Source organism: Streptomyces sp. NPDC047841 (genome assembly GCF_040704085.1).
Taxonomy (GTDB): domain Bacteria; phylum Actinomycetota; class Actinomycetes; order Streptomycetales; family Streptomycetaceae; genus Streptomyces; species Streptomyces argyrophylli.
The window spans coordinates 227,803-284,494 of record NZ_JBEYRP010000009.1; the positions used below are offsets into that span (position 1 = coordinate 227,803).

Genomic DNA, 56,692 nt, shown 5'->3' on the forward strand with positions numbered 1-56,692 from the left:
GCCTCGCCGAACGCGACGCCGCCTACCCGCGCCGCCGCGGCTGGACCGCCCCGCCGCCCCGCGTGACGGTCGCCCCGGCCGCCTCCCACCACGCCACGGTGATCGAGGTCCGCGCCCAGGACGCCCCGGGCCTGCTGCACCGCATCGGCATGGCCCTGGAGAAGGCCGGCGTACGGGTCCGGAGCATGCACGTGAGCACGCTGGGCTCCAACGCGGTGGACGCGTTCTACGTCACGACGGGGGCGGGTGCACCCCTGCCCGCCGGGGACGCGGCGTCGCTGGCGGGGGTGCTGGAGGAGACGCTGCGCGGATGACCTGCCCCGGTGCTTGCGGCGCCGGGATACCCTGGAGGGCGACCTTCAAGACCGTCACCGACCCCGAGGACCGCGAGCGCCGTGTTCGACACTCTCTCCGATCGCCTGTCAGCGACTTTCAAGAACCTGCGCGGCAAGGGACGGCTCTCCGAGGCGGACATCGACGCCACGGCGCGCGAGATCCGCATCGCGCTCCTCGAAGCCGACGTGGCGCTGCCCGTCGTGCGGTCGTTCATCAAGAACGTCAAGGAGCGCGCGCTCGGGGCCGAGGTCTCCCGGGCGCTCAACCCCGCCCAGCAGGTCCTCAAGATCGTCAACGAGGAACTGGTCACCATCCTCGGCGGCGAGACCCGGCGTCTGCGTTTCGCCAAGCAGCCGCCCACCGTGATCATGCTGGCCGGTCTCCAGGGCGCCGGCAAGACCACCCTCGCGGGCAAGCTCGGCAAGTGGCTCGCGGAGCAGGGCCACTCCCCGCTGCTGGTCGCCGCCGACCTCCAGCGCCCCAACGCCGTCAACCAGCTGAGCGTCGTCGCCGAGCGCGCCGGTGTCGCGGTGTACGCGCCGGAGCCGGGCAACGGCGTCGGCGACCCGGTGAAGGTCGCCAAGGACTCCATCGACTTCGCGAAGTCCAAGGTCCACGACATCGTGATCGTGGACACCGCCGGCCGCCTCGGCATCGACGCCGAGATGATGCAGCAGGCCGCGGACATCCGCGACGCCGTCTCCCCGGACGAGATCCTGTTCGTCGTCGACGCGATGATCGGCCAGGACGCCGTCAACACCGCCGAGGCCTTCCGCGACGGCGTCGGCTTCGACGGCGTGGTCCTCTCCAAGCTCGACGGTGACGCCCGCGGTGGTGCGGCCCTGTCCATCCGGCAGATCACCGGCAAGCCGATCATGTTCGCGTCGAACGGCGAGAAGCTGGACGACTTCGACGCGTTCCACCCGGACCGGATGGCCTCCCGCATCCTCGACATGGGTGACCTGCTCACCCTGATCGAGCAGGCGGAGAAGACGTTCAGCCAGGAAGAGGCCGCCAAGATGGCCTCCAAGCTGGCGTCGAAGAAGGGCCAGGACTTCACCCTGGACGACTTCCTGTCCCAGATGGAGCAGGTCAGGAAGATGGGCAGCATCAGCAAGCTGCTCGGCATGCTCCCGGGCATGGGCCAGATCAAGGACCAGATCGCCAACCTGGACGAGCGGGACGTCGACCGCACCGCCGCGATCATCAAGTCGATGACCCCGGCCGAGCGGCAGGACCCGACGATCATCAACGGCTCCCGCCGCGCCCGTATCGCGCGGGGTTCCGGTGTCGAGGTCAGCGCGGTGAAGAGCCTGGTCGAGCGGTTCTTCGAGGCCCGCAAGATGATGTCGCGCATGGCCCAGGGCGGTATGCCGGGCATGCCGGGGATCCCGGGCATGGGCGGCGGCCCCGGCCGGCAGAAGAAGCAGCAGAAGAAGGCCAAGGGCAAGCAGCGCTCCGGCAACCCGATGAAGCGCAGGCAGCAGGAACTGGAGGCGGCGCAGCGCCGCGAGGCCGCCGCACAGGGCGGGAACGCCTTCGGGCTGCCGCAGCAGGACGGCCAGGACTTCGAACTGCCGGACGAGTTCAAGAAGTTCATGGGCTGAGTCCGGGAAGGGCACGGGCTGGGTCCGGGAAGGGCACGGGCTGAGTTCCGCTCGCACGAAACGCCGGGGGCGCCTCCTGTCGCAGGGGGCGCCCCTTTGCGCGTGCCGAGGCCCGTGGGGTGTCGTAACGTCCAGATATGAGTGATGCGGCGCCGCCCCGCAAGGCGCCTGATCAGCCGTGGCGCGCCGAGGGCACACCGGAGGAGCCTCCCCGGCGGCAAGGCCGGTTCCGGGGCGGCAGATGGTGGGGCCTGCTCGCCACCGCGGTGGTCGTCTTCGTGCTGGCCTACGCCGGGCTGCACTACTTCGGCCAGGGCAACGAGCCGACGATCTCGTACACGGAGTTCAGCAGGCAGGTCGGCGAGGGCAATGTCGCCACGATCTACTCCAAGGGCGACGCGATCCAGGGCCAGCTCAGGACCCCCCGCTCCGATCCCGAGGGCGGCGGCTCGTACACCAAGTTCAAGACACAGCGGCCGGCCTTCGCGGACGACCGGCTGTGGCAGAACCTGAGCAGCCACGGGGTCACCGTGACCGCGCGGCCGGTCGTGCAGGAACGCAGCCTGGCGACCAACCTGCTGATGTCCCTGATCCCCCTCGCGGTCCTGGTCGTGGTGTGGCTCCTCGTCCAGCGGCGGCTCGGCGGGATGCTGCCCGGCGGAGGCGGCCTCTTCGGCCGCCGGTCGCCGCCCAGACCGGTCGGGCCGCGGCCGGACACCGAGCGCACGACCTTCGCCGACGTCGCCGGCATCGACGAGGTCAAGGGCGAACTCGACGACGTGGTCGACTTCCTGGAGCACCCCGACGTCTACCGCAGGATGGGCGCGAAGCTGCCCCGCGGGGTGCTGCTGGCCGGACCGCCCGGCACCGGCAAGACCCTGCTCGCACGGGCGGTCGCGGGCGAGGCCGGCGTGCCGTTCTTCTCGGCCTCGGCGTCCGAGTTCATCGAGATGATCGTGGGCGTCGGCGCGTCCCGCGTCCGCGAGCTGTTCGCCGAGGCCCGCAAGGTGGCGCCGTCGATCATCTTCATCGACGAGATCGACACCATCGGACGCGCGCGCGGCGGCAGCGCGTCGATGAGCGGCCACGACGAGCGCGAGCAGACACTGAACCAGATCCTCACGGAGATGGACGGCTTCTCCGGCGCCGAGGGCGTGATCGTCATCGCGGCGACCAACCGCGCGGACATCCTGGACCCGGCGCTGACCAGGCCGGGCCGCTTCGACCGGGTGGTCACCGTCTCCCCGCCGGACCGCGGCGGCCGCGAGTCGATCCTGCGGATCCACACCCGGCAGATCCCGCTCGCGCCCGACGTGGACCTGACGCAGCTGGCCCGCGTCACCCCGGGCATGACCGGCGCGGATCTGGCCAATCTCGCCAACGAGGCCGCTCTGCTCGCCGTCAAGCGCAAACAGGAGCAGGTGACCGGCGCCGACCTGTCCGAGGCGCTGGAGAAGGTGCAGCTGGGCGCCGAGCGCACCCTGGTCATGCCGGAGGAGGACCGCCGGCGTACCGCGTACCACGAGAGCGGCCATGCCCTGCTCGGCATGCTCCAGCCCGGCGCCGACCCCGTCCGCAAGATCACCATCGTGCCGCGCGGCCGGGCGCTCGGGGTGACCATGTCCACGCCCGAGGTGGAGCGGTACGCGCACTCCGAGGAGTACCTGCGCGGGCGCATCATCGGCGCCCTGGGCGGCATGGCGGCGGAGGAGGTCGTCTACGGGGTCGTCACGACGGGTGCCGAGAACGACCTGGAACAGGTCACCAACATCGCGCGCGGGATGGTGGGCCGCTGGGGCATGAGCGAGCGCGTCGGCCGGCTGTCCGCCCTGCCGAGCGACGCCCAGCAGGCGTACGGGCTGTCGGCCGCCCCGCAGACCCTCGACGTCATCGACTCCGAGATGCGGCGGATCGTGGACGAGTGCTACGAGGAGGCGTGCCGCAAGCTGCGCGACCACCGGGGCCGGCTGGACGACCTCGCGCGGGCGCTGCTGGAGAACGAGACGCTGGAGGAGGCGGACGCCTACCGGATCGCCGGGATCACACGCCTGACCAAGCAGGGCGAGGACTGACGACGGACCGGCTTCCCCGGGGCCTGCCCGGCACCTGGGCCTCTCGTCCGGATCATGCCGGGCTCGCGGGGTCTGGCACCGGCCTGATCCGGACGGAAGACCCTAGGGCACGCGCGCGATGAGGTAGCGGAAGACGTTCGGCATCCACACCGTGCCGTCCGGGCGCCGGTGCGGGTGCAGCGCCTCCGTCAGCTCCTTGTCGACCTGCTTGGCGTCCGTCGCCGAGACCGCCGCGTCGAACAGGCCGGTGGACAGCAGCCCCCGTACGGCGCTGTCGAGGTCCGCGTACCCGAACGGGCAGGCGACCCGGCCCGAGCCGTCCGGCTTCAGCCCGGCCCGCCCGGCGACCTCCTCCAGGACGTCGCGCGGCGCGGGCGGCCGGCTGCGCGTGCCGCGCAGCGGATCGGCCAGCTTGGCGGCCACCCGCAGCACCGAGGAGGTGGCGCAGCGCTCCGGCGGTCCCCAGCCGGCCAGCACCACGGCGGCCCCCCGCCCGGCCAGCGGCAGCACACCGGCGAGCAGGTCGCCCAGCCCCTCGGCGTCGCACGCGAGGCCGCCGACCGGCTCGAAGGCGGTCACCAGGGTGTACGCGTCCGTCCGGGCGCCGTCCGCCGACTGCGCCGCCGAGGGCGGGCCGTCGAGGAGCTCCACCGGCGTACGCGCGTGCGTGCCCGTTCCGCCGTCGCCGCCCCGGCCGGGCGGGGCGTCCGGCAGCAGGCGCTCGCGCGCGAGGGCGAGCCGTTCGGGGGAGGCGGAGTCGACACCGGTGACCGCGGCGCCCCTGGAGGCCGCCATCAGCAGGGCGAGCCCCGAACCGCAGTTCAGGCCCAGCAACCGGGTGGCGGGGCCCACCTCGAGTCGGTCGTACACGGCTTCGTAGAGCGGTACGAGCATCCGCTCCTGGATCTCGGACCAGTCACGCGCGCGTGCGCCCGGGTCCACGCGGGGTGCGGACTCCGCGTGGGACGTGTGCTGCCGCACGAGCGTAGGTGTCATAGGTAAGCGCCCCAATCCGCCGACAGTTCGCCGCCGCGCCCGGTTGCGTGCCCCCGTGCCGTGCGCGCGCCCTTCCCACGTATGCCAGGTAACTCCCGGCTCGCGGTGGCGTCCAGGGGTCGTGGGGCCCGGCTTGAGGTGTGGACGCCGGTGTGGCGAGATTTCACATCCCGGCAATCCGGACGGCCCCGCGGTGCCGGCCCCCGGAAGGCAGGCCGGTGACACAGGTCGCGGCGGTACGCGGTAACGTCACGGAGGCCGTGGACGCTGACCGGGATGAGGGCGCGCGCCGAGAGCGGCCGAAACCTCCCTTGCGCGGCGGCCCGCGCCCGTCGCCTCAGGGCTCACCGGCGGTGCGTAGTGCGGGCTACGCACCAGCTTGGTAGGAGCTGTGACGCTTCTCCGCAGATCAGCGCACCCGCCCTCGTCCGGACGCATCAGTGGCAACTGACGGGTACGTGCAAAATATTTGGGATGCCCCGGAATAGGAACACAGCGGCACTCCCGCTCGTTGTCATTACGTGAGCACGACACAGACACCACCTGTTCTCGCCGCAGAGCTGGCGCAGGCGTGGGCCGACATTCAGCGGCACCACCCCGAGCTGCCCGACCTTGCCGCGCCTGAATCCCTGATCGGAGAGTCGTCGTCCGCGTGCGGTCACGAACTCTCCTTCGAAAGGCTGCTCCACGAGGCAGTCCACGGCATCGCCGCCGCCCGCGGCGTCCGCGACACCTCCCGGGCCGGCCGCTACCACAACCGGCGTTTCCTCGCGATCGCCGAGGAGCTGGGCCTGGACCACCCCGAGGAGCCGCACCCGAGCAGCGGTTTCTCGCTGGTCACGCTCAACACCGAGGCGAAGCGGCGCTACCGCCCGACCATCGAGCGGCTCCAGCGCGCCCTGAAGGCCCACACCGCGGCCACCTCGGCCGACACCTCCCGCACCTTCCGCGGCCCGGCCGCCCGGCACGGCTCCTCCGGCGGCGGCGTCCGTGTCAAGGCGGTGTGCGACTGCGGCCGCAACGTCCGGGTGGTGCCCTCGGTCCTCGCCCAGGCCCCGATCGTCTGCGGCGGCTGCGGCAAGCCGTTCAGGATCCCGGAGGTCGTGGGAGCGGCGTAGCGGTCACGGCTGCTCGTGGCAGCCGTGGCCGACGGCGACCTCACCGCACCGGCCGGCGCACCCGACGTGACCTCACCTCCACGCCGGGTGCCTCCCCGGCGTGCCCGGGCAGGGCCGGCGCACCCTCGGCCCGGAGCGGCCCGCGGGGTATGGCAGAATGGCTAGCTGTACTCGACAGCCGCACAGGACCCCTCTCTCCTCCGGCTGACGCGTCCATCGGGCACTCGGGTACCGCAACCCCACGCGGCGACTCGCCGTGCCCAACCACGTCAAATCCAGGAGAACCCACTCCCGTGGCAGTCAAGATCAAGCTGAAGCGTCTGGGCAAGATCCGTTCGCCTCACTACCGCATCGTCGTCGCCGACTCCCGTACCCGCCGTGACGGCCGGGCCATCGAGGAGATCGGCAAGTACCACCCGACCTACAACCCGTCGGTCATCGAGGTGGACGCCGAGCGTGTGGCGTACTGGCTCGGCGTCGGCGCCCAGCCGACCGAGCCTGTGCTCGCCATCCTGAAGAAGACCGGCGACTGGCAGAAGTTCAAGGGCGAGCCGGCTCCCGCGCCGCTGCTCGTCGCCGAGCCGAAGGCCACCCGCCCGTCGTTCGAGGCTCTCGGCGGTGACGACGAGGGCAAGGGTGAGGCGATCACCCAGAAGAAGAAGGCTGAGAAGAAGGACGAGGCCGCTGCCGAGTCCGAGTCCACCGAGGCCTGAGCAGCATGCTCGAAGAGGCGCTTGAGCACCTCGTGAAGGGCATCGTCGACAACCCTGACGATGTGCAGGTCGCCTCGCGCAACCTGCGCCGCGGGCGTGTGCTGGAGGTCCGGGTCCACCCGGACGACCTCGGCAAGGTGATCGGCCGCAACGGCCGCACCGCGCGCGCCCTGCGCACCGTCGTGGGCGCCATCGGCGGTCGCGGTGTCCGCGTCGACCTTGTCGACGTGGACCACGTCCGCTGACGCTTCATCGCAACCGGCTCGGGCCGGGGAGGGCCACAGGGCCGTCCCCGGCCCGCAGTCGTACGACAGGAGATTTGGACACGTGCAGCTGGTAGTCGCACGGATCGGCCGTGCCCATGGCATCAAGGGCGAGGTCACCGTCGAGGTACGTACCGACGAGCCGGAACTCAGGCTCGGGCCCGGCGCCGTACTCGCCACGGATCCCGCCTCGGCGGGGCCGCTGACCATCGAGACGGGCCGCGTCCACAGCGGCCGCCTCCTGCTGCGCTTCGCGGGCGTCACCGACCGCAACGCCGCCGAGGCCCTGCGCAACACCCTGCTGATCGCCGAGGTGGACCCCGAGGAACTGCCCGAGGGCGAGGACGAGTACTACGACCACCAGCTCATCGACCTCGACGTCGTCACCGAGGACGGCGCGGAGGTCGGCCGGATCACCGAGATCTCGCACCTGCCCACGCAGGACCTGTTCATCGTCGAGCGCCCCGACGGCACCGAGGTGCTGATCCCCTTCGTGGAGGAGATCGTCACCGAGATCGACCTGGCGGAGCAGAAGGCGGTCATCGCGCCCCCGCCCGGCCTGATCGACGACCGCGCCGTGATCGCCTCCTCCAGGGACGAAGCCGGGGCGGAGTCCGGGGAAGACGGCGCATGAGGCTCGACGTCGTCACGATCTTCCCGGAGTACCTGGAGCCGCTGAACGTATCCCTCGTGGGCAAGGCACGCGCGCGTGGGCAGCTCAACGTCCAGGTGCACGACCTGCGCGCGTGGACGTACGACCGGCACAACACGGTGGACGACACGCCGTACGGCGGCGGCCCCGGCATGGTCATGAAGACCGATCCCTGGGGAGACGCCCTGGACACGGTCCTCGCCGACGGTTACGAGACGGGCGCCGGGGCGCCCGCGCTGATCGTGCCCACGCCCAGCGGCCGCCCCTTCAGCCAGGAGCTGGCCGTCGAACTGTCCGAGCGCCCCTGGCTGATCTTCACCCCGGCGCGCTACGAGGGCATCGACCGGCGCGTCATGGACGAGTACGCGACCCGGATGCCGGTCCACGAGGTCTCCATCGGCGACTACGTCCTCGCCGGCGGCGAGGCGGCCGTCCTGGTCATCACCGAGGCCGTCGCCCGGCTGCTGCCCGGCGTCCTCGGCAACGCGGAGTCGCACCGCGACGACTCCTTCGCCCCCGGGGCGATGGCCGGTCTCCTGGAAGGCCCCGTCTACACCAAGCCGCCCGTCTGGCGCGGCCGGGACATCCCCGAGGTGCTGCTCAGCGGCCACCACGGGAAGATCGCCCGCTGGCGCCGTGACGAGGCCCTGCGCCGCACGACCCTGAACCGCCCCGACCTGATCGAGCGCTGCGACCCCGAGGCCTTCGACAAGAAGGACCGCGAGATGCTGTCCATCCTGGGCTGGGAACCGGACCCGGACGGGGAGCCGTACGGCCGATTTTGGCGCCGGGCCGAGGGCGTGGAACAATAGGCTGCTGTTGTGCGCCCGTCCGGCGTGCGCCCCTGCCACAGGGGGACACGACGCCCGTCCCGACCCGCACGGCAGCCTCCTGTACACCTAGCTCCCGTTGATGACCTGTGGCATCAGCGAAGAAAGCAGACGAAATGTCTCACCTGCTCGACTCCGTCGACGCCGCGTCGCTGCGCAGCGACATCCCGGCCTTCCGCCCGGGTGACACCGTCAACGTCCACGTGCGCGTCATCGAGGGCAACCGCTCCCGTGTGCAGCAGTTCAAGGGCGTTGTGATCCGTCGCCAGGGCTCCGGTGTCCGCGAGACCTTCACGGTCCGCAAGGTCTCGTTCTCCGTCGGCGTCGAGCGCACCTTCCCGGTGCACACCCCGATCGTCGAGAAGATCGAGCTGGTCACCCGTGGTGACGTGCGCCGCGCCAAGCTGTACTACCTCCGTGAGCTGCGCGGCAAGGCCGCGAAGATCAAGGAGAAGCGCGAGAACTGAGCGCTTTCCCGGAGTCACAGCGGAGCCGGATAGCATCTGGCTCCGATGGACACCGAAGCACAGCCGACGGAACGCGACCGCTCCTCCCACCCCGGTACTCCGGGGCCGGAGGGCCGGTCGCGTTTCGCGTTGGTGTCGCGGGCCGCCGAATGGCTGCCCGGCGGCAGGATCACCCTCACGCTCTTCCTCTGCCTGGCGTTCCTGCTGGTCCTCAATGCGTTCGTGGTGCAACCGTTCCAGATTCCGAGCGGATCCATGGAGCAGGGATTGAGGATCGGCGACCGCGTCCTCGTAAACAAGTTGGCGTACCGTTTCGGTGCCCAGCCGCGCCGCGGCGACGTGATTGTGTTCGACGGCACCGGGTATTTCGGGGACGCCGACTACATCAAGCGCGTGGCCGGTGTGGCGGGAGACCATGTGGTCTGCTGCGACGAGAAGGGGAGGATCGAGGTGAACGGCCGACCGGTCGACGAGACGGCGTTCCTCTATCCCGGGGACAGCCCCTCCAGCGTGCCCTTCGACATCGCCGTGCCCCCGGGCCGCCTCTTCGTCCTCGGCGACCACCGCAGCGACTCCAGCGACTCCCGCGACCACCTCGGCTCGCCCGGCGGCGGCATGATCCCCGTCGGAGACGTCATCGGCCGGGCCGACTGGATCGTCTGGCCGTACCGCCACTGGACGCACCTGACCCGGCCGTCCGCCTACGCGCGCGTGCCCGCCGCCCCCGCCGGAGGCGCCCATGGGTAACCGCGGCAAACCGCGCGGAGTGCCCGGCACGCCCGCCGACAACCTGCTGCCCACCGGGGTACGCCGCACCTCCGCGCCCGGCGGTGGCCGCACGCGCGCGGAGCGCCGGCAACTGCAGCGCAAGGTCAAGCGCAAGCGCAGACGCTCGGCCGTCCGGGAGATCCCCCTCCTGGTCGGTGTGGCCGTCCTCATCGCGCTCGTCCTGAAGACGTTCCTCGTGCAGGCGTTCGTGATCCCGTCCGGGTCCATGGAGGAGACGATCCGGATCGGCGACCGGGTCCTGGTGGACAAGCTCACCCCGTGGTTCGGCTCCGAGCCGCGGCGCGGGGACGTCGTCGTCTTCCACGACCCGGGCGGCTGGCTCCAGGACGAGCAGACCGCCAAGAAGCACGACCCCGTCGTCGTCAAGCAGTTCAAAGAAGGCCTCACCTTCATCGGCCTGCTGCCGTCCGACAACGAGAAGGACCTGATCAAACGGGTCATCGGGGTCGGCGGCGACCACGTCAAGTGCTGCGACGCCCAGGGTCGCGTCACCGTCAACGGCGTCCCGCTCACCGAGGGCGACTACCTCTATCCCGGGGACGCGCCCTCGGCCATGCCCTTCGACATCACCGTCCCCAAGGGCCGGCTGTGGGTGATGGGCGACCACCGCGGCAACTCCGCGGACTCCCGCTCCCACCAGGACACGGCCTACGGCGGCACGGTCTCGCTGGACTCCGTGGTCGGCCGGGCCATGGTCATCGGCTGGCCGGTCGGCCACTGGACGCGTCTGGAAGAACCTAAAACCTTCGCAAGCGTCACCGACTCGGCGTCGGGGACGACCGCTGGTCCCCAGGCGTCGCATAGGGTTGCTTCCGAGAATCCGAACGGAATGACCCAGCTCCCGACCCCTGCGGAACTCCCGCTCGTTATGGGAGTGGTGGGCCTGCGCCGGGTGCGGCGCGGGCGGCGGCACAGAGTGAGGAGTTGGCGTGGGGGATGTGGCGGTTGGCGCACGGTCGGGACACGACGGCGAGGAGCACCGCGGGCACCCTGTGGAACCGGACGTTCCCGTACCGGGCAGCGCCATGAGCTCCGGGAATGACGCGCCGGCGGGCGACGAGGGCACGCCGGAGGACGGGCCGGAGCCGCGCGGTGACGGCGCGGGCGCCTCGGCCGCGCGGCCGAGGCAGCCGCGCTCCTTCTGGAAGGAGCTGCCGATCCTGGTCGGCATCGCGCTGGTCCTGGCGCTGCTGATCAAGACGTTCCTGGTGCAGGCGTTCTCGATTCCGTCCGACTCGATGCAGAACACCCTCCAGCAGGGCGACCGGGTACTGGTCGACAAGCTCACGCCGTGGTTCGGCGCCAAGCCCGAGCGCGGTGAGGTCGTCGTCTTCCACGACCCGGACAACTGGCTGGCGGGCGAGCCGACGCCGACGCCGAACCCGGTGCAGAAGGTCCTCAGCTGGATCGGCCTGATGCCGTCGGCGGAGGAGAAGGACCTGATCAAGCGGGTGATCGGGGTCGGCGGCGACACGGTCGAGTGCAAGGGCAGCGGCCCGCTGAAGGTCAACGGCAAGGCGCTGAACGAGCCGTACGTCTACCCCGGCAACACGCCGTGCAGCGTGGACGACCAGGGCGGCCAGTTCAAGGTGAAGGTGCCCGAGGGCTTCATCTGGGTGATGGGCGACCACCGCCAGAACTCCCGTGACTCCCGGTACAACCAGTCCGACAAGAACCACGGCATGGTCCCCGTCGACAAGGTCGTCGGCCGCGCGATCGTCAAGGCCTGGCCGATCAACCGCTGGGGGACCCTGCCGGTCCCGGACACCTTCGACCAGCCCGGCCTGAACGAGCAGTCCTCCGCCGCCGCGTCCCTGACGGTGGCCCCCGAGGGCATCGCCGTCGCGGCGGTCCTGCCGGTGGTGCTGTGGCGGCGCCGGCGCGCTGACGGCCAGGAGTCCGGGAACGCGGAGTCCGTCACCGCCGAGTCCGGGAACGCGGAGCTCCAGCCCGCGGAGTTCAAGAAGCGGTAAGCGGCCGCTCCGGCCGGGCGGGAGGGGCTGCCCCTGTTCGGTACCGCCGGGTAGGGTGCGGGTCCATGGGTGGCGAGAGCATGACGCGTACGGCCCCTCGGGGCGGCGGCACCGGCACGGCACGGGCCGGCGGCGGCAGCCGGCTCGGGCAGCGGCTGTCCGGACTGGCCGTGGCGCTGGGTCTGGTGCTGTTCCTCGGCGGCTTCGTCTGGGGAGCGCTGGTCTACCGGCCGTACACCGTGCCCACCAGCTCGATGACCCCCACCATCGACGCCGGCGACCGGGTGCTGGCCCGGCGGGTCGACGGCGGCGAGGTGCGGCGCGGTGACGTGGTCGTCTTCGAGGACAAGACCTGGGTCAGCAACGCCAAGGTGGTCAAGCGCGTGGTCGCCGTGGGCGGGGACACCGTCTCCTGCTGCACGAACGGCAAGCTGACCGTCAACGGCAAGCAGATCGACGAGCCGTACCTGCCCGAGGGCAGCCTCGCCGAGATCAAGAACTTCGCCACGGTGACCGTGCCGGAGGGGCGGCTGTTCCTCCTCGGCGACGAGCGCCAGGGTTCCCTGGACTCCACCGCCCACCTCACCGACGCCGCCCAGGGCACCGTGTCCCGCGGTGCCGTGTCCGCCCGCGTGGAGGCCGTGGTCTGGCCCTGGAAGGGCGCGCTCAAGCGCCCCACCGGCTTCGAGACGCTCGGCGCCCTCTCCGAGCCCGGCCCGCTGCGCACGATCGAGCTGCTGATCGTGGCCGGCGCCGTCCTGGTCCTCGGCGGCGGCGCCTACGGCCCGGTCGCGGGCCGCGTGAGCCGCTCCCGCGCCCGCACGGCCCCTCCGGAGACGGCCGGTGTGCGCTGAGACCACGCGGCCGGCGGAGGAGTCGTACGAGGGCGAGGACGAAGGCGGGGCCGGGACCGGCCTGCGGAAGGTGGCCCGGGTCGTCCTCCTCGACCCGGAGGACCGCATCCTGCTCCTGCACGGCCACGAACCGGACGACCCGGCCGACGACTGGTGGTTCACGCCCGGCGGGGGCCTGGAGGGCGCCGAGACACGCGAGGAGGCCGCGCTGCGGGAACTCGCGGAGGAGACCGGCATCACCGATGTCGTCCTCGGGCCCGTGCTCTGGCGGCGGCGGTGCTCGTTCCCGTTCGCGGGCCGCCGCTGGGACCAGGACGAGTGGTACTACCTGGCCCGTACGACCCAGACGGCCACCGCGGCGACGGGGCTGACCGAGCTGGAACGGCGCAGCGTCGCCGGAGCGCGCTGGTGGACGTGTCAGGAACTGACCCGGGCACATGAGACGGTGTATCCGACCAGACTCGCCGAGTTGCTGCGCACGCTGCTCGTCGAAGGTCCCCCCGCCCGGCCCGTGACCCTCGACACGGAAATCGTCTGAGGGTTCCCGGGACTGGCGCACAATGGGGGGATCGCACGGCTGAAGGGGAACATGCCATGAGCGCCGAGGACCTCGAGAAGTACGAGACCGAGATGGAGCTGAAGCTCTACCGGGAGTACCGAGATGTCGTCGGTCTGTTCAAATACGTGATCGAGACCGAGCGGCGGTTCTACCTCACCAACGACTACGAGATGCAGGTGCACTCGGTACAGGGCGAAGTCTTCTTCGAGGTCACCATGGCTGATGCCTGGGTCTGGGACATGTACCGGCCGGCTCGCTTCGTGAAGCAGGTCCGGGTGTTGACGTTCAAGGACGTGAACATCGAGGAGCTGAACAAGAGCGATCTGGAGCTGCCGGGCGGGTGACGGAGTTTTCCACAACCGCCGAGTAGTCCACCAAGATCAACACCGCTGGGCCGGATGCGTGACCGTTGGCGCCGGAGGTGGTGCCGACATGAGCAAGGCACGCAACGGACTCGGCCGGTACGGCGAGGACCTGGCCGCCCGGCGGCTGGCGGAACAGGGCATGACGATCCTGGAGCGCAACTGGCGCTCCGGCAGGTCCGGCGAGATCGACATCGTGGCCAGGGACGGCGACGCCCTGGTCGTCTGCGAGGTGAAGACCCGCAGGGGCGGCGGCTACGAACACCCGATGGCCGCGGTGACCCCCGCGAAGGCCGCCCGGCTCCGCGCCCTCGCCCAGAACTGGCTCCAGGTCCACGGAGGAGCCCCGCCGGGCGGCGTCCGCATCGACCTCGTCGGCGTCCTGCTGCCCCGCCGCGGCGCCCCGTCCGTCGAGCACGCGCGGGGGGTGGCCTGAATGGCGTTCGCCCGTACGTGCTCGGTCGCCCTCGTCGGTGTCGAAGGCGTGGTCGTCGAGGTCCAGGCCGACCTCGAACCCGGAGTCGCGGCCTTCACCCTGGTCGGCCTCCCGGACAAAAGCCTGACGGAAAGCCGGGACCGGGTGCGGGCGGCGGTGGTGAACTCGGGCGGCGAATGGCCGCAGAAGAAGCTCACCGTCGGACTCAGCCCGGCCTCCGTCCCGAAGGCGGGCTCGGGATTCGACCTGGCCGTCGCCTGCGCGGTGCTCGGAGCCGCCGAACGGATCGATCCCCGGGTCCTCGCCGACATCGTCATGATCGGAGAGCTGGGCCTGGACGGCCGGGTGCGCCCCGTGCGGGGCATCCTGCCGGCTGTCCTCGCGGCGGCCGACGCCGGGTACGAGCAAGTGGTCGTACCCGAGTGCGCCGCCGCCGAGGCCTCGCTGGTCCCCGGTGTGTCCGTGCTGGGCGTCCGCAGTCTGCGGCAGCTCATCGCGGTCCTGACCGAGGAGCCCGTCCCCGACGAGACGCCGGACGAACAGGGACGGCCCGACCCCCTCCTGGCAGGACTGCGCGTACCGGGCACGGGCGCCGCCACCGGCATGCACAGCATCGGAGCCACCCACCAGGACCACGAGCACGACCTGGCCGATGTCGTCGGGCAGATCTCCGCGCGCACGGCGGTGGAGGTGGCCGCGGCCGGCGGACACCACCTCTTCCTGGAGGGGCCGCCCGGCGCGGGCAAGACCATGCTCGCGGAGCGCCTGCCCGCTGTGCTCCCGCGCCTCGCCCGGCAGGAGTCGCTGGAGGTCACGGCCGTGCACTCGGTCGCCGGGCTGCTGCCCCCGGGCAAGCCGCTCATCGACGTCGCCCCCTACTGCGCCCCGCACCACTCGGCGACGATGCAGTCACTCGTCGGCGGCGGACCGGGCATCGCCCGGCCCGGCGCGGTGTCCCTCGCCCACCGCGGCGTGCTGTTCCTGGACGAGGCGCCCGAGTTCCACAGCCAGACCCTGGACGCCCTGCGGCAGCCGCTGGAGTCGGGGCACGTCGTCATCGCGCGGAGCGCGGGCGTGGTCCGGTTCCCGGCGCGCTTCCTGATGGTCCTGGCGGCCAACCCCTGTCCCTGCGGACGCTTCTCACTCCGTGACTCGCTGTGCGAGTGTCCGCCGTCGGCGATCCGCCGCTACCAGTCCCGGCTGTCCGGCCCGCTGCTGGACCGGGTGGATCTGCGCGTCGAGGTCGACCCGGTCACCCGGGCCCAGCTCACCGAGCCCGGCGCCCGCGGGGAGTCCACGGCGACCGTGGCCGACCGGGTGCGGCAGGCCCGGCAGCGGACGGCGGCCCGCCTGGCCGGCACCCCGTGGCGCACCAACAGCGAGGTGCCCGGCCGCGAGCTGCGCAGCCGGTACCACGCCGCCCCCGGGGCCATGGACGACGCCGAACGCAGCCTGGAGCGGGGCGTGCTCACCGCCCGCGGGATCGACCGTGTCCTGCGCGTCGCCTGGACGGTCGCCGACCTCGTCGGACACGACCGCCCGGACGCCGCCGACGTCGCCCTGGCCCTGCAACTGCGCACCGGCGTCCCCCGCGGGGTGCCGGTGGCCATCGGAGCGCTGACATGACCGGAGAGCAGGACCCCGGTGCGGAACTGCTCGGGCGGGTGTTCCTCGGGCGGGTCGTGGAGGCGGGGGACGAGGTCGGCGGACGGTGGGTGCGGGAGCTCGGGGTGGGGGAGGTGGTACGGCGGCTGCGGTGCGGCAAGGACGCGTTGCCGGGCGTCAGCGGGAACCGGTGGGAGGGGCTCGTCGCACGGGCCCGGCAGGCCGAGCCGGAGCGGGACCTCGAGGCGGCCCGGGCCGCCGGGGCGCGGTTCGTCTGTCCGGGGGACGCCGAGTGGCCCCGGCAGCTCGACGACCTGGGGGACGCGCGCCCCCTCGGGCTGTGGGTGCGGGGCCGGCCGAACCTGCGGATGTGGGCGCTGCGGTCCGTGGCCGTGGTCGGCGCCCGGGCCTGCACCGAGTACGGCGCCCACGCCGCCGCCACCCTCTCCTGTGGTCTCGCCGAGCGCGGCTGGGTCGTCGTCTCGGGCGGCGCCTACGGCATCGACGGCGCCGCCCACCGCGGCGCCCTCGCCACCCGCGGCGCCACCATCGCCGTCCTGGCCTGCGGCGTCGACCAGTCCTACCCCCGCGGCCACGCCGCGCTGATCGCCCGGATCGCGGAACAGGGGCTGGTGGTGGGTGAGCTGCCGCCGGGCGACCATCCGACACCCAGCCGGTTCATCCTGCGCAACCGCGTCATCGCCGCGCTGACCAGGGGCACCGTCGTCGTGGAGGCCGCCTGCCGCAGCGGCTCGCTGGCCACCGCGCGGGCCGCCCAGCGCCTGGGCCGGTTCACCATGGGCGTCCCCGGCCCGGTCACCAGCGCCCTCTCCGCCGGTGTGCACGAACTGCTGCGCGCGGAGGCCACCCTGGTCACCGATGCCACGGAGGTCATCGAACTCGTGGGTGACATGGGTGAGCTGGCGCCGGCCCGACGTGGTCCCGTACTCCCGCGTGACCTGCTGCAACCCGCCGCCCGGACCGTGCTCGCCGCCCTCCCCGGCGACCGGGCGGCCCCGGCCGACGAGATCGCGCTCGGCGCGCGCACCACGCGGGACGACGCGATCGCGAGACTGTACGAACTCCGAGCACTTGGTTACGTCGAACGACACGGCGACGGCTGGAAGTTGACACGCCAGGCGGTGATCTCGGTCCGGAACGGTCACCGTCCGTGCTGACCGACGGTGTTCGGCCGTCCGGGGGAACTCCCGACGCCCTTGACGTTTCCCGGAGTTGGCGCCTTTGGCCGGTCACACAGAGCGAGCCCTGGCAGGGGGTCACCCGACCGGCGCGAGCGCCCCGCGCACGGGTGGCGCAGCGCCGTTCGCACACCGCGACTCCTCAGTCACGCTACGCTCACGAAGGCGGTGGCGCAGATCGCGCCAACCCCGCATCAGTCCGTCAGCTCACCCATGCAGCCCCACTTCACCCCAGGAACCCCACCCACACCCACTCCACGGCACTTCACAGCACTTCACGGCAGAACGGCACAAGGCGACGAATGCCCCAGCACACCTCCGGGTCCGACCGGGCGGCGATCCCCCCAGCCGCCCGCGACGGTGGCAGCGTGCGACCGCCCGCTCCCTCGACGCTCGACGAGCTGTGGCGGTCGTACAAGGCGACGGGGGACGAGCGGCTGCGGGAGCAGCTGATCCTGCACTACTCGCCGCTGGTCAAGTACGTGGCCGGCCGGGTCAGTGTCGGGCTGCCGCCCAATGTGGAGCAGGCGGACTTCGTCTCCTCGGGTGTGTTCGGGCTGATCGACGCGATCGAGAAGTTCGACATCGACCGGGAGATCAAGTTCGAGACCTACGCGATCACCCGGATCCGCGGCGCCATGATCGACGAGCTGCGGGCGCTGGACTGGATCCCCCGCTCGGTCCGGCAGAAGGCGCGGAACGTCGAGCGTGCCTACGCCACCCTGGAGGCGCGGCTGAGACGGACGCCGACGGAGGGGGAGGTGGCCGTCGAGCTGGGCATGGAGGTCGAAGAACTGCACGCTGTTTTCAGCCAGTTGTCGCTGGCCAACGTCGTCGCCCTGGAGGAGCTGCTGCACGTCGGCGGCGAGGGCGGGGGCCGGCTCAGCCTGATGGACACGCTGGAGGACACCGCCGCCGACAACCCGGTGGAGGTGGCCGAGGACCGCGAGCTGCGGCGGTTCCTGGCGCGGGCGATCAACACGCTGCCCGAGCGGGAGAAGACCGTCGTCACCCTGTACTACTACGAGGGGCTCACCCTCGCCGAGATCGGCAACGTGCTCGGGGTCACCGAGAGCCGGGTCAGCCAGATCCACACCAAATCGGTGCTCCAGCTCCGGGCCAAGCTGGCGAGCTTCGGGCGCTGACTCCTCCCTTCCGCAAGGGCGTGTCCGTACAGTGGTCGACGTGCCAAGGATTCGAGCGGCCTCCGTGGCCGAACACCGGTCGATGCAGCGAGCCGCCCTGCTGGACGCGGCTCGGTCCCTGCTGTCCGAGGGCGGGACGGAGGCGCTGACCTTTCCCGCGCTGGCCGAGCGGACCGGGCTGGCGCGCTCGTCCGTGTACGAGTACTTCCGGTCCCGGGCCGCCGTGGTCGAGGAGCTGTGCGAGGTCGACTTCCCGGTGTGGGCGGCGGAGGTCGCGGCGGCGATGGAGCGGGCCGGGACGGCCGAGGGCAAGGTCGAGGCGTATGTGCGCCGGCAGCTGGCGCTGGTGGGGGACCGGCGCCACCGGGCGGTCGTCGCCATCTCCGCGAGCGAGCTGGACGCAGGGGCCCGGGAGAAGATCCGGGCGGCCCACGGGGGCCTGGTCGCGATGATCGTCGAGGCACTTCACGAACTGGGACACGAGCAGCCCCGGCTGGCGGCGATGCTGTTGCAGGGGGTCGTGGACGCGGCGGTCCGGCGCATCGAGCTGGGCGCGGCCGAGGACCCCACAGTGGTGACGAACGCGGCCGTGGCCATGGCGCTGGGAGGAGTAAAGGGCTGACCCCACCGACGCCGGCCGGGGGGAGGGCCCCGAGGGGGCGCGGGGAACGGCGCGAACGACCACGACGGACCCGCGCCCGGCGCACGACCGCAGCGACCTCCCCCCGCCCGCCCCGCAGCAGCCCACTCCGCAACCACCCCGCAGCCCGCCCCACCCCCCACAGCCAAGGCGCAGCCGGCCCCGCAGCCCACTCCGCATCAGCCCGCTGGACAACCAGGGCGCAGCCCACCCCGCAGCCCGCCCCGCCCCGTAGCCAAGGCGCAGCCGGCCCCGCTAAGGCGCAACCGGCAGCAACCTCGACGGCCCCCGGTTCAGCAGCCACGGTGGCAGTACGGACAGCGGGTTCACATACGCGTCACCCCGCAGCAGACCCCAGTGCACGCACGTCCGCGTCCCGCAGTGGGACCCCCCCGGCTCCACCACCCCGACCACCGCCCCCGCCCCCACCTCCTCCCCTTTCCTGACCGACGCCCGCACCGGCTCGTACGTCGTCCGCAGATCCGTTCCCCGCAGTTCCACCGAGACCACGCCCCGCCCCGCCACCCGGCCCGCGAACAGCACCCGGCCCGGTGCGATCGCCCGTACGGGCGCCCCGGCCGGCGCTCCCAGGTCCACCCCCCGGTGCCCGGGGCCGTACACCGTCACCGGTGGTTCCCAGCCACGCAGGACCGGTGGGCGAACCCCGACCGGCCAGGCGCGGGCCACGGGCGGCACGGGCGCCGCCGGAGGGGCCTGCGGAGCCCCGGGAGACGTGTCGGCCCAGGCCAGGGGCGTGAGCAGGACCGCCGCCGGCCCCAGGACCAGCACCGGCCACAACAGCGCAGATCGCATCCTTCGTCGCATGCCGACACCGTCCCGCACACCCGCCGGCCGTGGCCCGGCTCTGTGGACCACTCGCCGGTTGTGGACAGCGGCGTCACCCGGTACCCCGCCGGTCCCGTACACTTCTTCTGGCGATCCGGGTCACCGGGTCGACTTCGCACGCCCGGGTACGGCAGCCGGCAACGGTTCGTACCAAGCGCCCCTCGGTCCTTCGCGGCACGGCGCTTCGCGGGCGTCAGGCGCCTTCGCCGTCCGGCGGAAGCGGCACAACCGAGAAACCAAGGAGAAACGGCCATGGCCGTCGTCACGATGCGGGAGCTGCTGGAGAGCGGCGTCCACTTCGGTCACCAGACCCGTCGCTGGAACCCGAAGATGAAGCGCTTCATCTTCACCGAGCGCAACGGCATCTACATCATCGACCTGCTCCAGTCGCTGTCGTACATCGACCGCGCCTACGAGTTCGTCAAGGAGACCGTCGCCCACGGCGGCACGGTCATGTTCGTCGGCACGAAGAAGCAGGCGCAGGAGGCCATCGCCGAGCAGGCCACCCGCGTCGGCATGCCCTACGTCAACCAGCGCTGGCTGGGCGGCATGCTCACCAACTTCTCGACCGTCTACAAGCGTCTGCAGCGCCTCAAGGAGCTCGAGCAGATCGACTTCGAGGACGTCGCCGCGTCCGGTCTGACCAAGAAGGAGCTTCTCGTGCTCTCGCGCGAGAAGGCCAAGCTGGAGAAGACCCTCGGCGGTATCCGCGAGATGCAGAAGGTGCCCAGCGCCGTCTGGATCGTGGACACCAAGAAGGAGCACATCGCCGTTGGTGAGGCCCGGAAGCTGAACATCCCGGTCGTCGCGATCCTCGACACCAACTGCGACCCCGACGAGGTCGACTACAAGATCCCGGGCAACGACGACGCGATCCGCTCCGTCACCCTGCTCACCCGCGTGATCGCCGACGCCGTCGCCGAGGGCCTCATCGCCCGTTCCGGCGTCGCCACCGGCGACAAGGGCGAGAAGGCCGCGGGCGAGCCGCTCGCCGAGTGGGAGCGTGACCTGCTCGAGGGTGAGAAGAAGGACGAGGCTCCGGCCGCCGAGGCCGAGAAGCCGGCCGAGGCCGCTGCCGAGGCTCCGGCCGCTGAGGCCGAGAAGCCGGCCGAGGCTCCGGCCGCCGACGCCCCGGCCGCCGAGGCCGAGCAGGCCTGACGCCGGTCCGTCAGCGTTCGACGGCGGGGGCGGGACATGGCTCCGCCCCCGCTGTTCACCCGTAGGTCGGCACGACGTACGCGGTCCGCGACTACATGTGGGTCGCGACCGTGCGGATCTAAACCAGACTTCGAGAAAGACTCACAGACTCATGGCGAACTACACCGCCGCCGACGTCAAGAAGCTCCGTGAGCTGACCGGCGCCGGCATGATGGACTGCAAGAAGGCGCTGGACGAGGCCGAGGGCAACGTCGAGAAGGCCGTCGAGGCGCTGCGCATCAAGGGCCAGAAGGGCGTCGCCAAGCGCGAGGGCCGCTCCGCCGAGAACGGCGCCGTGGTCTCCATCATCGCCGACGACAACTCCTCCGGTGTCCTGGTCGAGCTGAAGTGCGAGACGGACTTCGTCGCCAAGGGCGAGAAGTTCCAGGCCGTGGCCAACGCCATCGCCGAGCACGTCGCCAAGACGAACCCGGCCGACCTCCAGGCCCTGCTGGCCTCCGAGATCGAGCCCGGCAAGACCGTCCAGGCGTACGTGGACGAGGCCAACGCCAACCTGGGCGAGAAGATCGTCCTGGACCGCTTCGCGCAGTTCGCCGACGGCTACGTCACCGCCTACATGCACCGCACCATGCCCGACCTGCCCCCGCAGATCGGTGTCCTGGTCGAGCTCGACAAGCCGAACGCCGAGGTCGCCAAGGGCGTCGCCCAGCACATCGCCGCCTTCGCGCCGAAGTACCTCTCCAAGGAGGACGTGCCGGCCGACGTCGTCGAGTCCGAGCGCCGCATCGCCGAGGAGACCACCCGCGCCGAGGGCAAGCCCGAGGCCGCGATCGGCAAGATCGTCGAGGGTCGTCTCAACGGCTTCTTCAAGGACGCCACGCTGCTCGGCCAGCCGTACGCGCTCGACAACAAGAAGTCGGTCCAGAAGGTGCTGGACGAGGCCGGTGTCACCCTGAAGCGCTTCTCGCGCATCAAGGTCGGCATCTGAGTCCGTACCGCGATCGACGCGGGACCCCCGGAGAAATCCACGAGGAAATCCCGATAGGGTCGACCGCAGTCGTCCGCGCACACCGCCACACCCGGGCGTGGGGCGGACGGCAGCAGATCTGACGAGGAGGCCATTGCCGCGCATGGGAGCGAAAAGCAACCCCACCGGCAATGGCCTTCTTCGTATGTGCAACACGTGAAAGAGTTGGGATCCCCATGACCACCAAGGCCCAGAAGAGCGACGACGGCAAAGTACGCGGCCGGTTTCTGCTGAAGCTGTCCGGAGAGGCCTTCTCCGGTGGCGGGGGACTGGGCGTCGACCCGGACGTGGTGCACAAGATCGCCCGTGAGATCGCGGCCGTCGTGCGTGACGGCGCCCAGATCGCGGTCGTCATCGGCGGCGGCAACTTCTTCCGCGGCGCCGAACTCCAGCAGCGCGGCATGGACCGTGCCCGCTCCGACTACATGGGCATGCTCGGCACCGTGATGAACTGCCTCGCCCTCCAGGACTTCCTGGAGAAGGAGGGCATCCAGTCCCGCGTGCAGACCGCCATCACGATGGGCCAGGTCGCCGAGCCGTACATCCCGCTGCGCGCCGTGCGCCACCTCGAGAAGGGGCGCGTGGTCATCTTCGGCGCCGGTATGGGCATGCCCTACTTCTCCACCGACACCACCGCCGCCCAGCGCGCCCTGGAGATCGACGCCGAGGCGCTGCTCATGGGCAAGAACGGCGTGGACGGGGTGTACGACTCCGACCCCAAGACCAACCCCGACGCCGTCAGGTTCGACGCCCTCGGCTACGGCGAGGTCATCACCCGCGACCTGAAGGTCGCCGACGCCACCGCCATCACGCTGTGCCGCGACAACAAGCTCCCGATCCTCGTCTTCGAGCTTCTCGCGGAGGGCAATATCGCCCGCGCCGTCAAGGGTGAGAAGATCGGCACGCTGGTGGGTGACCAGGACAGCCGGGACTGACCTGGACCAACCCGGCCGGTGATGTGCGGCCCTGTGAGGGGGCCGGACCCCGGCCGGGGGATGGACAATGTCCTGCCGGTCGGGAACCGTGCAGGAAGAAGACGCGACGCAGCCGGCCGCCGACCGACTTCAGGAACCGCAGCCGGGCCTTACTCAAGACACGCAGGAGCAAGTGGTGATCGAAGAGACCCTCCTCGAAGCCGAGGAGAAGATGGAGAAGGCCGTCGTGGTCGCCAAGGAGGACTTCGCCGCGATCCGCACCGGCCGTGCGCACCCGGCGATGTTCAACAAGATCGTGGCCGACTACTACGGTGCCCCGACGCCGATCAACCAGCTGGCCTCGTTCTCCGTGCCGGAGCCGCGCATGGCGGTCGTGACCCCGTTCGACAAGAGCGCTCTGCGCAACATCGAGCAGGCCATCCGCGACTCCGACCTGGGCGTCAACCCCAGCAACGACGGCAACATCATCCGGGTGGTGTTCCCCGAGCTGACCGAGGAGCGCCGCCGCGAGTACATCAAGGTCGCCAAGGGCAAGGGCGAGGACGCCAAGGTCTCGATCCGCTCGGTGCGCCGCAAGGCCAAGGACGCCATCGACAAGCTGATCAAGGACGGCGAGGTCGGCGAGGACGAGGGCCGTCGTGCGGAGAAGGAGCTCGACGACACCACGGCGAAGTACGTCGCCCAGGTGGACGAGCTCCTCAAGCACAAGGAAGCGGAGCTGCTCGAAGTCTGATGAGCGACTCTTCCTGGGGGGCGCCGCCATCGACGGGCCAGGCCGGGTACTGGGTTCCCACCGCAGGCGGGCCCGCCCAGCCTGTCCCGGGGGCCGGCCCGGCGGGTCCCGCATACGATGCGCCTGAGGCGCAGCAGACTCGCCCCATGTCCGTTGTGCCCGACGCCCCCTCGTACGGCGGAGGAGACCAGGACGACGACCGGGGGGCCGCTCGGCTGAGCGGCCCCCTGTTCCGAGACGAGACGTATCAGGCCCGGGAACTCCCGGCCGAGACCCAGAACCCGGAGCCCATGCCCGACGCCCCGCAGCCGGCGCCAGCGCCGCAGAAGAAGAGCGCGGGCCGTGACCTGAGCGCGGCCATAGGCGTCGGCGTCGGGCTCGGTGTGGTGATCATCGCGTCCCTGTTCATCGTCAAGGCCGTCTTCGTCGGCGTGATCGCGGTCGCCGTCGTCGTCGGCCTGTGGGAGCTGACCAGCAGGCTCCAGGAGCGCAAGGGCATCAAGGCGCCGCTGGTGCCGCTCGCGGTCGGCGGCGCGGCGATGGTCGTCGCCGGGTACGTGCGGGGCGCCGAGGGCGCGTGGGTCGCGATGGCGCTGACCGCGCTGGCCGCGCTGGTCTGGCGGATGACGGAGCCGCCGGAGAACTACCTCAGGGACGTCACGGCCGGTCTCTTCGCCGCGTTCTACGTGCCGTTCCTGGCCACGTTCGTCGCGATGATGCTCACCGCCGACGACGGTCCCTGGCGGGTGCTCACGTTCCTGCTGCTGACGGTCGTGAGCGACACCGGCGCCTACGCGGTCGGCTGGCGCTTCGGCAGGCACAAGCTCGCGCCGCGCATCAGCCCCGGCAAGACCCGCGAGGGGCTGCTGGGCGCGGTGCTGTTCGCGATGGTCGCCGGCGCACTGTGCATGCACTTCCTGATCGACGGCGGCCGCTGGTGGCAGGGCCTGCTGCTGGGCCTCGCGGTCGCGGCCAGCGCCACGCTGGGCGACCTCGGCGAATCCATGATCAAGCGGGACCTGGGCATCAAGGACATGGGCACCCTGCTCCCCGGGCACGGCGGCATCATGGACCGCCTCGACTCGCTGCTGCCCACGGCGCCGGTGGTGTGGCTGCTGATGGTGATCTTCGTCGGCTCCGCGTGAGCGGTAGTGGTACGTCTTCTTCGGCCCCCGTCCTGGAACAGGGCGGGGGCCGTTGCCGTACCCGGGCCCTCCCCTCGCGGCACCCGGATGCCGCATCTCGACGCGGCGGCCGGCGCCGGCGCGCGGCAGACTCCTCCAGAGGACGGCCGTTCCACCGCCGCCCCGGCGACGCAGCAGGGAGTGAGCCGATGCGCCTCGACCCGACGCCCACCCCGTACGACCCGGCCCTCACCCCTGCCGGCCCGGCTCCCGCTTCCGCCGACCCCGTCCCTGACCTCGTCGCCGCCCCGCCACCGCCACCCCCGCCCGTCCGGTTCTGGCCCGTCGACGATCTGCCCGCACTCGCCCCCGATCCCCTCCTGGACGTGCTGCTGCGGGAGGAACCGGTCGCGCGGATCAGGTTGCCGTACGGCGAGGGGTGCGCCTGGCTGGTCACGCGGTACGACGACGTCCGGTTCGTCACCTCGGACCCGCGCTTCTCCCGGGAACGGGTCGCCGGCCGGACCGTCACCACCATGCGCCCGGTGCCGGTGGCCTCACAGACGGCGGGCCTGCAGTACGTCGATCCGCCCCGGCACACCCGGCTGCGCCGGGTCGTCGCCCGCGCGTTCACCGGGCGGAGCATGCGGCGGCTGCGGCCGCTCGCGGAGCGCAGGGCCGCCGGCCTGCTCGCAGGGATGGAACGCGCCGGCGCCCCGGCCGACCTCATGGAACACCTGCACGGCCCCTTCCCGATCGCCGTGCTCCGCGACTTCCTCGGCGTGGAGGAGGAGGACTGGCATCGCTGGGCCGTGACGGGCGAGGCCCTGCTGTCCGCGTCCGCGGGAGCCGATGCGGAGGAGCGGGCCAGGGAAGCGGCCCTGATCACCCGGGCCCGGATCACCGAACTGCTCCACAGGCGCCGAGAGGACCCCCGCGACGATCTGGCAGGCGTGCTGGCGCGGGCCGCCGAGGCGGGCGAGATCACCGACGACGAGGCGATGTCCCTGGCCATCGCCGTCCAGGTCAGCGGCGGTCACGCGGTCCGCAACAACAGCGGTTCGATGATGTACGCGCTGCTCACCCACCCCGGGCACCTGGACCGGCTGCGCCGTGAGCCGGAGCTGCTGCCCCGGGCCGTGGAGGAACTGTTCCGCTACGTCCCGCACCGCAACGGCGTCGGCATCCCGCGCGTCGCCACGGAGGACGTGGCGGTCGGCGGCCGGCTGATACGGGCCGGCGACGTCGTCTACAACGCCTACCTCGCCGCCAACCGCGACCCCGAGGTCTTCCCCGACCCGGACGCCCTGGACTTCGACCGCGACAACCCCGCCCACCTGGCCTTCGGGCACGGCCCGCACCACTGCCTGGCCGCCGTCATGGCCCGCATGGAAGCCGAGGTCATGATCGGCGCCGTACTCACCCGCTTCCCCGGCATCCGCCTGGCCGTGCCGCCCGAGGAAGTCGAGTTCCAGACGCAGGGGCTGATCCGCGGGCCGAGGGCCCTGCCCGTGACGTGGTGACACGTCGGGTGGCAAGAGAAGAACCGGAACCGGAGCCGGGACACCGACGGCGACCAGGAACGGCCGCGTCACACACTCGCCGGGCCACCTGTGTGGATCTGCGACACTGGATGCACCATGCCCAAGCCCGGAGAACTCATTTTCGTCGCGCCGCGCGGAGCCAAGAAGCCGCCGCGGCATCTCGCCGACCTCACGCCCGCTGAGCGCAAGGACGCCGTGGCCGGGATCGGTGAGAAGCCGTTCCGTGCCAAGCAGCTCTCGCAGCACTACTTCGCGCGGTACGCGCACGACCCGGAGCAGTGGACCGACATCCCCGCCGGCTCCCGCGCCAAGCTTCAGGAAGCGCTGTTCCCGGAGCTGATGACCGTCGTCCGGCACCTGTCCACCGACCAGGGGACCACGCGCAAGACGCTGTGGCGGCTGTTCGACGGGACGCTGGTCGAGTCGGTGCTCATGCGGTACCCGGACCGGGTCACCATGTGCATCAGCTCGCAGGCCGGGTGCGGTATGAACTGCCCGTTCTGCGCGACCGGGCAGGCCGGGCTGGACCGGAACCTGTCCACCGCGGAGATCGTCCACCAGATCGTGGACGGCATGCGGGCGCTGCGGGACGGCGAGGTGCCCGGTGGGCCCGCGCGGCTGTCCAACATCGTCTTCATGGGGATGGGCGAGCCCCTCGCCAACTACAAGCGGGTCGTCGGCGCCATCCGGGCGCTCACCGACCCCGCCCCGGACGGGCTCGGCCTCTCGCAGCGCGGGATCACCGTCTCCACCGTCGGACTCGTGCCGGCCATCCACCGGTTCGCCGACGAGGGCCTGAAGTGCCGGCTCGCGATCTCCCTGCACGCCCCCGACGACGAGCTGCGCGACACCCTCGTCCCCGTGAACACGCGGTGGAAGGTGCGCGAGGTGCTGGACGCCGGGTTCGAGTACACCGAGAAGTCCGGGCGCCGGCTGTCCATCGAGTACGCGCTCATCCGCGACATCAACGACCAGGCGTGGCGGGGCGACAGGCTCGGGCGGCTGCTGAAGGGCAAGCCCGTGCACGTCAACCTCATCCCGCTGAACCCGACGCCGGGGTCGAAGTGGACCGCGTCGCGGCCGGAGGACGAGAAGGCGTTCGTGGAGGCGATCGCCGCGCACGGCGTGCCCGTCACCGTCCGGGACACCCGGGGGCAGGAGATCGACGGGGCCTGCGGTCAGCTCGCGGCCACCGAGCGGTAATCTGACCCCGTCCGCATATCTTCATATTCCGACAGGGGAGCGCCACAGCGCTGAGAGTGCGGCACCGGGCCGCAGACCCTCTGAACCTCGCCCAGGTCATTCTGGGTAGGAAGTTCGGTCACCACTCAAGCTGTTGCGCCCTGCCCGGGTCTCCCCAGCGGAGCCCGGGCAGGGCCGCGTCTCTTCCTGGCCAACCCCAGGAGGACATCCAGTGCACAACAAGACCTTCGTGGCCGTGGCGGTCGGGCTCGGCCTGCTCGGCCTGTCCGCGTGCGGTTCCGGCACGAGCGGGCCGGCCGCGGATTCCAAGACCGTGACCCTGGTCAGCCATGACTCGTGGGCCGTCTCCAAGAACGTGCTGAAGGACTTCGAGAAGCAGTCCGGGTACAAGGTCAGGGTCCTGAAGGACGGCGACGCCGGGCAGGCCGTCAACAAGGCCGTCCTGACCAAGGACAACCCGCAGGGCGACGTCTTCTTCGGCGTCGACAACACCCTGCTCTCCCGAGCCCTGGACAACGGGCTGTTCCAGCCGTACCGGGCCAAGGGCTACGACACGGTCCGGCCCGAGTTCCGCGTCGACCAGGACAAGCACCGCGTCACGCCCGTCGACACCGGCGACATCTGCGTCAACTACGACAAGGCCTGGTTCAGCGCGCACAAGCTGACGCCGCCGCAGTCCTTCGCGGACCTCGCCGATCCCGCGTACAAGAACCTCCTCGTCACCGAGAACGCGGCCACCTCCTCGCCGGGCCTCGGCTTCCTGCTCGGCAGCGCCGCCCGGTTCGGGGACAGCGGCTGGCAGGACTACTGGAAGAAGCTCAAGGCCAACGGCGTCAAGGTGGTCGACGGCTGGGAGCAGGCCTACTACCAGGAGTTCTCCGGTTCCTCCGAGGGCAAGAAGGCGGGTGGCGACCGGCCGCTCGTGGTGTCGTACGCCTCCTCCCCGCCCGCCGAGGTGATCTACGCCAAGAAGCGGCCCGGCACCGCCCCGACCGGGGTGTCGTACGGCACCTGCTTCCGGCAGACCGAGTACGCCGGACTGCTGAGCAACGCGAAGAACACCAAGGGCGGCAAGGCGTTCCTCGACTTCCTGCTGACCAAGGAGTTCCAGCAGGACATGCCGCTGAACATGTTCGTCTACCCGGTGGTGCAGGGGGCGGCCGTCCCCGCCGACTTCACGAAGTACGGGCCGGCCGCCAAGGATCCCGCGACCGTGGCCCCGGACAAGATCGCCGCCAACCGCGACCAGTGGGTCAAGTCGTGGACGTCACTCGTACTGAAGTGACCGCCCGCGTCAGGGACGGGCGCGGGAGCGCGGTGCGGCTCGGCCTCATGGCCCTGCCCGTCGCGTTCTTCGCGCTGTTCTTCGCCTGGCCCGTGGCCGCGATCGTCGCGCGCGGGCTGAAGACGGACGGCGCCTGGTACCTCGGCCGGATCGCGGACGTCGTCACCCGGCCGGACATCCGGCACGTGCTGTGGTTCACCACCTGGCAGGCGCTCGCCTCCACCGCGCTCACCCTGCTGCTCGCCCTGCCCGCCGGCTACGTCTTCGCCCGCCTCGACTTCCCGGGCAAGCAGCTGCTGCGGGCCGTCGTCACCGTCCCGTTCGTGCTGCCGACCGTCGTCGCGGGCAGCGCCTTCCTGGCGCTGCTCGGCCGCGGCGGGCTGCTGGACGAGCTGTGGGGGGTACGGCTGGACACCACGGTGTGGGCGATCCTGCTGGCCCACGTCTTCTTCAACTTCGCGGTCGTCGTGCGGACCGTGGGCGGCCTGTGGGCGCAGCTCGACCCCCGGCAGGAGGAGGCCGCCCGGATGCTGGGCGCCTCACCGCTGACGGCCTGGCGGAAGGTCACCCTGCCCGCGCTCGCGCCCGCCGTGGCCGCCGCCGCCCTGATGGTGTTCCTGTTCACCTTCACCTCCTTCGGCGTGGTGCAGATCCTCGGCGGCCCCACCTTCTCCACCCTCGAAGTGGAGATCTACCGGCAGACCTCCGAGGTCTTCGACCTGTCCACGGCCGCCGTCCTCACCCTGGTCCAGTTCGCGGCGGTCGGCGCGGTCCTCGCCGTGCACGCCTGGACGGTACGGCGCCGGGAGACCGCGCTGCGGCTCGTGGACCCGGCGGTGACGGCCCGGCGCCCGCGCGGCGCCGGACAGTGGACCCTGCTCGCCTCGGTCCTCGCCGTCGTCGCGCTGCTGCTGGTCCTGCCGCTCGCCGTCCTCGTCCGCCGCTCCCTGGACGCGCCCGGTCTCGGTTACTACCGGGCGCTGACCCGCGCGGACGGCGGTACGTTCCTGGTGGCGCCCGTGCACGCGGTGTGGACCTCGCTGCAGTACGCGGTCGCGGCCACCGCCATCGCCGTGGTGATCGGCGCTCTCGCCGCCGCCGCGCTGGCCCGGCGGGACGCGGGACGGCTGGTGCGGGGCTTCGACGCCCTGCTCATGCTGCCGCTCGGCGTCTCCGCCGTGACCGTCGGCTTCGGCTTCCTGATCGCCCTCGACAGGCCGCCGCTGGACCTGCGGCAGTCCTGGATACTGGTGCCGCTCGCCCAGGCACTGGTCGGCGCCCCCTTCGTCGTACGGACCATGCTGCCCGTGCTGCGCGCGGTGGACGTCCGGCTCCGGGAGGCGGCGGCCGTGCTCGGCGCCTCGCCCTGGCGGGTGTGGCGGGAGGTGGACCTGCCGCTGGTGCGGCGGGCGCTGCTGGTCGCGTCCGGGTTCGCGTTCGCCGTGTCGCTGGGCGAGTTCGGGGCCACCGTGTTCATCGCCCGGCCCGACAACCCGACGCTCCCGGTCGCGGTGGCCCGGCTGCTCAGCCGCCCCGGCGAACTCAACTACGGCCAGGCGATGGCCCTTTCGACGATTCTCATGGTGGTGTGCGCCGCCGCGCTGCTCGTTCTGGAGCGGCTGCGGACCGACCGGACGGGGGAGTTCTAGATGCTGCTGAGCCTGGATGCCGCGACCGTGCGCTTCGGCGGGCGGGCCGTGCTCGACGCCGTCGCCCTCGATGTCGCCGAGCAGGAGGTGGTGTGCGTCCTCGGCCCCAGCGGCAGCGGCAAGTCCACCCTGCTGCGGGCCGTGGCAGGGCTCCAGCCCCTGTCCGGCGGTCGCGTCCTGCTCGGGGCCCGGGACCAGGCGGGCGTACCCGCGCACCGGCGGGGCGTCGGACTGATGTTCCAGGACCACCAGTTGTTCCCGCAGCGGGACGTCGGCGCGAACGTGGCCTTCGGTCTGCGCATGCACGGCGTCGCCAGGGGCGAACGGGACGCCGAGGTGGGCCGGTTGCTGGAGCTGGTCGGGCTGCCCGGCGCCGCCCGGCGGGCGGTGGCCTCGCTGTCCGGCGGCGAGCAGCAGCGCGTGGCCCTCGCCCGGGCGCTCGCGCCCCGGCCCCGGCTGCTGATGCTGGACGAGCCGCTGGGCCAGCTGGACCGTTCGCTGCGGGAGCGGCTGGTGGTCGAACTGCGGGAGCTGTTCGGCCGGCTGGGGACGACCGTGCTCGCCGTGACCCACGACCAGTCGGAGGCGTTCGCGCTGGCCGACCGGGTGGTGGTGATGCGGGACGGGCGGATCGCCCAGTCCGGGACGCCGCTCGAGGTGTGGCAGCGGCCCGCCGACGCGTTCGTGGCCCGGTTCCTCGGCTTCGAGAACGTGGTCCCGGCGACCGTCGCCGGCACGGCCGCCGACAGCCCGTGGGGCAAGCTGCCGGTGCCCGACGGGTCCGCGCAGGGCCACCGCACGGTCCTGGTCCGCCCGGCCGGCGTCCGGCTCGTGTCCGCCGGCCAGGGCCTGGCGTGCACGGTGACCGCGCGCACCTTCAAGGGCACCCATGTGGCCCTCCGCCTCCAGCCGGCGGACGGCCCCCGGCTGGAGGCGGCCTGCCCGCTCCGGGACGCGCCGGAGCCCGGCGCGTCGGTCGGCGTGGAGTTCGACGCGGCCGAAACGGTCGTGCTCGACTGATCAACGAGCCCTTGGGGGAAAGGGCGCCGGTCGGCAGGGGCGCGGGCACGCGGCGGCCCTGGACCGCCGGCTCGCCGGCATCGGCGAGCCGGCCGTCGGCGCGCCGTCTCGTGGAGTGGGTGCGGGGCATCACGCCCTACGCGGCGGCGCGGGCACGGAAAGGCGACGGTCGCCCCGCGCGGCCCGCTCACCGAGGTGCCGGAGTTCTGGCCGGAGCGGACCGCGTGCGGCTGACGCGCCCCGGCCCGCCCCCCTGGGTGCGGGGGACGGGCCGGGACGCGGTACCGAGGTGCGGTCAGCCGTTGCGGCTCGCCCCGCGGCGGCGCATGCCGAACCAGACGGCGCCGCCGCCGGCGACGACCAGGAGCGCCGCGACACCGGCTATCAGACCGGTGTTGGAGTTCGCACCGGTCTCGGCGAGGTTGGACTCACCGGCGGCCGGGGACGGCGCGTTACCGGAGGTGCCGGCCGGGGCGGAGCTCGACCCGGAGGCGGACGGGACCGGGGTCGCCGGCTGGGCCGGGGCGGACTCGCTCGGCGACGACGACGGCGTCGCCGAGGGCGACGGGGTCGCGCTGGCCGTCGGCTTCGGGGTCTCGCTCTCGGTCGTGCAGGCGGTGGACGGGGTCACCAGGTCCGGCTGGATGTCCTCGTCGACGATGTTCCCGGCCTTGACGTGGATCCGGTAGGTGGCGCTCGGCTTCCAGTCCTCGGAGAAGGTGATGCGGGCACCCTCCTTGGACCCCGTGACCGGCTGCTCGCCGACCTTCGTCTCGACGCCGCCGACGCCCTTGAGGAAGACGCTGACGGTGGCGTCCTTGGCGGACGCGTCCGTGTCGGTGACGACGATGACGCCCTTGTCACCATCGCACTTGGCTTCGGCGGAGAAGTCCTTGATGTTGCACGCGAGGGCCGAGCCGGCCAGTCCGAGCACCAGCGCCGCCGACCCGGAGGCGACACCCAGGACGCGTGCGGAACGGCGTACGCCGCGGAGAGTCATGGACAACGTTTGTCCTTTACAGAGTGCAATTGCGGGGGGTGGAGGGGGAGTTGGGGCGTCGGACGAGACGACGGACAGCTGAGGCCCCAGCATCCCCGGGAGGCTCCCAGGTTTATAAGCGCTCCATAAGAAGTGTCAACGCGCAGACCGTCAACGGACGTTGACTTTGCCCGCTTATTAACCGCCCAGACGTTTGAGCGCGTCCGGAGCCTGCTCGATCCGGTCAACGAGGGCGATACGGGACTCCATGGCCCGCCCCCGCGCCAGCGACCGGAGCAACGGCCAGACCGGCAGCTCCCGCGTCCAGTGCCCGCTGTCCACGAGCACCATCGGGGTCGGCTCGCCGCGCGACTCGTAGTAGTTGGGCGTCGCGTTGTCGAAGACCTCCTGCACGGTCCCGGCGGCGCCCGGCAGGAAGACCACCCCGGCGGTGGAGCGGGCCAGCAGGCCGTCCTCGCGGGTGGCGTTGGCGAAGTACTTGGCGATGTGCGCGGCGAAGGCGTTCGGCGGCTCGTGGCCGTAGAACCAGGTGGGGATGCCCACCGAGTCCCCGCCGCCCGGCCAGCGTTCGCGCACCTCGAACGCGGCGCGCGCCCACTCGCTGACCGACGGCCGGAACGAGGGCGCCTTGGCGAGCAGCCGGAGCGCGTCGTCCAGCATGCCGTCGGCGAACGGGGCGGCGTAAGCGCCGAGGTTGGCGGCCTCCATCGCGCCCGGTCCGCCGCCGGTGGCGACCGTGTAACCGGCGCGGGCGAGTTCGCGGCCGAGCCGGGCGGCACCGGCGTACGCGTCGGTCCCACGGGCCATCGCGTGGCCGCCCATGACGCCCACCACCCGGGCGCCGGCGAGGAGTTCGTCCAGCGCGTCGGAGACGGCGTCGTCGTGGATCGCGCGGAGCATCGAGGAGAAGACGTCTCCGTCGGCCTTCGCGCGCTGGAACCAGGCGTAGGCGCGCGCGTCCGGCGTCACCTCGTACCCCGTGTCCAGCGACTCGAACAGCTCGCCGGGCGTGTAGACGAAGGCGCGGTACGGGTCGAACGGGAGCCCGGGCACCGGCGGGAACACCAGGGCCCCGGACGCCCGGACCCGGGCGGCGGCCTCCGGGTCCATCGGGCAGCCGAGGAAGACGGCTCCCGTGGTGTCGAGGCGGAGCAGGACGTCCGTACGGCTGGTCAGGTCGACGGCCTGGACCCGGAACCGGGCGAGCGAGCCGTGTTCGGCGACGGCCTCGTCGAACTCGGCGAGCGACTCTATCTCGCGGTCGTGGGCGGCGCGGTGCGGCTGGGCGGGTGTCGGTTGCACCCGCCCATGCTGGCACGGATGTTCGGGCCGCGTGGTCAGCCCTGGACGGCCGCCGGGTCCATCCACACGACCTCCCAGGTGTGGCCGTCGAGGTCGTCGAAGGCGCGGCCGTACATGAAGCCGTGATCCTGGGTCCGGCCGCTCGCCGTGCCGCCGGCCGCGACGGCCCGGTCGACCAGCTCGTCCACCTTCTCGCGGCTCTCGGCGCTCAGACAGAGCAGCACCTCGCTGGTCGTCGTCGCGTCGGCGATCTCCTTGTCGGTGAAGGTCGCGTAGAACGGCTTGGTCAGCAGCATCGCGACGATGCTGTCGCTGATCACCACGGAGGCCGCCTTGTCGTCGCTGAACCGCGGGTTGATCGAGTAGCCGAGTTCCGTGAAGAACTTCTTGGAGGCGTCCAGGTCGTTCACGGGCAGGTTCACGAAGATCATCTGCTGGTACATGCGGGCCTCTCCCGTCCGGGTGGTGCGCGTTCGTCGCGTTCGGTGGGTAGACCGGCGGCCCGCGCCGAACTCATCGGCGACCGCCGGGGTTCTTCTCAGCTGAGCGGCAGCACCGACAGCGCCGCGATCCCGAGGGTGAGCGGGACGAACAGGACCAGCAGGGCCGCCGCGCGGAGGGCGGCGGCACCGCGCAGCATCCCGGCGGGCGCGCCGAGGCGGAGCAGTGCGGCGATGGTGTCGGCACGGCACTGCCGGGCCTCCACGGCCGCGGTGAGGAGGGTGGCGAGCGTGGAACCGGCGACGACGAGCGCGCCGAGGGCGGACAGCGGCCCGGAGGCGGGGCCCGGGCCGGTGCCGTCGTACAGGGCGGTCATGGCGTAGCCGGCGGACGCCACCGCGCACACCACGCCCAGCGGGCGGCCGATCCGGGCGGCCTCCGCCATGAGCACCCGGCCGGCGAGCAGCCTCAGCGCCCCCGGGCGGGTGGACTGCAGGAGCCGTCCGCACAGGTGGGTGAGGCCGGGGGAGGCCAGGACGAGACCGGTGGCGGTGAGCAGCCAGCCGAGGAGCACGGCGAGGGCGGGGGCGGGCGTGGTGCGGCCGGCGTAGGCCTGTACGGCCAGTCCAGCGGTGACGAGGGCCACGCCCCAGGGGAGGCCGGCCGGGGGCCGGACCTCGGTGTCCGGTGCCGGTGCGGAGGGCTCGGGGCCGGCTCCGGTACCCGGCGCCGGCGCGTCGCCGTCCGTGACCGTCGCCCCGGCGGCACGGCCGCCCGTGGCGGACGGGTCCGCCGTGGCCGGTGCCTTCGGCCCCGCCGCCCGTCCCCTGAAGCGTCCCGCCGATCCGAACGTCTCCTTCCGCGGCGACCCCCCGTACGCGCCGAAGCGGCCGAAGCCCCGGCCGGTGCGGGGCGGCGGGACCGGGTCCCTCGGGCGCAGGGCCAGGGCCACCGCCGCCGTCGCCGTGGCCGGGAGCAGGGCGAGGAGGGTCAGGGTCGCCGGGAGGGGGAGGGAGCGGTCCGCCGCCAGCATGCCCGTGGCCGCGCCGTCGAACGGCATGCCCGTCAGGTCGCCGCGCAGGTGGAGGAAGACCAGCAGGGCCAGCAGCGAGCCCAGGGTGCAGGACAGGGCCGTCGTCAGCGCGGAGACGGCCATGAGGCGGGCCGGGCCCAGGCCCACGGCGGACAGGCCGGGGCGCGGCCGGGTGCCGGGGTCGGTGCGGGCGACCGCTAGCGCGAGGTACACCGTGGCGGCGAGCGGCACCGCGCACCAGGCCAGGCGCAGCGCGGAGGCGCTCGCGGCCTCCGGGTGCTTCAGGGCGTGCGCGAGGCAGGACAGCAGCAGGAAACCGGTGCCCGCCGAGGCCGCGGCCACCAGCAGGCGGCGCAGCTGGACGGCGGGCCGGGCGGCACGGGTCAGGCGGAGAGCGAGCACGCGGCCCGGCCTTCCGTGTCGGGGCTGTCCGGCAGGTGCACGGTGTGCACGCGCCGCCCGTCCAGCAGGGCCACCGTACGGTCGGCGAGGGCGGCGGTCTCGGCGTCGTGCGTGGCGAGGACGACCGTGATGCCGTGCGAGCGGGCCGCCGCGGTGAGCGTGCGCAGGACGTGGCCGCGGTCCGCCCGGTGCAGCGGGGCCGTGGGCTCGTCGGCGAAGAGGACCGTGGGCCCGGGGGCGAGCGCGCGGGCGATGGCGACGCGCTGGCGTTCGGCGTGCTGGAGGTCGCGAGGACGGCTGCGGGCCTTCTCGCCGACGTCCAGCCGCTCCAGCCACTCCAGCGCGGCCACCTTGGCCCGGCGCCGCCCGGCGCCGCGCAGCATCAGCGGGAGCGCGGCGTTCTCCCAGACGTTCAGCTCGGGGACGAGGAACGGCACCGGGTCGATCCAGCCGAAGCGGTCCCGGCGCAGCCGCTCGCGGGCCATCGGGCCGAGGGTGTGCACGGGGGAGCTGTTGAACCAGACCTCGCCGCACCGCACCGGCTCCAGGCCGGACAGACAGCGCAGCAGGGTCGTCTTGCCGCTGCCGCGCGGGCCGCTGACGGCGAGGATCTCGCCCTGCCGCACGCCGAGCGAGATCCCGGCGAGTCCGGGGGAGCCGTCGCGGTGGCTGAAGTGCAGGGAGCGTGCCCAGAGCACGTCGTTGTCCGGCGGAGCCTCCATGGGCGTACACCTCGGTTCAGATCCGTTTTCCCGTGCCTGTTCCTCCGTCCGGGGGAACGAAGGCAGGGCCGATCGGTCACTGGCACGCTAGGCAGGTCCCGGACGGGAGCCCGGACAGCACACGGCCCCGGGCCGCCGTTCTCACTCGAACGGAGGGCACCGGGGCCGGGTTCGGTCATCCCGTCGGATGATCAGAGCTTGGTCCACGCCTCCGTGAGGGTGGCCCGCAGGATCTGCTCGATCTCGTCGAAGGTCCCCTGGTCGGAGATCAGCGGCGGGGCGAGCTGGACGACCGGGTCGCCGCGGTCGTCGGCACGGCAGTACAGGCCGTTGTCGAACAGCGCCTTGGAGAGGAAGCCGTACAGGACGCGCTCGGTCTCCTCCTCGTTGAAGGACTCCTTGGTGTTCTTGTCCTTCACCAGCTCGATGCCGTAGAAGAAGCCGTTGCCGCGGACGTCGCCGACGATGGGCAGGTCGTGCAGCTTCTGGAGCGTCTGGAGGAAGGCGCCCTCGTTGTCCAGCACGTGCTGGGTGAGGTTCTCGCGCTCGAACAGGTCCAGGTTGGCGAGGCCCACCGCGGCCGACACGGGGTGGCCGCCGAAGGTGTAGCCGTGCAGGAAGGTGTTGTCGCCCTTGTAGAACGGCTCGGCGACGCGGTCGGAGACGATGCACGCGCCGATCGGGGAGTAGCCCGAGGTCATGCCCTTGGCGCAGGTGATCATGTCCGGGACGTAGCCGAACTTGTCGCAGGCGAACATCGTGCCGAGGCGGCCGAAGGCGCAGATGACCTCGTCCGACACGAGCAGCACGTCGTACTGGTCGCAGATCTCGCGCACGCGCTGGAAGTAGCCGGGCGGCGGCGGGAAGCAGCCGCCGGCGTTCTGCACCGGCTCCAGGAAGACCGCGGCGACGGTTTCCGGGCCCTCGAAGAGGATCTGCTGCTCGATCTGGTCGGCGGCCCAGCGGCCGAAGGCCTCCGGGTCGTCACCGAAGATCGGGGCGCGGTAGATGTTGGTGTTCGGCACCTTGTGCGCGCCCGGGACGAGCGGCTCGAACGGCGCCTTCAGGGCCGGCAGGCCGGTGATCGACAGGGCGCCCTGCGGGGTGCCGTGGTAGGCGACCGCGCGGGAGATGACCTTGTACTTGGTCGGCTTGCCCTGGAGCTTGAAGTACTGCTTGGCGAGCTTCCAGGCGGTCTCGACGGCCTCGCCGCCGCCGGTGGTGAAGAAGACCTTGTTCAGGTCGCCCGGGGCGTAGTCGGCGAGGCGCTCGGCCAGCTCGACGGCCTTGGGGTGGGCGTAGGACCACACCGGGAAGAAGGCGAGCTCCTGGGCCTGCTTGAAGGCGGTCTCGGCGAGTTCCGTGCGGCCGTGTCCGGCCTGGACCACGAACAGACCCGCGAGACCGTCGAGGTAGCGCTTGCCCTTGTCGTCGTAGATGTAGGTGCCCTCGCCCCGCACGATGGTCGGTACGGGGGAGTTCTCGTACGAGGACATGCGGGTGAAGTGCATCCACAGGTGGTCGTACGCGGTGCGGCTGAGGTCCTTGCTGCTCACGGTTATCGGGTCCTCACGGTTATCGGGTTCCCCACATGTAGGTCTGCTTCTTGAGCTTCAGGTAGACGAAGCTCTCGGTGGAGCGCACTCCGGGCAGGGACCGGATGCGTTTGTTGATGACGTCCAGCAGGTGGTCGTCGTCCTCGCAGACGATCTCGGCGAGGATGTCGAACGAGCCCGCGGTCATCACCACGTACTCGACTTCCGACATGTCAGTCAGCGCGTCCGCGATCTTCTCGACATCGCCCTCGGCGTTGATCCCGACCATCGCCTGCCGGCGGAAGCCCACGGTGAGCGGGTCCGTGACGGCGACGATCTGCATCACGCCCTGGTCCAGCAGCTTCTGCACGCGCTGCCGCACGGCCGCCTCGGACAGGCCGACGGCCTTGCCGATCGCGGCGTACGGCCGGCGGCCGTCCTCCTGGAGCTGCTGGATGATGGCGAGGGAGACGGCGTCCAGCTGGGGACTGCCGCCGTTCCTTGACTCGCGGGACGGGTCCCTCTGGTCTGCGCTTCGACTGGCCACGGCCTCACTGTGCACGACGTCTCGACAGTTTCGCAAGGCCCGAGCGATGAAATTCGTTGTTTACGAGACCACACCTTGCGGATTTCGCAGAAGTGGTCGCGCTGGGGGTGTTGAAAACGTCGGCGCGCCGACTAGGGTGGGTGTCTCAGAGATCGGACAGCTTGAACCAGATCAGGAGGCCGGCAGTGAGCACCGAGCTGCGTCGTCTGCGCAACTACATCGACGGTGAGTTCCGGGACGCCGCCGACGGACGGACCACCGAGGTGGTCAACCCCGCGACGGGCGAGGCGTACGCCACCGCGCCGCTGTCCGGGCAGGCGGACGTGGACGCCGCCATGGAGGCCGCCGCCCGTGCCTTCCCGGGCTGGCGCGACACCACGCCGGCCGAGCGCCAGAAGGCCCTCCTGAAGATCGCCGACGCCTTCGAGGAGCGCGCCGAGGAGCTGATCGCGGCCGAGGTGGAGAACACCGGCAAGCCGGTCGGGCTCACCCGCACCGAGGAGATCCCGCCGATGGTCGACCAGATCCGCTTCTTCGCGGGCGCGGCCCGGATGCTGGAGGGCCGCTCGGCCGGCGAGTACATGGACGGGATGACCTCGATCATCCGCCGTGAGCCGGTCGGCGTCTGCGCGCAGGTCGCGCCGTGGAACTACCCGATGATGATGGCGGTGTGGAAGTTCGCCCCGGCCATCGCCGCCGGCAACACGGTCGTCCTGAAGCCGTCGGACACCACCCCGGCCTCCACCGTCCTGATCGCCGACATCATCGGCTCGATCCTGCCCAAGGGCGTCTTCAACGTCATCTGCGGCGACCGCGACACCGGCCGCATGATGGTCGAGCACGACATCCCGGCCATGGCCTCCATCACCGGCTCCGTGCGCGCCGGCATGTCCGTCGCCGAGTCCGCCTCCAAGGACCTCAAGCGGGTCCACCTGGAGCTGGGCGGCAAGGCCCCGGTCGTCGTCTTCGAGGACACCGACATCGCCAAGGCCGTCGAGGACATCTCCGTGGCGGGCTTCTTCAACGCCGGCCAGGACTGTACGGCCGCCACCCGCGTCCTCGTGCAGGAGTCCATCCACGACGAGTTCGTGGCCGCGCTCGCCAAGGCCGCGTCCGAGACGAAGACCGGCCAGCCGGACGACGAGGACGTGCTGTTCGGCCCGCTGAACAACCCCAACCAGCTCAAGCAGGTCTCCGGCTTCATCGAGCGCCTCCCCGCCCACGCCAAGGTCGAGGCGGGCGGCCAGCAGGTCGGCGACAAGGGCTACTTCTACGCCCCGACCGTCGTCTCCGGCCTGAAGCAGGACGACGAGATCATCCAGAACGAGGTCTTCGGCCCGGTCATCACCGTCCAGTCCTTCACCGACGAGGACCAGGCCGTCGAGTGGGCCAACGGCGTCGAGTACGCCCTCGCGTCCTCCGTCTGGACCAAGGACCACGCCCGCGCGATGCGCATGTCCAAGAAGCTCGACTTCGGCTGCGTGTGGATCAACACCCACATCCCGCTGGTCGCCGAGATGCCGCACGGCGGCTTCAAGAAGTCCGGCTACGGCAAGGACCTGTCGGCGTACGGCTTCGAGGACTACACCCGCATCAAGCACGTGATGACGTCGCTGGACGGCTGACGGCTGCCGGCGCTGATTGTCCGTGGACACGGTGGGACGGCATGCTTCCGGGTGTTCCAGACCCCTTCCCGCACGCCCCCGCTGTCCCGCCGTTCCCTCCTCGCCGCCCTCGGGGGCACCGCCGCGCTCGGTGCCCTCGCCGGCTGCGGGGTGCCCGCGGCGTACGTGGCGCCCGGTGACCGGGCCGTCGCCGACGAGTCCGCCCGCGACAACAAGCTGACCTGGGCGAACTGGCCGCTGTACATCGACACCGCCGACGACGACCCCGGCCGGCGGCCCACGCTGGAGGGGTTCGAGAAACGCACCGGGATCTCCGTCGACTACGTCGAGGAGATCAACGACAACGACGAGTTCTTCGGCAAGATCAGCCCCGCGCTGATGAGCCACCGGCCCACCGGCCGCGATCTGATCGTCATCAGCGACTGGATGTGCGCCCGGTTCGTCCGGCTCGGCTGGGTCCAGGAGATGGACCGCGCCCGCCAGCCGAACGTGGCGCGGCACCTGGACCCGCTGCTGCGCTCGCCCGCCTCCGACAAGGGCCGCCGGTTCACCGTGCCCTGGCAGTCCGGCATCACCGGCATCGCCTACGACCGCCGCAGGCTCGGCCGCGAGATACGCTCCGTCTCCGACCTGTGGGCCAAGGACCTCAAGGGACGCGTGACCCTGCTGTCCGGCCTGGACGAGTCGTTCGCGCTGCTCATGCAGGGCAACGGCGTCGACATCACCCGGTGGACCGCGGACGACCTCCACCGGGTCTGCGACCAGGTGGAGCGGCAGGTCCACCGGGGCCAGATACGCCGCTTCACCGGCAACGACTACACCAAGGACCTGGTCAGCGGGGACGTCCTCGCCTGCCAGGCGTACTCCGGCGACGTCATCCAGCTCCAGGCGGACAACCCCGACATCCGCTTCGTCGTCCCCGTGGAGGGCGCCGAACTGTGGTCGGACTCCCTGATGATCCCCGACCGGGCCCGCCACAAGGCCAACGCCGAGCGCCTGATCGACTACTACTACGCCCCCGAGGTCGCGGCCCGGCTCGCCGCCTGGGTGAACTACGTCTGCCCGGTCCCGGCCGCCCGCGAGGTCCTGGCCGCCGCCAAGGACAAGGACACGGCGGCCCTCGCCGGCAACCCCCTGATCTTCCCGGACTCCGGCATGCGCCGCCGTCTCGCCGTCGCCCGCGACATCACCTCCGCGGAACGCCCGGAGTTCACCCGGCGGTGGAACGCGATCGTGGGGTTCTAGGGCCTGGCGCGTGGCCGGCCGGCGGCGGGACCGGGGTCACTTCAGGCCGCTGAGCATGACGCCCCTGACGTAGTGCTTCTGGAGCAGCAGGAACAGGAGCAGGACCGGCAGGACGCTCAGGACGAGGCCGGCCATGACGATGGGCATCGTGCGGGCCGGGTCGACGTGGTCCTGGAGCAGCTGGATGCCGACGGGCAGGGTCATCACGTCCGGGTTGGCGGTCGAGACGAGCAGCGCCCAGATGTACTCGTTCCAGGCGTCGACGAAGGTCAGCAGCCCCAGCGTGACCAGGACCGGCTTGGTCTGCGGCACCACGATCCGCCACCACACGGCGAACTCCCCGGCCCCGTCGATGCGCGCCGCCTCCAGGACCTCGTCCGGGATCGCGACCATGAACTGGCGGGTCAGGAAGATCCCGAAGCCGTTGACGAGGAACGGCACGGCGAGCGCCGCGATGCTGACGGTCAGGCCGGCGCCGCCGCGCCCGGACAGGTCGTTGCCGCCCGCCAGCGGCCAGTGCACCAGGATCAGGAAGTGCGGGACGAAGAAGAGGAACGGCGGGAACATCATCGTGGACAGCACGAGGCGGAAGACGAAGTCGCGGCCGGGGAAGCGCAGTTTGGCGAGCGCGTAGCCCGCGAGGGACGACGTCAGCAGCACGGAACCGGTGATCAGCGCGGTGGCGACCACGCTGTTGCGGAAGAGCACCGGCAGGTCCAACTGGCGGACCGCCGCCCGGTAGTTGGAGAGGCCGAACGCCTGGGGCAGGAAGCGGTACGGCAGCGTGCCGGCCTCACCGGGGCCCTTGAAGGACGTCATCACCATGTCGAGGAACGGCACCACCGTGAGCACGGCGCCGGTCACGACCACGAGGTACGACAGCCACGGCACACCACGGCGGCCGGTGCCCCTTCCCCGCGTCACGCGTCCTCCCCCGTGCGCCGGAACCACCACAACTGCGCCAGCGTGACCGCGAGAACCACCACGAACAGCACGAACGCGGCGGCGCTCGCGGTGCCCCAGTCGCCGTAGCCGAAGGCCAGCCGGTACATCTCCAGCGCGGCCACGTCGGTCGCGTCACCCGGCCCGCCCCTGGTCATCACGGTGATCAGCGCGAACGACTGAAGACCGGTGAGGAACTGGGTGACGCACACGAACAGCAGCGACGGCCGCAGCAGCGGCAGGGTGATCCTGCGGAAGACGGTGACCGGCCCGGCGCCGTCCAGCGCGGCGGCCTCGTAGTACGACTCCGGGACGGACTTCAGTCCGGCGGTCAGCACGAGGACCGCCGAGCCGAGCGAGGCCCAGGCCTGGACGACCACGACCGAGGGCAGCGCGGTGTCCGGGTCCGCGAGGAACGCCACCGAGTCCAGCCCGACGGCGTTGAGGACGCCGTTGACCAGACCGCCCGGCTCGTACATGTACTTCCACACGTTGCCGACGGCGACGACGGTCGTGACGATCGGCAGGAAGTACAGGGTGCGCCACAGCCCCTGGAACCGCAGCCTGTCGATGCAGGTCGCGACGAGCACCGAGCCCGTGAGGGCGAGGGCGACGGTGCCCAGGGCGAACAGCAGCGTGTTGGTGAGGACCGGCGTCAGGAACGTCGACCCGTCCGCGAACAGGCCGGTGAAGTTGTCCAGGCCGGCCGGCTCGATGTCGCCGAGGGCGAACCCGGACCAGTGGGACGTCGACAGCAGCAGCGCGAAACCGAGCGGCAGCACCAGGAAGACCGCGAAGAACAGCAGCACCGGCGCCAGGAAGAGGTAGGCGACGACACTCTGGCGGCGCCGGTGGCGGACGCGGCCGTCGACGGCGGGCCGGACGGCCCGTGCGCGCGGGGCCGGTTCGGCCGCCTCCGGCACCAGGGCGTTCACCATGCGCGCGCCACCTCCTGATCGACCTGACGGCGGGTGAGGCGCAGCGCCTCCTCGACCGACCGCCGGCCGGTCCACAGCCCTTCGATGTTCGTGCGCAGCAGCGACTTGGCCTGCTGCGCGCCCGGCACGTTCGGCTCCGGCACCGCGTAGGCCAGCGCGTCCAGGAACGGCCGCAGGTTCGGATCGCCGGCCCCGTCCTTCCCGCCGCCCGCGCCCAGGAGGGCCCGCATGTCGTCGGCGCGGCCGGTCAGGGAGCCGACCGCCACCTGGAGGGCGCTCATCCGGGTTGCCACCGCACCCTTCCCCGTGGCCGTCCGCTCGGCGTTGAGCCAGCGCAGGAACTCCCACGCCTCGCGCGGGTGCGCACTGGCCGTGTTGACGCCGAGCATGAACCCGGTGCAGAGCGTGGCGCGGGTGCCGCCCGCCTCGGGCAGGGGCAGCGGCGCGACGCCGACATCGCGGTAGTCCGCGCCCATCTCGCTCTTCAGGCTGCCGGTCCACCAGCCCGCGCTGATCACCATGGCCACCTGCCCGGACGGGAACGCGCGGTAGACGTTGACCCCGGGGGAGCTGGCCCCCCTGGTGACGAGGCGGCCCTCCAGGCTGAAGACGGCCCGTCCGGCCGGTGAGTCGATGCCGGTGCTCCTGCCGTCCGCCGAGACGAACGCCCCGCCGGCGGCGTTGAGCAGCGCGAGCGTCTGGCCGACGGTGGTGGAGTCGTCGTAGACCGACAGGCCGAAACCCTGGACGAGCGTGTTGCCGTACCGGTCCCGCCTGGTGGTGCGGTAGGCGGTCTCCTCCAGCTCCCGCCAGGTGCGCGGCGGCCCGTCGACGCCGGCCGCGCGCAGCAGCCGCTTGTTGTAGTACAGGGCGTACGTCTGGAGTTCGGTGGGGTAGCCGTACACCCGGCCGCCCACCGACGCCGCGCCGACCGCGGCGGCGCTGTAGCCGCGCCGGATCTCCTCCGCGTGCCCGGCCGGAGCGGGCCGCAGGACGCCGGCCCGGACGAGCTGGCCGTTCCACAGGCAGTACGGGTGGAGGATGTCGGCGCCCTGGCCGGCGGCCTGCCGGACCATGAACGTGGTCAGCAGGTCCGTGAACTCCACCGCCGTCGTCCGCACCTTGACCCGGTCGTGCGTGGCGTTCCACTCGTCCACCGGGCCCCGCAGCGCCTCCTTGAGCTCCCCGCTCGCGTAGTGGGAGAGCAGGGTGAGGACGATGGGGTCACCGGGCCGCCCGGTGCCCCGGTGCGGCGCCGCGCAGCCGGTGGCGAGCAGTGCCGAGGGGAGCGCCAGCGCGAAGTGACGGCGGCTCAGGCGCGTGGTGGGGCGCGGTGGCCGGCGGCCGGGCGGGCCGTCGGTGCGGCGGGGCTGAGTCATCGGGCGGCCTCCCGGCGCAGCACGCGGAACACCCGGGTCGTGGTGAAGCCCGCCGCGCGGTACAGCCGGCCCGCCGGGGACCGCTCGCCGGTCCACAGGAACCACGCGGAGTGCGCGCCGCGCGCCCGCATCCGCTCCAGGACCAGGTGGAGCAGGACCGTGCCGAGCCCGGTGCCGCGCATCTCCTCCCGCACGCCGAACGGCCCGAACCGCTCGTCCGCCGACGCGTACGCGCCGTGCATCGCCCAGCCGGCCAGGCGGCCCGACGGGTCCCGGGCGACGACGATCCGGTCCAGCGGCGTGCCGGCGGCCAGGCAGTCCCGGATCGCCCGCGCCCAGTCCGGGTTGAAGCGTCCGGCGAGCGCGAGCAGGTCCACCAGGTCGTCGTCGGACGGGGTGGCGAACCGGTGGCCGCGGGCCGTCAGCTCGTCCCGGCGGCGCGCGGCCACGCCGGGGAAGCGGTAGCCGACCAGGCCGCGGTCCATCGCCGCCGCCTCGTACAGGGTCCGGAAGCCCAGCGAGTCGAGGAGCTTCGCCGCCTCCGGGTACGTCCCGGCGTCCAGCCCGGGCAGGACGTAGTTCGGGGTGTACGAGGAGAAGTCCACGCGGGTGCGGCCGTGACCGTGCAGCCAGTCGAGGGCGTCGGTCAGCAGCCGGCGGCCGAGGCCGCGCCCACGGGCGGCCGGGTCGACGAAGAAGAACGGGATCCAGCCCTGCTCCGGCTCCAGGTCGGTGCCGCTCATCGGCGTCAGGCGGCGCACCGCGTAGGCCGCGCCGACGACCCGGTCGCCGTCGACGGCGACCCGGAGCCCCTCCGGATCGAAGTTGGCGTCGAGCAGCACCAGGGAGCGGAAGCGGTCCGGGGTGAGGGGATCGGCCGGCGCGCTCCGCCGCCACGCCTCCACCAGCCCGGGCCCGTCACCCACGCGGAACCCGCGCGTCCCGGCCCCGGATGGCGTCGTGCGGTCGGTCATCGACGGCGGTGTCCTTTCTGCGCGGGTGCGGGGCAGTGGCGGCGAGGGCGGTCGGTACGGCCTCGGCGCCGGGGCGGGGCGTACGACGGCGGCCGTGGGCTCAGGGGTAGAGCAGCACGTCGGCGCCGGCCCAGTCGGCGGGCGGTGCAGGGGCGTCGCACAGCGGCAGCGGGTCGTCGCCCGCGTCGACGGCGCGCCGCAACCGGTCGGAGCCCCACAGCAGGTCGATGAAGGGACGGCGGCCGGTCTCCCCGGCTCCGTCCGCGCCGCCGTCCGCGGTGTGCCAGGCGAAGTCGTCCGGGTACAGCCGCCGCAGCGTGGCGAGCATCGGGACGGCGGTGCGCACGGGAGCGAACGACACGGGGTCGGTGAGGTGGAGCTGGACCCCGCGCAGCGGCCGTCCGGCGTGTTTGTGGAAGGTCGGTACGAAGCGCAGGTCACGGAAGTGCACTCCCGGCAGGGCGAGTTCGGCGAGCGCGGGCGCGAACCGCGCGTCGAGGTACGGCGCCCCGACGATCTCGAAGGGCTGTGTGGTGCCCCGGCCCTCGGAGAGGTTCGTCCCCTCGAACAGGCAGGTGCCGGGGTAGACGGCGGCCGTGGCGGGCGTCGGGATGTTCGGCGAGTGCGCGATCCACGGCAGGCCGGTGGCCGCCGCGTCCAGGGCGCGCCGCCGGCCGGCCACCTCGATCACGGTCAGGTCGGCGGACCGGCCCGCGCGGCGGGCCACGGCGGAGGCGTTGAGGTGCCGGGCGAGTTCACCGCAGGGGAGGCCGGGCCGGACCGGTATCGGGGCACGCCCGACGAAGCCGGCCCACGCCGGGTCGAGCGGCGGCCCCTCGCTGACGAGACCGCCGAGCGGGTTCGGCCGGTCGGCGACCACGAACCGCACGCCCGTACGCGCCGCCGAGACCATCAGGTCGAACATCGTCCAGACGTAGGTGCAGAACCGGGCCCCGATGTCCTGGAGGTCGAACACCAGGGCGTCGACGCCGCTGTCGAGCAGCAGGGTGTCGAGGCGCTCGCCGTCGCACCGGTAGGTGTCGTGGACGGGCAGGCCGGTGGCGGGGTCCCGCCGGGCGGCCCCGCCCTCCCCGGCCTGGGCGGTCCCGTACAGCCCGTGCTCGGGTCCGAACAGGGCGACCAGCGGCACGCCGGCCGCGAGCAGCGCGGGCGCGGCGGGGCGCAGATCGGGGAGGACGCCGGTGTGGTTGGTCACCAGCCCCAGCCGGCCGGTCCCGGCGAGCGCGGGAGACGCGTGCAGCCGTGCGATCCCGGTCGTCACCGCGACGCGGTCGTCCGTGCTCATCCGTTGCCCCGTCTGCCGGTGACGTCTCGAAGGGTGGGGCGCAATTTACTGGTATGTCCGAGAACTTTGCAATGATTCAGGAGGTTCGCGCCGATTCGGCGGTATCCGCCACCCCGCCGACAAGGTTTTGAACATGTTCAATTCCGCGCGTACGCTGCTTCCATGAGCGACAGAGCCGCCCTGCTCAAGGGCATCCGCGTCTGGCTGGCCCTCTTCGTCGTGTGCCTCGCCCTCAGCGGGGCGACCGCCTTCCCGCTGGTGCACGAACTGCGCTGGACCGAGAGCGCGTTGCGGGCGCTGTCCGTGCCGGAGCACCTGCCCGGGCTGATGGCGTGGATCTCCCGGGTGCGGGACGGGCTGGACACCGTCGACGCCGACCAGCCCTTCGTCCTGTACGGCACCGACTGGCTCGCCTTCGCGCACCTCGTCATCGCGGTCGCGTTCTACGGCCCCTACCGCGACCCCGTCCGCAACATCTGGGTGGTCGAGTTCGGGATGATCGCCTGTGCCGGGATCATCCCGCTCGCCCTCGTCTGCGGACCGGTCCGCGGAATCCCCCTCTGGTGGAGCGTCATCGACATGTCGTTCGGGGTCTTCGGGATCGTCCCGCTGTACGTCGTACGGAAGAAGATCAAGCGGCTGGAGGCGCTCGGCGGCGCGCCGTCCGGGTTCCCGGCCGCCACCGCCGCGGGCTGAACCTGGTCACCGGCGAACGGGCCGGCCCCGGTCAGCGGTTGAACGCCGGGAACGCGAAGCGCTGGGCGGTGGCCAGCCCGTCGCCCTTGGCGTCCGTGGAGTTGACCGAGTAGACCAGCGTGCGGGACAGGTCCGGGGTCGCGGCGATCACCGTCGCGTAGCCGGGGCGCGAACCGGTCTTGCCCCAGATCACCCTGCCGTTCACCTCGAACCGCTCCAGTGCCGCGCCGTACCGCGCCCCGGGCACGTCCGGCAGCGTGAACATCTCCTTCAGCTGCGGCTGCGGCACCACCCGGCCGCGGAACAGCCCGACCAGCAGCCGCTCCAGATCGGCGGTCGTGGAGATCAGGTCGCCGGCCGCGAACCGGTCGGACATGTTCCAGTCGGTCACGTCGACCAGTTCGCCGTCGATCCAGTCGTAGCCCCGGTTGTGCGGGCCGTGGATCCGGGGGTCCGCGCCGACCGGGAAGGAGCTGTGCCGCATGCCGAGCGGCCGGAAGACCCGCACCTCGGCCTGGTGCGCGTACGAGTCGCCGGTCACCTTCTCGATGAGCATGCCGAGCACGGTGTAGTGGATGTTGCCGTAGGTCTGCCGCGTGCCCGGCGCGTACGCCGGACCCCCCGCCACGGCGTCCGCCACGACCTGACGGGGCGTCAGCGTCTCGAAGCGGTGCGGGTAGCCCTCCTCGACCGTGTCGCCGAGGGACGCACCCGGGCGCAGTCCGCTGGTGTAGTTCAGCAACTGCCGTACGGTGACCGGCGCGAAGTCCGCGGTGAGCAGGCCCGGCAGATAGTGCTGCACGGTCCCGTCGAGGTCGATCCGGCCCTCCGCGGCCAGTTGCAGCACGATCGACGCGGTCACCACCTTCGTCACCGAACCGGCCCGGAAGCGCGCGTCCTCCAGGGCCGGCGCTCCGGTGCGCACGTCGCGCACCCCGGCCGTCCCGCGCCAGGTCCCGTCACCGCCGACGCGGAGCAGCGCGGCGGTGGCGTCGTGGTCGGGCAGCCCGGCGATCGCGGCGGCGAGGGCCTCGGTGTCGGGGCCGGCCGTGCCGGGGGCGGTGGTGCCGGGGGCGGTCGTGGCCGCGGTATGGGCGGGCGCGGCGAAGGCGGGGGCGGCGAAGGCGGGGGCGGCCAGCGGGCCGGCGGCCACCGCGGTGACGAGGGCGGCGGCCAGGAGGGCGGAACGGCTGGTGCGGGGCATGCGGGACTCCTTCGGGGGGCCGGACGTCGGGCACCGGAAGACGGTGCGTGATCATCCTCAGACGCCGGGCCGGGCGGCGGATCCTCACCGAGGAGGTCCCGCGCCCCTTGCTCGTCCCCGATCAACCAGCCGATTTTCTGAGGGAGTTGTCCGGGATCACCCCTACGGTCCGCTCCCGCGCGGATGCGGTTGCTCCCGTGCGGCCGTCACCTCGTCGCCGTGCTCGAACGCGATGCACGGCACCAGACCCCGCTCCCTGATCCGGCCCGGTCCGAACGAAGGACCTAGCCCGCGGTGCGCAGGGCGTGCAGGACGTCGATCCGGTTCGTCGTGATGGAGTCGGCGCCCAGGTCCAGCAGGCGGCTCATGGAACGGCGGGTGTCCGGGGTCCAGACCGACAGCAGCAGACCGTCGTGGTGCACGCGGGCCGCGAGCTCCCGGCTCACCAGGGAGAAGCGGTAGTTGAGCCAGCGCGGGCGGATCGCGGCCAGCAGCGCGGGCCGGGGCGGCGCCAGGCTCGTCCAGGTCAGCGCGATCTCGGCGGCCGGGTCGGCCGCGCGGACGGCGAGCATCGCCTCGGCGTGCGCGCTGTAGTAGACCCGCTCCCCGGCCCCGCACTGCCGGACCACGTCCAGGGTCCGCGCCACCGTGCGACGGCCGACCGGTCCGCACAGGTCCACCATCACCCTGCTGTCCCCGGTCGCGGCCAGCGCCTCCGCCAGCGTCGGCACACCGCCCGCCGTGAGCCCGCGCAGCTCGTCGGCGGACAGCGCGGCCAGCGGCCGGTCGACCTCCCACAGCCGCCGCAGCGTGTCGTCGTGCAGCAGCACGGGAACGCCGTCCCGGGTGAGCCGTACGTCGACCTCCACGGCGTCCGCGCCCCGGTCGAGCGCGGACCGCAGTGAAGGGAGGGTGTTCTCACGGAAACGGTAGGGGTCGCCGCGGTGGGCCACGGCGGTCAGCGTCTGCATGGCCCCCATTGTGGCCGGTGTCAGGAGGCCGGCCAGGCGGCGGTGTACGTGTCGATCTCCGCCGTGATCCGCGCCTTGCCCGCCGCGTCCAGGAAGGAGGCCTGAACGGCGTTCTTCGCCAGGTCCGCCACGCCCCGCTCGTCGAGGTCCAGGAGCCGGGCGGCCACCGCGTACTCGTTGTTCAGGTCGGTGCCGAACATCGGCGGGTCGTCGGAGTTGATCGTGACCAGCACCCCGGCCCGCGTGAACTCCTTGATCGGGTGCTCCTCCAGCGTGCGGACCGCGCGGGTGGCGATGTTGGAGGTCGGGCACACCTCCAGCGGGACGCGGTGCTCGGCGAGGTGGGCGAGCAGCTTCGGGTCCCGCGCCGAGCTGGTGCCGTGCCCGATCCGCTCGGCGCGCAGCTCGGTCAGCGCGTCCCACACCGTCTCCGGGCCGGTCGTCTCCCCGGCGTGCGGGACGGAGCGAAGACCGGCCGCGATGGCCCGGTCGAAGTACGGCTTGAACTGCGGCCGGGGCACGCCGATCTCCGGCCCGCCGAGTCCGAACGACACCAGGCCCTCCGGGCGGAACCGGTCGTCGGTGGCCAGCCGCACCGTCTCCTCGGCCGACTCCAGACCGGCCTCGCCGGGGATGTCGAAGCACCAGCGCAGCACGGTCCCGAACTCGGCCTCGGCGGCCTTCCGGGCGTCCTCTATGGCGTCCATGAACGCCCGCGGGTCGATGCCGCGCCGGGTCGAGGAGAACGGGGTGATCGTCAGCTCGGCGTACCGCACCTGCTGCCGGGCCATGTCGCGGGCCACCTCGTAGGTGAGCAGCCGGACGTCCTCCGGGGTGCGGATGAGGTCCACGACCGACAGGTACACCTCGATGAAGTGCGCGAAGTCGGTGAAGGTGAAGTAGTCGGCCAGGGCCTCGGGGTCGCTGGGGACCCGGGAGTCGGGGTGCCGGGCGGCCAGTTCGGAGACGATGCGGGGGGAGGCGGAGCCGACGTGGTGGACGTGCAGTTCCGCCTTGGGCAGGCCGGCGATGAAGGCGCGCAGATCGCGGTCGGCGGTGCCGGTGGCGGGTACGGAGCTGTCGGTCAAGGGGTCCTCCCCGGGACGGGCGCCCGCGGCACGTGGTCCCCGGCACGTCGTGCGGTGGACGCGGTCCGTGGTGCGGGCGCGGTGATCGGCTGATCGGGTTGCGCCGCATCATCGTAGGCCCCGGGCCGCGGTGCCCCGCGCTGCCCGTAGCATGACGGGACGTCCAGCCGAGGGGTGTGCCGACCATGTCCGACGAGGTTCCGCAGTCCACGCCGGGGGAGCGGAGCGACGGGCCCTACTCCGTGACACCCCGGGTCTCCTTCGACAAGGAACCGGAGCGGACGGCACCGGCGGCCCGGGGAGCGGACGGGGCACGCGTCCAGGACGCAGCCCCCGCCCCCGGCCCCGTGCACGACCAGCAGACGGTGACGTCGCGGCCGGCGTTCCCGGGCCCGGCCACGCCCGCCGACGCCGTACCCGCGCCCTGGGCCGCCCCGGCCGAGGGCCCCACCTCCAGGGTCCCGGCCCCCCAGCCGAACCCGTTCGCCCCGCCGGCTGCCACCGCGCAGCCGAACCCGTTCGCGCCGCCAGCTCCGGCCCCCCAGCCGAACCCCCTCGCACCGCCGCCGCACTCCTACTCGCCCCCGGCGAACCCCTTCGCCCCGCCGCCGCCCCCCGCGGGCGCGCACGGGGGAGCGGAGCCGGTGCCGCCGCCCCCCATCGCCCCCGACGGGCCCGGCCAGGTGCCGTACGGCTATCCGGGTGCGGCGCCGGCGTACGGCTACCCGGGTGCCGGGCCCGCGTACGGCTACCCGGGCCCGCAGCAGGCCCCGTACGGGGGTGTCGCCCCCTACCCCGCCGCCCACGGCTACGCCTGGCCCGGGATGCAGCCGCCTCCCAGCAACGGCATGGGTACGGCCTCGCTGGTGCTGGGGATCGTCTCGACGGTCGGCTTCGTCCTGTGGCCGATCGCCCTGGCCATGAGCATCCTGGCCCTGATCCTCGGCGGGCTGGGCCGGCGCAAGGCCAACCGGGGCGAGGCGACGAACCCCGGCGTGGCCCTGGCCGGCATCATTTGCGGCGCCGCCGGGATCGTCCTGGTGCTGGTCCTGTTCGCCGCGTTCATAGCGACGGGCGTCTGACGCACCGGCCGGCACGCCCGCCCCCGCACCGCCGACCGGGCACGGGCTGCTGCCCCACCGAAGCGCTGTGGTACACGTCGCCGCGCCGAAGCGCTCCGGTACGCGTTACCCCGGCAGAAGCGCCCCGGCACGCGTCGCCCCGCCCGAAGCGCCGCAGCACCCGCCGCCGCGCCGAAGCGCTCCGGCACGCGCCGCCCCGGCCGAAGCACCCCGGCACGCGTCGCCCCGCCCGAAGCACCCCGGCACCCGCTGCCCCGTCGAAGTGCCCCGGTACGCGCTGCCCTGCCGAAGCGCCCTGCACCGGCTGCCTCGCCGAGGCGCCCCAGCACCCGTCGCCCCGCCCGAAGCACCCCGGCACACGTCGCCCGCCTTGAAGCACCCCGGCCCCCGCCGCCCCCGCCGAAGCCCCGCAGGCCGACGACCCCGCCGAAGCGCCGCAGGCCTACGCGCCGGCCCCCGCCAGTCGCTCCCGGGCCTCCATCAGGGCGAAGCCCAGGAGGTTCAAGCCCTGCCAGCGCTCCGGGTCAGAGGCCGCCTCGTCGCCCGCCGAGAGGCCGATGCCCCATATCCGGTCCACGGGGCTCGCCTCCACCAGCACCCGCTCACCGGTCCTCAGCAGGAACATCCCGAGGTCGTCGTCGGCGGCGAACTTGTGCACGCTGCCCTCGACCACCAGCCGGAAGCGCTCCCGCTCCCACACCGCCGCGTCGAAGTCCCGCACCAGCCGGCCCACCTTCTTCGCCTCCGCGGGATGCTCCGCGGCCAGCACCCGGCGCTCGGCCTCAGCGTCCCCGAACAGTCGGGCCTTGCCCGCCATCATCCAGTGCTCGGCCGTCGCGTACCGCACGCCGTCCACCACGAACGGTGACGGCCACCACTGGCTCAGACAGCTCGCGCCGATCCGGCCGTCCGGCCGCGGCCGGTGTCCCCAGAAGTGCAGGTACCTGATCCGGGACCCCGCCCGGACCTCCCTGATCAGGGCGTCCACCCCGTCGATCTTCCCCATGCACGCGAGTGTGGCACGCACCACTGACACTCCGTCCGTCCTTTTCCGCCCCGACTCGACACCTGGTCGACAGATTCCGTCGCGTAACCAAAAGGCAACAACGGAATCACTTGTTGGCGTCCGGCCCCTCTGTCAGGATCGGCACTCAAATCGAGCTGGAGCCACGCCCCCCGCCCCTCGGGACGGGCGCACGGCGGAGGAGAGCGACATGCACAACCCGGGCACCGCCACCCCGGAACGATTCCCCGCACAGGACCGCCTCGCGGACGGCGCGCAGTTCATCGCCGGCCGGCCCGCCGGGGGCACCTCGGGCCGTACGCACTCCGTGGTCGACCCGGCCACCGGCGCCGAGGTGTACACCTACGAGCTGGCCGGTACCGAGGACGTCGACGCGGCCGTCGCCGCCGCGCGGGCCGCCTTCCCCGGCTGGGCCGCCGCCACCCCGGGCGAGCGCTCGGACGCGCTGCACCGGTTCGCGGCCGTGCTCGCCGACCGCGCCGAGGAGTTCGCCCGCGCGGAGTCCCTCCAGTGCGGCAAGCCGCTCAAGCTCAGCCGCGAGTTCGACGTGCCGGGGACCATCGACAACACCGCGTTCTTCGCGGGCGCGGCCCGGCACCTGCAGGGCCAGTCCGCCGGTGAGTACTCGGGCGACCACACGTCGTACGTCCGGCGCGAGCCCATCGGGGTCGTCGGCTCCATCGCACCCTGGAACTACCCGCTCCAGATGGCCGCCTGGAAGATCCTCCCGGCGATCGCCGCGGGCAACACCATCGTGCTGAAGCCCGCCGAGCTGACCCCGCTGACCTCGCTGCTGTTCGCGCGGGCCGCCATGGACGCCGGCATCCCGGAGGGCGTGGTCAACGTCGTCACCGGGACCGGGAAGGAGGCCGGTGAGCACCTCGTCGGGCACCCCGACGTGGCCATGACCTCCTTCACCGGCTCCACCGCCGTCGGCAAGCGCGTCGCCGAGATCGCCACCGCCACCGTCAAGCGGCTGCACCTGGAGCTCGGCGGCAAGGCGCCCTTCGTCGTCTTCGACGACGCCGACCCGGAGGCCGCCGCGCACGGCGCGGTCGCCGGCGCGCTCATCAACACCGGGCAGGACTGCACGGCCGCCACGCGCGCGTACGTGCAGCGCCCGCTGTACGAGGCGTTCGTGGAGCGGACCGCCGCGCTGATGGAGACCGTGCGGCTCGGCGACCCGTTCGCGCCCGGCACCGACCTGGGGCCGCTGATCTCGCACGTCCAGCGTGACCGGGTCGCCGGTTTCGTGGACCGCGCGCGGGGCTACGCGCGCGTGGTGACCGGCGGCGAGGCCCCCGGGGGCGATCTGAAGGACGGCGCCTACTACCGGCCCACCCTGATCGCCGACGCGGCCCAGGACAGCGAGATCGTCCAGTCGGAGATCTTCGGACCGGTACTGGTCGTACTGCCGTTCGACAGTGATGATGAGGGCATCCGGCTGGCCAACGACACCCCGTACGGCCTCGCCGCCTCCGCGTGGAGCCGCGACGTCTACCGCGCGAACCGGGCCACCCGCGAGCTCAGGGCGGGCTGCGTCTGGATCAACGACCACATCCCGATCATCAGCGAGATGCCGCACGGCGGCTACAAGGCATCCGGCTTCGGCAAGGACATGTCGGCGTACTCCTTCGAGGAGTACACGCAGGTCAAACACGTAATGTTCGACAACACCGCGGTGGCCGCGAAGGACTGGCACCGCACGATCTTCGGGGACCGCTAGCGACGACCAGGCCACCGACCAGGCCGATCCTCCGAAAGGGCACCACGCGCATGGAGCAGTACGAGCCCGACCGCCTCACTCCGCCCCAGGTGGCCGCCATGCGGCGCAGCCTGCTGGGCGGCAGGGCCGCTCTGACCCGCCGGTCGCTGCTGCGGGCGTCCGCGGGCGGCGCGCTCGCCGCCGGCGGCCTCGGGGCGCTGAGCGGCTGCGGGATCCCCGCCGCGGGCAAGACCCAGGGCGGCACCTCCGCCGAGGACCGCTCGGCCCGGGAGAAGACCGTGAACTTCTCCAACTGGACCGAGTACATCGACGTCGACGACAGCGGCAAGCACCACCCCACCCTGGAGACCTTCCGCAAGCGGACCGGGATCACGGTCGACTACACCGAGGACATCAACGACAACAACGAGTTCTTCGGCAAGATCAAGCCGCAGCTGGCCGCCGGCCAGGACACCGGCCGCGACCTCATCGTCCTCACCGACTGGCTGGCCGCCCGGCTGATCCGCCTGGGCTGGGTGCAGAAGCTCGACCCGTCGAACCTCCCGCACGCGTACACCAACCTCTCGGCCCAGTTCCGCGACCCCGACTGGGACCCGGGACGGGCGTACTCCTACCCCTGGCAGGGCATCCCGACGGTCATCGCCTACAACAAGAAGGCGCTCGACGGCATCGAGGTGAAGTCGGTCTCCGACCTGCTCGACAACCCGAAGCTGAAGGGCCGCGTCTCCTTCCTGTCGGAGATGCGCGACAGCATCGGCATGACGCTGCTCGACATGGGCAAGGACCCGGCGAAGTTCACCGACGACGACTTCGACGCGGTCATAGCCCGGCTGCAGAAGGCCGTCGACAAGGGCCAGATCCGCCGCTTCACCGGCAACGACTACACGTCCGACCTCACCAAGGGCGACATCGCCGCCTGTGTCGCCTGGGCCGGCGACATCGTCCAGCTCAAGCACGACAGCCCGGACGTCGACTACGTCATCCCGGCCGGCGGCTACATGACGTCCAGCGACAACCTGCTGGTCCCGAACAAGGCGCGGCACAAGACGAACGCCGAACGGCTGATCGACTTCTACTACGAGCCGGAGCAGGCCGCCGCGCTCGCCGCGTACATCAACTACGCGACTCCCGTCGACGGCGTGAAGCCCTACCTTGCGAAGATCGACCAGGACGCGGCGGACAACCCGCTGATCGTCCCCGACAAGGCCATGCAGGCGAAGTCCCACTCCTTCCGCTCGCTGAGCCAGAAGGAAGAGACGGCCTACGAAGAGAAGTTCGCGAAGCTCACAGGGGCGTGACGACCATGACGACAGACAACAGCGGCGACGTCCGCCTCTCCGGTATCAGCAAGACATATGACAACGGCTTCACCGCCGTGCATCCGCTCGACCTGGTCGTGCCGCAGGGTTCCTTCTTCGCCCTGCTCGGCGCCTCCGGCTGCGGCAAGACCACCACCCTGCGCATGATCGCCGGCCTGGAGGAGCCCACCACGGGCACGGTCCGGCTCGGCGACCAGGACGTCACGCGCCTGCCGCCGTACAAGCGGCCGGTGAACACGGTCTTCCAGTCCTACGCCCTCTTCCCGCACCTCGACATCTTCGAGAACGTCGCCTTCGGTCTGCGCCGGCGCGGCATCAAGAGCGTGAAGAAGCAGGTGGAGGACATGCTGGAGCTGGTCCAGCTCGGCGAGCAGGCGCGCAAGAAGCCGCACCAGCTCTCCGGCGGCCAGCAGCAGCGCGTCGCCGTGGCCCGCGCGCTGATCAACCACCCCAAGGTGCTCCTGCTGGACGAGCCGCTCGGCGCCCTGGACCTCAAGCTGCGCCGCCAGATGCAGCTGGAGCTCAAGCGCATCCAGACCGAGGTCGGCATCACCTTCGTCCACGTCACGCACGACCAGGAGGAGGCCATGACGATGGCCGACACGGTCGCCGTGATGAACGGCGGCCGGGTCGAGCAGCTCGGCTCGCCGGCCGACCTGTACGAGAACCCGCGGAGCACCTTCGTCGCGAACTTCCTCGGGACCTCCAACCTCATCGAGGCCGAGGTCGACACGAAGAACGGCGACGACATCGTGCTCAAGGCGGGCGGCGGCAAGCTGGTGCTGCCGGAGGCGCGGTGTTCCGCCCCGACGACGGCCGGCGGCAAGGTGCTGGTCGGCATCCGCCCGGAGAAGATCTCGCTCACGCACGCCGACGACGCGGGGGAGATCCCGGCGGGCCGCAACCGCCTCACCGGCACGATCGCCGACGCCAGCTTCATCGGCGTCTCCACGCAGTACGTCATCGACAGTCCGGTCTGCGACGAGCTGGCGGTGTACGTGCAGAACATCGAGCGGGACGGCCGGCTCGTCCCCGGCGCCGACGTGGTGCT

At 72.1% G+C, this 56,692-nt stretch carries 55 protein-coding genes and 1 riboswitch (2 of these 56 running past the window's edge); of the genes, 37 read left to right on the forward strand and 18 right to left on the reverse strand.

Features of this window, described 5'->3' with window-relative positions; all coding sequences use genetic code 11:
- From AB0947_RS16965 to ftsH, 3 genes are all read left to right on the forward strand, one after another.
- Positions 1–314 carry the final stretch of a [protein-PII] uridylyltransferase gene (locus AB0947_RS16965; RefSeq protein WP_366751102.1) on the forward strand. The gene continues 2,137 nt to the left of window position 1, outside the view, so 314 of the gene's 2,451 nt are visible here — the last part of the coding sequence; the start codon falls outside the window, past its left edge; the stop codon is at positions 312–314.
- Between the two features lie 81 nt (positions 315–395).
- A complete protein-coding gene (gene ffh / locus AB0947_RS16970; protein WP_366751103.1) occupies positions 396–1,943 on the forward strand; it encodes a signal recognition particle protein in 1,548 nt (515 codons plus the stop codon).
- Positions 1,944–2,080: 137 nt separating this feature from the next.
- The gene (gene ftsH / locus AB0947_RS16975; RefSeq protein ID WP_366751104.1) at positions 2,081–4,015 is read left to right on the forward strand and encodes an ATP-dependent zinc metalloprotease FtsH; all 1,935 of its coding nucleotides are present in this window, start codon (positions 2,081–2,083) and stop codon (positions 4,013–4,015) included.
- A 102-nt stretch (positions 4,016–4,117) separates the two neighbouring features.
- On the opposite strand, the gene AB0947_RS16980 is transcribed toward ftsH, so the two are convergent.
- On the reverse strand, positions 4,118–5,011 hold the full coding sequence (locus tag AB0947_RS16980) for an SAM-dependent methyltransferase (protein WP_366751105.1): 894 nt from the start codon (positions 5,009–5,011) through the stop codon (positions 4,118–4,120).
- Between the two features lie 521 nt (positions 5,012–5,532).
- On the opposite strand from AB0947_RS16980, the gene AB0947_RS16985 reads away from it, so the two are divergent.
- From AB0947_RS16985 to AB0947_RS17065, 17 genes are all read left to right on the forward strand, one after another.
- Positions 5,533–6,129, forward strand: coding sequence for a hypothetical protein (locus AB0947_RS16985; RefSeq protein WP_366751106.1), 597 nt, complete (start codon positions 5,533–5,535; stop codon positions 6,127–6,129).
- 293 nt (positions 6,130–6,422) lie between these two features.
- Positions 6,423–6,842, forward strand: a complete 420-nt coding sequence (gene rpsP / locus AB0947_RS16990) for a 30S ribosomal protein S16 (protein ID WP_061925778.1) — start codon at positions 6,423–6,425, stop codon at positions 6,840–6,842.
- A 5-nt stretch (positions 6,843–6,847) separates the two neighbouring features.
- The gene (locus AB0947_RS16995; RefSeq protein WP_003973401.1) at positions 6,848–7,087 is read left to right on the forward strand and encodes an RNA-binding protein; all 240 of its coding nucleotides are present in this window, start codon (positions 6,848–6,850) and stop codon (positions 7,085–7,087) included.
- 82 nt (positions 7,088–7,169) lie between these two features.
- Positions 7,170–7,739, forward strand: coding sequence for a ribosome maturation factor RimM (gene rimM, locus AB0947_RS17000; protein ID WP_366751107.1), 570 nt, complete (start codon positions 7,170–7,172; stop codon positions 7,737–7,739).
- On the forward strand, positions 7,736–8,569 hold the full coding sequence (gene trmD / locus AB0947_RS17005) for a tRNA (guanosine(37)-N1)-methyltransferase TrmD (RefSeq protein ID WP_366751108.1): 834 nt from the start codon (positions 7,736–7,738) through the stop codon (positions 8,567–8,569). Before rimM ends, trmD begins: the two co-directional genes overlap by 4 nt.
- A gap of 134 nt (positions 8,570–8,703) precedes the next feature.
- Positions 8,704–9,054 (forward strand): 50S ribosomal protein L19, encoded by a 351-nt coding sequence (gene rplS, locus AB0947_RS17010; protein ID WP_166002513.1) that lies wholly within the window; start codon positions 8,704–8,706, stop codon positions 9,052–9,054.
- Positions 9,055–9,099: 45 nt separating this feature from the next.
- Entirely contained in the window at positions 9,100–9,801 is a 702-nt protein-coding gene (gene lepB, locus AB0947_RS17015; protein WP_366751109.1) for a signal peptidase I, read from the forward strand.
- The gene (gene lepB / locus AB0947_RS17020; protein ID WP_366751110.1) at positions 9,794–10,885 is read left to right on the forward strand and encodes a signal peptidase I; all 1,092 of its coding nucleotides are present in this window, start codon (positions 9,794–9,796) and stop codon (positions 10,883–10,885) included. The genes lepB (AB0947_RS17015) and lepB (AB0947_RS17020) overlap by 8 nt, the downstream gene beginning before the upstream one ends.
- Positions 10,773–11,816, forward strand: a complete 1,044-nt coding sequence (gene lepB, locus AB0947_RS17025) for a signal peptidase I (RefSeq protein ID WP_366751111.1) — start codon at positions 10,773–10,775, stop codon at positions 11,814–11,816. Before lepB (AB0947_RS17020) ends, lepB (AB0947_RS17025) begins: the two co-directional genes overlap by 113 nt.
- A 65-nt stretch (positions 11,817–11,881) precedes the next feature.
- Positions 11,882–12,670 (forward strand): signal peptidase I, encoded by a 789-nt coding sequence (lepB, locus tag AB0947_RS17030; protein ID WP_366751112.1) that lies wholly within the window; start codon positions 11,882–11,884, stop codon positions 12,668–12,670.
- A 61-nt stretch (positions 12,671–12,731) separates the two neighbouring features.
- Complete coding sequence (locus tag AB0947_RS17035) at positions 12,732–13,208, forward strand: NUDIX hydrolase (RefSeq protein WP_366751214.1); 477 nt, start codon at positions 12,732–12,734, stop codon at positions 13,206–13,208.
- 56 nt (positions 13,209–13,264) lie between these two features.
- Positions 13,265–13,573 (forward strand): DUF2469 domain-containing protein, encoded by a 309-nt coding sequence (locus tag AB0947_RS17040; RefSeq protein WP_014675276.1) that lies wholly within the window; start codon positions 13,265–13,267, stop codon positions 13,571–13,573.
- Positions 13,574–13,631: 58 nt separating this feature from the next.
- A complete protein-coding gene (locus AB0947_RS17045; RefSeq protein ID WP_366751113.1) occupies positions 13,632–14,027 on the forward strand; it encodes a YraN family protein in 396 nt (131 codons plus the stop codon).
- The gene (locus tag AB0947_RS17050; RefSeq protein ID WP_366751114.1) at positions 14,028–15,653 is read left to right on the forward strand and encodes a YifB family Mg chelatase-like AAA ATPase; all 1,626 of its coding nucleotides are present in this window, start codon (positions 14,028–14,030) and stop codon (positions 15,651–15,653) included.
- Positions 15,650–16,810 (forward strand): DNA-processing protein DprA, encoded by a 1,161-nt coding sequence (gene dprA, locus AB0947_RS17055; RefSeq protein ID WP_366751115.1) that lies wholly within the window; start codon positions 15,650–15,652, stop codon positions 16,808–16,810. The genes AB0947_RS17050 and dprA overlap by 4 nt, the downstream gene beginning before the upstream one ends.
- 323 nt (positions 16,811–17,133) lie before the next feature.
- Positions 17,134–17,976: an RNA polymerase sigma factor WhiG gene (whiG, locus tag AB0947_RS17060; RefSeq protein ID WP_366751116.1), complete on the forward strand. Its 843-nt coding sequence runs from the start codon at positions 17,134–17,136 to the stop codon at positions 17,974–17,976.
- Between the two features lie 64 nt (positions 17,977–18,040).
- On the forward strand, positions 18,041–18,598 hold the full coding sequence (locus AB0947_RS17065) for a helix-turn-helix domain-containing protein (RefSeq protein WP_366751215.1): 558 nt from the start codon (positions 18,041–18,043) through the stop codon (positions 18,596–18,598).
- 273 nt (positions 18,599–18,871) lie between these two features.
- Here AB0947_RS17065 and AB0947_RS17070 read toward each other — a convergent pair whose 3' ends face one another.
- The gene (locus AB0947_RS17070; RefSeq protein ID WP_366751117.1) at positions 18,872–19,441 is read right to left on the reverse strand and encodes a M23 family metallopeptidase; all 570 of its coding nucleotides are present in this window, start codon (positions 19,439–19,441) and stop codon (positions 18,872–18,874) included.
- Positions 19,442–19,714: 273 nt separating this feature from the next.
- Between AB0947_RS17070 and rpsB the strand changes: the two genes are divergently transcribed.
- From rpsB to AB0947_RS17120, 10 genes are all read left to right on the forward strand, one after another.
- A complete protein-coding gene (gene rpsB / locus AB0947_RS17075; RefSeq protein ID WP_366751118.1) occupies positions 19,715–20,620 on the forward strand; it encodes a 30S ribosomal protein S2 in 906 nt (301 codons plus the stop codon).
- 151 nt (positions 20,621–20,771) lie between these two features.
- Positions 20,772–21,608 carry a translation elongation factor Ts gene (gene tsf, locus AB0947_RS17080; RefSeq protein ID WP_366751119.1) on the forward strand — a complete coding sequence of 279 codons (837 nt, stop codon included), beginning with the start codon at positions 20,772–20,774 and terminating at the stop codon, positions 21,606–21,608.
- A 215-nt stretch (positions 21,609–21,823) separates the two neighbouring features.
- Complete coding sequence (gene pyrH / locus AB0947_RS17085; protein ID WP_366751120.1) at positions 21,824–22,582, forward strand: UMP kinase; 759 nt, start codon at positions 21,824–21,826, stop codon at positions 22,580–22,582.
- Between the two features lie 175 nt (positions 22,583–22,757).
- The gene (frr, locus tag AB0947_RS17090) at positions 22,758–23,315 is read left to right on the forward strand and encodes a ribosome recycling factor (protein WP_014675285.1); all 558 of its coding nucleotides are present in this window, start codon (positions 22,758–22,760) and stop codon (positions 23,313–23,315) included.
- The gene (locus tag AB0947_RS17095; RefSeq protein WP_366751121.1) at positions 23,315–24,460 is read left to right on the forward strand and encodes a phosphatidate cytidylyltransferase; all 1,146 of its coding nucleotides are present in this window, start codon (positions 23,315–23,317) and stop codon (positions 24,458–24,460) included. Before frr ends, AB0947_RS17095 begins: the two co-directional genes overlap by 1 nt.
- 188 nt (positions 24,461–24,648) lie before the next feature.
- Positions 24,649–25,962 (forward strand): cytochrome P450, encoded by a 1,314-nt coding sequence (locus tag AB0947_RS17100; RefSeq protein WP_366751122.1) that lies wholly within the window; start codon positions 24,649–24,651, stop codon positions 25,960–25,962.
- 117 nt (positions 25,963–26,079) lie between these two features.
- Complete coding sequence (gene rlmN / locus AB0947_RS17105) at positions 26,080–27,186, forward strand: 23S rRNA (adenine(2503)-C(2))-methyltransferase RlmN (protein ID WP_366751123.1); 1,107 nt, start codon at positions 26,080–26,082, stop codon at positions 27,184–27,186.
- 23 nt (positions 27,187–27,209) lie between these two features.
- Positions 27,210–27,316, forward strand: a riboswitch (TPP riboswitch).
- Positions 27,317–27,397: 81 nt separating this feature from the next.
- Positions 27,398–28,471: a thiamine ABC transporter substrate-binding protein gene (locus AB0947_RS17110; RefSeq protein ID WP_366751124.1), complete on the forward strand. Its 1,074-nt coding sequence runs from the start codon at positions 27,398–27,400 to the stop codon at positions 28,469–28,471.
- A 47-nt stretch (positions 28,472–28,518) separates the two neighbouring features.
- Positions 28,519–30,120, forward strand: coding sequence for an iron ABC transporter permease (locus AB0947_RS17115; protein ID WP_366751216.1), 1,602 nt, complete (start codon positions 28,519–28,521; stop codon positions 30,118–30,120).
- A complete protein-coding gene (locus tag AB0947_RS17120) occupies positions 30,121–31,140 on the forward strand; it encodes an ABC transporter ATP-binding protein (protein WP_366751125.1) in 1,020 nt (339 codons plus the stop codon).
- A 295-nt stretch (positions 31,141–31,435) separates the two neighbouring features.
- Here the strand turns inward: AB0947_RS17120 and AB0947_RS17125 are convergent, their stop codons facing one another.
- From AB0947_RS17125 to AB0947_RS17155, 7 genes are all read right to left on the reverse strand, one after another.
- Positions 31,436–32,140 (reverse strand): LAETG motif-containing sortase-dependent surface protein, encoded by a 705-nt coding sequence (locus AB0947_RS17125; protein WP_366751126.1) that lies wholly within the window; start codon positions 32,138–32,140, stop codon positions 31,436–31,438.
- Positions 32,141–32,317: 177 nt separating this feature from the next.
- Positions 32,318–33,442 (reverse strand): Rossmann fold nucleotide-binding protein, encoded by a 1,125-nt coding sequence (locus AB0947_RS17130; RefSeq protein WP_366751127.1) that lies wholly within the window; start codon positions 33,440–33,442, stop codon positions 32,318–32,320.
- Between the two features lie 35 nt (positions 33,443–33,477).
- Entirely contained in the window at positions 33,478–33,885 is a 408-nt protein-coding gene (locus AB0947_RS17135; RefSeq protein WP_366751128.1) for a VOC family protein, read from the reverse strand.
- A 95-nt stretch (positions 33,886–33,980) separates the two neighbouring features.
- Complete coding sequence (locus AB0947_RS17140; protein WP_366751129.1) at positions 33,981–35,318, reverse strand: hypothetical protein; 1,338 nt, start codon at positions 35,316–35,318, stop codon at positions 33,981–33,983.
- The gene (locus AB0947_RS17145; RefSeq protein ID WP_366751130.1) at positions 35,300–36,040 is read right to left on the reverse strand and encodes an ATP-binding cassette domain-containing protein; all 741 of its coding nucleotides are present in this window, start codon (positions 36,038–36,040) and stop codon (positions 35,300–35,302) included. Before AB0947_RS17145 ends, AB0947_RS17140 begins: the two co-directional genes overlap by 19 nt.
- 191 nt (positions 36,041–36,231) lie before the next feature.
- Complete coding sequence (locus AB0947_RS17150; protein WP_366751131.1) at positions 36,232–37,596, reverse strand: aspartate aminotransferase family protein; 1,365 nt, start codon at positions 37,594–37,596, stop codon at positions 36,232–36,234.
- A 19-nt stretch (positions 37,597–37,615) separates the two neighbouring features.
- On the reverse strand, positions 37,616–38,137 hold the full coding sequence (locus tag AB0947_RS17155) for an Lrp/AsnC family transcriptional regulator (protein ID WP_132788813.1): 522 nt from the start codon (positions 38,135–38,137) through the stop codon (positions 37,616–37,618).
- Positions 38,138–38,307: 170 nt separating this feature from the next.
- Here AB0947_RS17155 and AB0947_RS17160 point away from each other — a divergent pair, with 170 nt between their 5' ends.
- A complete protein-coding gene (locus AB0947_RS17160) occupies positions 38,308–39,747 on the forward strand; it encodes a gamma-aminobutyraldehyde dehydrogenase (RefSeq protein ID WP_366751132.1) in 1,440 nt (479 codons plus the stop codon).
- Between the two features lie 51 nt (positions 39,748–39,798).
- Positions 39,799–40,992, forward strand: coding sequence for an extracellular solute-binding protein (locus AB0947_RS17165; RefSeq protein WP_366751133.1), 1,194 nt, complete (start codon positions 39,799–39,801; stop codon positions 40,990–40,992).
- Between the two features lie 36 nt (positions 40,993–41,028).
- On the opposite strand, the gene AB0947_RS17170 is transcribed toward AB0947_RS17165, so the two are convergent.
- The 5 genes from AB0947_RS17170 to AB0947_RS17190 all read right to left on the reverse strand — a co-directional run bounded on the left by AB0947_RS17170 (position 41,029) and on the right by AB0947_RS17190 (position 46,531).
- Entirely contained in the window at positions 41,029–41,916 is an 888-nt protein-coding gene (locus AB0947_RS17170) for a carbohydrate ABC transporter permease (protein WP_366751134.1), read from the reverse strand.
- Positions 41,913–42,872, reverse strand: a complete 960-nt coding sequence (locus AB0947_RS17175) for a sugar ABC transporter permease (RefSeq protein WP_366751135.1) — start codon at positions 42,870–42,872, stop codon at positions 41,913–41,915. The genes AB0947_RS17170 and AB0947_RS17175 overlap by 4 nt, the downstream gene beginning before the upstream one ends.
- Positions 42,866–44,251, reverse strand: coding sequence for an extracellular solute-binding protein (locus AB0947_RS17180; protein WP_366751136.1), 1,386 nt, complete (start codon positions 44,249–44,251; stop codon positions 42,866–42,868). The genes AB0947_RS17175 and AB0947_RS17180 overlap by 7 nt, the downstream gene beginning before the upstream one ends.
- Entirely contained in the window at positions 44,248–45,225 is a 978-nt protein-coding gene (locus tag AB0947_RS17185) for a GNAT family N-acetyltransferase (RefSeq protein ID WP_366751137.1), read from the reverse strand. The genes AB0947_RS17180 and AB0947_RS17185 overlap by 4 nt, the downstream gene beginning before the upstream one ends.
- 100 nt (positions 45,226–45,325) lie before the next feature.
- Positions 45,326–46,531: a DUF1343 domain-containing protein gene (locus AB0947_RS17190; protein WP_366751138.1), complete on the reverse strand. Its 1,206-nt coding sequence runs from the start codon at positions 46,529–46,531 to the stop codon at positions 45,326–45,328.
- Positions 46,532–46,693: 162 nt separating this feature from the next.
- On the opposite strand from AB0947_RS17190, the gene AB0947_RS17195 reads away from it, so the two are divergent.
- On the forward strand, positions 46,694–47,227 hold the full coding sequence (locus AB0947_RS17195; RefSeq protein WP_366751139.1) for a hypothetical protein: 534 nt from the start codon (positions 46,694–46,696) through the stop codon (positions 47,225–47,227).
- Between the two features lie 31 nt (positions 47,228–47,258).
- Here the strand turns inward: AB0947_RS17195 and AB0947_RS17200 are convergent, their stop codons facing one another.
- The 3 genes from AB0947_RS17200 to AB0947_RS17210 form a co-directional block, all read right to left on the reverse strand.
- Positions 47,259–48,431: a serine hydrolase domain-containing protein gene (locus tag AB0947_RS17200; protein ID WP_366751140.1), complete on the reverse strand. Its 1,173-nt coding sequence runs from the start codon at positions 48,429–48,431 to the stop codon at positions 47,259–47,261.
- A gap of 284 nt (positions 48,432–48,715) precedes the next feature.
- Positions 48,716–49,402: a glycerophosphodiester phosphodiesterase gene (locus AB0947_RS17205; protein WP_366751141.1), complete on the reverse strand. Its 687-nt coding sequence runs from the start codon at positions 49,400–49,402 to the stop codon at positions 48,716–48,718.
- Between the two features lie 20 nt (positions 49,403–49,422).
- The gene (locus AB0947_RS17210; RefSeq protein WP_366751142.1) at positions 49,423–50,490 is read right to left on the reverse strand and encodes an adenosine deaminase; all 1,068 of its coding nucleotides are present in this window, start codon (positions 50,488–50,490) and stop codon (positions 49,423–49,425) included.
- A 185-nt stretch (positions 50,491–50,675) separates the two neighbouring features.
- On the opposite strand from AB0947_RS17210, the gene AB0947_RS17215 reads away from it, so the two are divergent.
- Positions 50,676–51,572 (forward strand): DUF4190 domain-containing protein, encoded by an 897-nt coding sequence (locus tag AB0947_RS17215; RefSeq protein ID WP_366751143.1) that lies wholly within the window; start codon positions 50,676–50,678, stop codon positions 51,570–51,572.
- A gap of 442 nt (positions 51,573–52,014) precedes the next feature.
- Here AB0947_RS17215 and AB0947_RS17220 read toward each other — a convergent pair whose 3' ends face one another.
- Positions 52,015–52,578, reverse strand: coding sequence for an NADAR family protein (locus AB0947_RS17220; protein ID WP_366751144.1), 564 nt, complete (start codon positions 52,576–52,578; stop codon positions 52,015–52,017).
- Positions 52,579–52,786: 208 nt separating this feature from the next.
- Here AB0947_RS17220 and AB0947_RS17225 point away from each other — a divergent pair, with 208 nt between their 5' ends.
- The 3 genes in view from AB0947_RS17225 to AB0947_RS17235 are tightly spaced (at most 50 nt apart) and all read left to right on the forward strand, a layout consistent with a single transcriptional unit that may run on beyond the window.
- Positions 52,787–54,322, forward strand: a complete 1,536-nt coding sequence (locus AB0947_RS17225; protein WP_366751145.1) for a gamma-aminobutyraldehyde dehydrogenase — start codon at positions 52,787–52,789, stop codon at positions 54,320–54,322.
- Positions 54,323–54,372: 50 nt separating this feature from the next.
- The gene (locus AB0947_RS17230) at positions 54,373–55,620 is read left to right on the forward strand and encodes a spermidine/putrescine ABC transporter substrate-binding protein (protein ID WP_366751146.1); all 1,248 of its coding nucleotides are present in this window, start codon (positions 54,373–54,375) and stop codon (positions 55,618–55,620) included.
- Between the two features lie 5 nt (positions 55,621–55,625).
- A protein-coding gene (locus AB0947_RS17235; protein ID WP_366751147.1) for an ABC transporter ATP-binding protein crosses the window boundary here: on the forward strand, positions 55,626–56,692 show its 5' portion. 100 nt of this gene lie beyond the right edge of the window; 1,067 of the gene's 1,167 nt are visible here — the first part of the coding sequence; its start codon is at positions 55,626–55,628; its stop codon lies beyond the right edge, outside the window.

Coding starts and splice junctions, on each gene's coding strand:
- ftsH (WP_366751104.1), top strand. CDS start 2,081: ATGAGTGATGCGGCGCCGCCCCGCAAGGCGCCTGATCAGCCGTGGCGC.
- AB0947_RS16980 (WP_366751105.1), bottom strand. CDS start 5,011: ATGACACCTACGCTCGTGCGGCAGCACACGTCCCACGCGGAGTCCGCA.
- AB0947_RS16995 (WP_003973401.1), top strand. CDS start 6,848: ATGCTCGAAGAGGCGCTTGAGCACCTCGTGAAGGGCATCGTCGACAAC.
- trmD (WP_366751108.1), top strand. CDS start 7,736: ATGAGGCTCGACGTCGTCACGATCTTCCCGGAGTACCTGGAGCCGCTG.
- rplS (WP_166002513.1), top strand. CDS start 8,704: ATGTCTCACCTGCTCGACTCCGTCGACGCCGCGTCGCTGCGCAGCGAC.
- lepB (WP_366751109.1), top strand. CDS start 9,100: ATGGACACCGAAGCACAGCCGACGGAACGCGACCGCTCCTCCCACCCC.
- lepB (WP_366751110.1), top strand. CDS start 9,794: ATGGGTAACCGCGGCAAACCGCGCGGAGTGCCCGGCACGCCCGCCGAC.
- lepB (WP_366751112.1), top strand. CDS start 11,882: ATGGGTGGCGAGAGCATGACGCGTACGGCCCCTCGGGGCGGCGGCACC.
- AB0947_RS17040 (WP_014675276.1), top strand. CDS start 13,265: ATGAGCGCCGAGGACCTCGAGAAGTACGAGACCGAGATGGAGCTGAAG.
- AB0947_RS17050 (WP_366751114.1), top strand. CDS start 14,028: ATGGCGTTCGCCCGTACGTGCTCGGTCGCCCTCGTCGGTGTCGAAGGC.
- dprA (WP_366751115.1), top strand. CDS start 15,650: ATGACCGGAGAGCAGGACCCCGGTGCGGAACTGCTCGGGCGGGTGTTC.
- whiG (WP_366751116.1), top strand. CDS start 17,134: ATGCCCCAGCACACCTCCGGGTCCGACCGGGCGGCGATCCCCCCAGCC.
- AB0947_RS17070 (WP_366751117.1), bottom strand. CDS start 19,441: ATGCGACGAAGGATGCGATCTGCGCTGTTGTGGCCGGTGCTGGTCCTG.
- rpsB (WP_366751118.1), top strand. CDS start 19,715: ATGGCCGTCGTCACGATGCGGGAGCTGCTGGAGAGCGGCGTCCACTTC.
- tsf (WP_366751119.1), top strand. CDS start 20,772: ATGGCGAACTACACCGCCGCCGACGTCAAGAAGCTCCGTGAGCTGACC.
- pyrH (WP_366751120.1), top strand. CDS start 21,824: ATGACCACCAAGGCCCAGAAGAGCGACGACGGCAAAGTACGCGGCCGG.
- AB0947_RS17095 (WP_366751121.1), top strand. CDS start 23,315: ATGAGCGACTCTTCCTGGGGGGCGCCGCCATCGACGGGCCAGGCCGGG.
- AB0947_RS17100 (WP_366751122.1), top strand. CDS start 24,649: ATGCGCCTCGACCCGACGCCCACCCCGTACGACCCGGCCCTCACCCCT.
- rlmN (WP_366751123.1), top strand. CDS start 26,080: ATGCCCAAGCCCGGAGAACTCATTTTCGTCGCGCCGCGCGGAGCCAAG.
- AB0947_RS17115 (WP_366751216.1), top strand. CDS start 28,519: ATGGCCCTGCCCGTCGCGTTCTTCGCGCTGTTCTTCGCCTGGCCCGTG.
- AB0947_RS17120 (WP_366751125.1), top strand. CDS start 30,121: ATGCTGCTGAGCCTGGATGCCGCGACCGTGCGCTTCGGCGGGCGGGCC.
- AB0947_RS17125 (WP_366751126.1), bottom strand. CDS start 32,140: ATGACTCTCCGCGGCGTACGCCGTTCCGCACGCGTCCTGGGTGTCGCC.
- AB0947_RS17135 (WP_366751128.1), bottom strand. CDS start 33,885: ATGTACCAGCAGATGATCTTCGTGAACCTGCCCGTGAACGACCTGGAC.
- AB0947_RS17145 (WP_366751130.1), bottom strand. CDS start 36,040: ATGGAGGCTCCGCCGGACAACGACGTGCTCTGGGCACGCTCCCTGCAC.
- AB0947_RS17175 (WP_366751135.1), bottom strand. CDS start 42,872: ATGGTGAACGCCCTGGTGCCGGAGGCGGCCGAACCGGCCCCGCGCGCA.
- AB0947_RS17180 (WP_366751136.1), bottom strand. CDS start 44,251: ATGACTCAGCCCCGCCGCACCGACGGCCCGCCCGGCCGCCGGCCACCG.
- AB0947_RS17185 (WP_366751137.1), bottom strand. CDS start 45,225: ATGACCGACCGCACGACGCCATCCGGGGCCGGGACGCGCGGGTTCCGC.
- AB0947_RS17190 (WP_366751138.1), bottom strand. CDS start 46,531: ATGAGCACGGACGACCGCGTCGCGGTGACGACCGGGATCGCACGGCTG.
- AB0947_RS17195 (WP_366751139.1), top strand. CDS start 46,694: ATGAGCGACAGAGCCGCCCTGCTCAAGGGCATCCGCGTCTGGCTGGCC.
- AB0947_RS17200 (WP_366751140.1), bottom strand. CDS start 48,431: ATGCCCCGCACCAGCCGTTCCGCCCTCCTGGCCGCCGCCCTCGTCACC.
- AB0947_RS17205 (WP_366751141.1), bottom strand. CDS start 49,402: ATGCAGACGCTGACCGCCGTGGCCCACCGCGGCGACCCCTACCGTTTC.
- AB0947_RS17215 (WP_366751143.1), top strand. CDS start 50,676: ATGTCCGACGAGGTTCCGCAGTCCACGCCGGGGGAGCGGAGCGACGGG.
- AB0947_RS17220 (WP_366751144.1), bottom strand. CDS start 52,578: ATGGGGAAGATCGACGGGGTGGACGCCCTGATCAGGGAGGTCCGGGCG.
- AB0947_RS17225 (WP_366751145.1), top strand. CDS start 52,787: ATGCACAACCCGGGCACCGCCACCCCGGAACGATTCCCCGCACAGGAC.
- AB0947_RS17230 (WP_366751146.1), top strand. CDS start 54,373: ATGGAGCAGTACGAGCCCGACCGCCTCACTCCGCCCCAGGTGGCCGCC.